Annotated in this window: 48 protein-coding genes (2 of these 48 cut by a window edge); 28 read left to right on the plus strand and 20 right to left on the minus strand. The window is 63.1% G+C overall.

Translation table 11 applies throughout. The features are described from left to right. Window positions 1-1,075, minus strand: the 5' portion of a protein-coding gene (recG, locus tag EJ076_RS19475; protein WP_126068966.1) for an ATP-dependent DNA helicase RecG. It extends 1,034 nt beyond the left edge of the window; the window shows 1,075 of its 2,109 coding nt (coding positions 1-1,075); its start codon is at window positions 1,073-1,075; its stop codon lies off the left edge, out of view. Window positions 1,076-1,167: 92 nt separating this feature from the next. On the opposite strand from recG, the gene EJ076_RS19480 reads away from it, so the two are divergent. The 3 genes from EJ076_RS19480 (at window position 1,168) to EJ076_RS19490 (ending at window position 6,531) form a co-directional block, all read left to right on the plus strand. Beyond that, window positions 1,168-1,455, plus strand: a complete 288-nt coding sequence (locus EJ076_RS19480) for a succinate dehydrogenase assembly factor 2 (RefSeq protein ID WP_109669329.1) — start codon at window positions 1,168-1,170, stop codon at window positions 1,453-1,455. Window positions 1,456-1,468: 13 nt separating this feature from the next. Further along, a complete protein-coding gene (mfd, locus tag EJ076_RS19485; protein WP_109669327.1) occupies window positions 1,469-4,966 on the plus strand; it encodes a transcription-repair coupling factor in 3,498 nt (1,165 codons plus the stop codon). 191 nt (window positions 4,967-5,157) lie between these two features. Further along, on the plus strand, window positions 5,158-6,531 hold the full coding sequence (locus EJ076_RS19490; protein WP_126068967.1) for a 3-deoxy-7-phosphoheptulonate synthase class II: 1,374 nt from the start codon (window positions 5,158-5,160) through the stop codon (window positions 6,529-6,531). Window positions 6,532-6,645: 114 nt separating this feature from the next. On the opposite strand, the gene EJ076_RS19495 is transcribed toward EJ076_RS19490, so the two are convergent. Continuing rightward, entirely contained in the window at window positions 6,646-7,716 is a 1,071-nt protein-coding gene (locus EJ076_RS19495; protein ID WP_126068968.1) for a diguanylate cyclase, read from the minus strand. Window positions 7,717-8,132: 416 nt separating this feature from the next. Here EJ076_RS19495 and EJ076_RS19500 point away from each other — a divergent pair, with 416 nt between their 5' ends. The 3 genes from EJ076_RS19500 to EJ076_RS19510 all read left to right on the plus strand — a co-directional run bounded on the left by EJ076_RS19500 (window position 8,133) and on the right by EJ076_RS19510 (window position 9,618). Beyond that, the gene (locus EJ076_RS19500; RefSeq protein WP_109669387.1) at window positions 8,133-8,549 is read left to right on the plus strand and encodes a GFA family protein; all 417 of its coding nucleotides are present in this window, start codon (window positions 8,133-8,135) and stop codon (window positions 8,547-8,549) included. 81 nt (window positions 8,550-8,630) lie between these two features. Beyond that, a complete protein-coding gene (locus EJ076_RS19505) occupies window positions 8,631-8,990 on the plus strand; it encodes a diacylglycerol kinase (RefSeq protein WP_109669321.1) in 360 nt (119 codons plus the stop codon). Window positions 8,991-9,030: 40 nt separating this feature from the next. Further along, window positions 9,031-9,618 (plus strand): hemerythrin domain-containing protein, encoded by a 588-nt coding sequence (locus EJ076_RS19510; protein WP_126068969.1) that lies wholly within the window; start codon window positions 9,031-9,033, stop codon window positions 9,616-9,618. 25 nt (window positions 9,619-9,643) lie between these two features. Here EJ076_RS19510 and EJ076_RS19515 read toward each other — a convergent pair whose 3' ends face one another. Next, window positions 9,644-10,231, minus strand: coding sequence for a DedA family protein (locus tag EJ076_RS19515; protein WP_126068970.1), 588 nt, complete (start codon window positions 10,229-10,231; stop codon window positions 9,644-9,646). Continuing rightward, complete coding sequence (locus tag EJ076_RS19520) at window positions 10,228-10,791, minus strand: DUF1003 domain-containing protein (protein WP_126068971.1); 564 nt, start codon at window positions 10,789-10,791, stop codon at window positions 10,228-10,230. The genes EJ076_RS19515 and EJ076_RS19520 overlap by 4 nt, the downstream gene beginning before the upstream one ends. 93 nt (window positions 10,792-10,884) lie before the next feature. Between EJ076_RS19520 and EJ076_RS19525 the strand changes: the two genes are divergently transcribed. The 6 genes from EJ076_RS19525 (at window position 10,885) to gltX (ending at window position 19,205) form a co-directional block, all read left to right on the plus strand. Then, complete coding sequence (locus EJ076_RS19525; protein WP_109669312.1) at window positions 10,885-11,601, plus strand: DNA-3-methyladenine glycosylase I; 717 nt, start codon at window positions 10,885-10,887, stop codon at window positions 11,599-11,601. A gap of 128 nt (window positions 11,602-11,729) precedes the next feature. Further along, on the plus strand, window positions 11,730-13,418 hold the full coding sequence (locus EJ076_RS19530) for an NAD+ synthase (RefSeq protein WP_126068972.1): 1,689 nt from the start codon (window positions 11,730-11,732) through the stop codon (window positions 13,416-13,418). Window positions 13,419-13,454: 36 nt separating this feature from the next. Further along, the gene (locus tag EJ076_RS19535; protein ID WP_126068973.1) at window positions 13,455-13,865 is read left to right on the plus strand and encodes a GNAT family N-acetyltransferase; all 411 of its coding nucleotides are present in this window, start codon (window positions 13,455-13,457) and stop codon (window positions 13,863-13,865) included. A 391-nt stretch (window positions 13,866-14,256) separates the two neighbouring features. Next, window positions 14,257-16,062, plus strand: a complete 1,806-nt coding sequence (locus tag EJ076_RS19540) for an ABC transporter ATP-binding protein (RefSeq protein ID WP_109669385.1) — start codon at window positions 14,257-14,259, stop codon at window positions 16,060-16,062. A 287-nt stretch (window positions 16,063-16,349) separates the two neighbouring features. Next, window positions 16,350-17,528 carry a hypothetical protein gene (locus EJ076_RS19545; RefSeq protein WP_126068974.1) on the plus strand — a complete coding sequence of 393 codons (1,179 nt, stop codon included), beginning with the start codon at window positions 16,350-16,352 and terminating at the stop codon, window positions 17,526-17,528. Between the two features lie 303 nt (window positions 17,529-17,831). After that, window positions 17,832-19,205, plus strand: coding sequence for a glutamate--tRNA ligase (gltX, locus tag EJ076_RS19550; RefSeq protein WP_126068975.1), 1,374 nt, complete (start codon window positions 17,832-17,834; stop codon window positions 19,203-19,205). On the opposite strand, the gene EJ076_RS19555 is transcribed toward gltX, so the two are convergent. The 3 genes from EJ076_RS19555 to EJ076_RS19565 form a co-directional block, all read right to left on the minus strand. Beyond that, entirely contained in the window at window positions 19,123-20,337 is a 1,215-nt protein-coding gene (locus EJ076_RS19555) for a DUF2865 domain-containing protein (protein ID WP_126068976.1), read from the minus strand. The genes gltX and EJ076_RS19555 overlap by 83 nt on opposite strands. Window positions 20,338-20,427: 90 nt before the next feature. Further along, complete coding sequence (locus EJ076_RS19560; protein ID WP_126068977.1) at window positions 20,428-22,752, minus strand: NADP-dependent malic enzyme; 2,325 nt, start codon at window positions 22,750-22,752, stop codon at window positions 20,428-20,430. 177 nt (window positions 22,753-22,929) lie between these two features. Beyond that, complete coding sequence (locus EJ076_RS19565; RefSeq protein WP_126068978.1) at window positions 22,930-23,709, minus strand: SDR family oxidoreductase; 780 nt, start codon at window positions 23,707-23,709, stop codon at window positions 22,930-22,932. Between the two features lie 154 nt (window positions 23,710-23,863). Here EJ076_RS19565 and EJ076_RS19570 point away from each other — a divergent pair, with 154 nt between their 5' ends. Then, window positions 23,864-24,646: a UDP-2,3-diacylglucosamine diphosphatase gene (locus EJ076_RS19570; protein ID WP_164548688.1), complete on the plus strand. Its 783-nt coding sequence runs from the start codon at window positions 23,864-23,866 to the stop codon at window positions 24,644-24,646. Between the two features lie 124 nt (window positions 24,647-24,770). Beyond that, window positions 24,771-25,985 (plus strand): MFS transporter, encoded by a 1,215-nt coding sequence (locus EJ076_RS19575; RefSeq protein WP_126068980.1) that lies wholly within the window; start codon window positions 24,771-24,773, stop codon window positions 25,983-25,985. Here the strand turns inward: EJ076_RS19575 and dgcA are convergent. Continuing rightward, entirely contained in the window at window positions 25,956-26,939 is a 984-nt protein-coding gene (gene dgcA / locus EJ076_RS19580) for an N-acetyl-D-Glu racemase DgcA (RefSeq protein ID WP_126068981.1), read from the minus strand. The two genes, EJ076_RS19575 and dgcA, sit on opposite strands and share 30 nt — an antisense overlap. Window positions 26,940-27,017: 78 nt before the next feature. Here dgcA and EJ076_RS19585 point away from each other — a divergent pair, with 78 nt between their 5' ends. The 4 genes from EJ076_RS19585 to EJ076_RS19600 are packed head-to-tail and all read left to right on the plus strand — an operon-like array spanning window position 27,018 to window position 31,104. Then, a complete protein-coding gene (locus EJ076_RS19585) occupies window positions 27,018-28,205 on the plus strand; it encodes an ABC transporter permease (protein ID WP_126068982.1) in 1,188 nt (395 codons plus the stop codon). 1 nt (window position 28,206) lies between these two features. Continuing rightward, window positions 28,207-29,028, plus strand: a complete 822-nt coding sequence (locus EJ076_RS19590; RefSeq protein ID WP_126068983.1) for an ABC transporter ATP-binding protein — start codon at window positions 28,207-28,209, stop codon at window positions 29,026-29,028. A gap of 14 nt (window positions 29,029-29,042) precedes the next feature. Next, a complete protein-coding gene (locus EJ076_RS19595; protein ID WP_126068984.1) occupies window positions 29,043-30,416 on the plus strand; it encodes an MlaD family protein in 1,374 nt (457 codons plus the stop codon). Beyond that, entirely contained in the window at window positions 30,397-31,104 is a 708-nt protein-coding gene (locus EJ076_RS19600) for an ABC-type transport auxiliary lipoprotein family protein (RefSeq protein ID WP_109669383.1), read from the plus strand. Before EJ076_RS19595 ends, EJ076_RS19600 begins: the two co-directional genes overlap by 20 nt. Before the next feature lie 142 nt (window positions 31,105-31,246). On the opposite strand, the gene EJ076_RS19605 is transcribed toward EJ076_RS19600, so the two are convergent. After that, entirely contained in the window at window positions 31,247-37,642 is a 6,396-nt protein-coding gene (locus EJ076_RS19605) for a kinesin (protein ID WP_126068985.1), read from the minus strand. 271 nt (window positions 37,643-37,913) lie between these two features. Between EJ076_RS19605 and EJ076_RS19610 the strand changes: the two genes are divergently transcribed. The 3 genes from EJ076_RS19610 to EJ076_RS19620 all read left to right on the plus strand — a co-directional run bounded on the left by EJ076_RS19610 (window position 37,914) and on the right by EJ076_RS19620 (window position 39,833). Then, the gene (locus tag EJ076_RS19610; protein ID WP_109669276.1) at window positions 37,914-38,282 is read left to right on the plus strand and encodes an Hpt domain-containing protein; all 369 of its coding nucleotides are present in this window, start codon (window positions 37,914-37,916) and stop codon (window positions 38,280-38,282) included. A 112-nt stretch (window positions 38,283-38,394) separates the two neighbouring features. After that, window positions 38,395-38,715 carry a 2Fe-2S iron-sulfur cluster-binding protein gene (locus tag EJ076_RS19615; protein ID WP_013531878.1) on the plus strand — a complete coding sequence of 107 codons (321 nt, stop codon included), beginning with the start codon at window positions 38,395-38,397 and terminating at the stop codon, window positions 38,713-38,715. Between the two features lie 83 nt (window positions 38,716-38,798). Continuing rightward, window positions 38,799-39,833 carry an NAD(P)/FAD-dependent oxidoreductase gene (locus EJ076_RS19620; protein ID WP_126068986.1) on the plus strand — a complete coding sequence of 345 codons (1,035 nt, stop codon included), beginning with the start codon at window positions 38,799-38,801 and terminating at the stop codon, window positions 39,831-39,833. A 48-nt stretch (window positions 39,834-39,881) separates the two neighbouring features. Here EJ076_RS19620 and EJ076_RS19625 read toward each other — a convergent pair whose 3' ends face one another. Then, the gene (locus EJ076_RS19625; RefSeq protein WP_126068987.1) at window positions 39,882-41,357 is read right to left on the minus strand and encodes an MDR family MFS transporter; all 1,476 of its coding nucleotides are present in this window, start codon (window positions 41,355-41,357) and stop codon (window positions 39,882-39,884) included. 217 nt (window positions 41,358-41,574) lie between these two features. Further along, a complete protein-coding gene (locus EJ076_RS19630) occupies window positions 41,575-42,192 on the minus strand; it encodes a DUF922 domain-containing protein (RefSeq protein WP_164548866.1) in 618 nt (205 codons plus the stop codon). A 124-nt stretch (window positions 42,193-42,316) separates the two neighbouring features. Between EJ076_RS19630 and folP the strand changes: the two genes are divergently transcribed. Genes folP through folK form a run of 3 tightly spaced genes read left to right on the plus strand, consistent with a single transcriptional unit; the run spans window position 42,317 to window position 44,027 of the window. Beyond that, a complete protein-coding gene (gene folP, locus EJ076_RS19635) occupies window positions 42,317-43,168 on the plus strand; it encodes a dihydropteroate synthase (RefSeq protein WP_126068988.1) in 852 nt (283 codons plus the stop codon). A gap of 3 nt (window positions 43,169-43,171) precedes the next feature. Further along, complete coding sequence (folB, locus tag EJ076_RS19640; protein WP_056582260.1) at window positions 43,172-43,531, plus strand: dihydroneopterin aldolase; 360 nt, start codon at window positions 43,172-43,174, stop codon at window positions 43,529-43,531. Further along, on the plus strand, window positions 43,515-44,027 hold the full coding sequence (gene folK, locus EJ076_RS19645) for a 2-amino-4-hydroxy-6-hydroxymethyldihydropteridine diphosphokinase (protein ID WP_109669265.1): 513 nt from the start codon (window positions 43,515-43,517) through the stop codon (window positions 44,025-44,027). Before folB ends, folK begins: the two co-directional genes overlap by 17 nt. Window positions 44,028-44,054: 27 nt before the next feature. On the opposite strand, the gene EJ076_RS19650 is transcribed toward folK, so the two are convergent. Next, on the minus strand, window positions 44,055-44,600 hold the full coding sequence (locus tag EJ076_RS19650; protein WP_126068989.1) for a DUF924 family protein: 546 nt from the start codon (window positions 44,598-44,600) through the stop codon (window positions 44,055-44,057). A 14-nt stretch (window positions 44,601-44,614) separates the two neighbouring features. Beyond that, the gene (locus tag EJ076_RS19655) at window positions 44,615-46,450 is read right to left on the minus strand and encodes a monovalent cation:proton antiporter-2 (CPA2) family protein (protein ID WP_109669260.1); all 1,836 of its coding nucleotides are present in this window, start codon (window positions 46,448-46,450) and stop codon (window positions 44,615-44,617) included. A gap of 248 nt (window positions 46,451-46,698) precedes the next feature. Between EJ076_RS19655 and EJ076_RS19660 the strand changes: the two genes are divergently transcribed. Next, window positions 46,699-46,965, plus strand: coding sequence for a hypothetical protein (locus EJ076_RS19660; RefSeq protein ID WP_056582264.1), 267 nt, complete (start codon window positions 46,699-46,701; stop codon window positions 46,963-46,965). A gap of 92 nt (window positions 46,966-47,057) precedes the next feature. On the opposite strand, the gene EJ076_RS19665 is transcribed toward EJ076_RS19660, so the two are convergent. From EJ076_RS19665 to EJ076_RS19680, 4 genes are all read right to left on the minus strand, one after another. Beyond that, window positions 47,058-47,612, minus strand: a complete 555-nt coding sequence (locus EJ076_RS19665; RefSeq protein WP_126068990.1) for a hypothetical protein — start codon at window positions 47,610-47,612, stop codon at window positions 47,058-47,060. 135 nt (window positions 47,613-47,747) lie between these two features. Next, window positions 47,748-48,857 carry a YcjF family protein gene (locus EJ076_RS19670; protein ID WP_126068991.1) on the minus strand — a complete coding sequence of 370 codons (1,110 nt, stop codon included), beginning with the start codon at window positions 48,855-48,857 and terminating at the stop codon, window positions 47,748-47,750. Beyond that, window positions 48,854-50,332, minus strand: coding sequence for a YcjX family protein (locus EJ076_RS19675; RefSeq protein ID WP_126068992.1), 1,479 nt, complete (start codon window positions 50,330-50,332; stop codon window positions 48,854-48,856). The genes EJ076_RS19670 and EJ076_RS19675 overlap by 4 nt, the downstream gene beginning before the upstream one ends. A gap of 63 nt (window positions 50,333-50,395) precedes the next feature. Continuing rightward, window positions 50,396-50,899, minus strand: coding sequence for a histidine phosphatase family protein (locus EJ076_RS19680; protein WP_126068993.1), 504 nt, complete (start codon window positions 50,897-50,899; stop codon window positions 50,396-50,398). A 334-nt stretch (window positions 50,900-51,233) separates the two neighbouring features. Here EJ076_RS19680 and dksA point away from each other — a divergent pair, with 334 nt between their 5' ends. After that, window positions 51,234-51,650 carry an RNA polymerase-binding protein DksA gene (dksA, locus tag EJ076_RS19685; protein WP_013531862.1) on the plus strand — a complete coding sequence of 139 codons (417 nt, stop codon included), beginning with the start codon at window positions 51,234-51,236 and terminating at the stop codon, window positions 51,648-51,650. Window positions 51,651-51,851: 201 nt separating this feature from the next. Here dksA and EJ076_RS19690 read toward each other — a convergent pair whose 3' ends face one another. After that, a complete protein-coding gene (locus EJ076_RS19690) occupies window positions 51,852-52,604 on the minus strand; it encodes a flagellar biosynthetic protein FliO (RefSeq protein ID WP_126068994.1) in 753 nt (250 codons plus the stop codon). A 223-nt stretch (window positions 52,605-52,827) separates the two neighbouring features. Between EJ076_RS19690 and EJ076_RS19695 the strand changes: the two genes are divergently transcribed. After that, a complete protein-coding gene (locus tag EJ076_RS19695) occupies window positions 52,828-55,401 on the plus strand; it encodes a PAS domain-containing sensor histidine kinase (RefSeq protein ID WP_126068995.1) in 2,574 nt (857 codons plus the stop codon). 86 nt (window positions 55,402-55,487) lie between these two features. Beyond that, on the plus strand, window positions 55,488-56,195 hold the full coding sequence (locus tag EJ076_RS19700) for a purine-nucleoside phosphorylase (protein ID WP_126068996.1): 708 nt from the start codon (window positions 55,488-55,490) through the stop codon (window positions 56,193-56,195). Window positions 56,196-56,204: 9 nt separating this feature from the next. Here EJ076_RS19700 and EJ076_RS19705 read toward each other — a convergent pair whose 3' ends face one another. Then, complete coding sequence (locus EJ076_RS19705; protein ID WP_126068997.1) at window positions 56,205-57,422, minus strand: cytochrome c; 1,218 nt, start codon at window positions 57,420-57,422, stop codon at window positions 56,205-56,207. Next, window positions 57,419-57,671, minus strand: partial view of a GMC family oxidoreductase gene (locus EJ076_RS19710; protein WP_126068998.1) — the 3' end only. 1,514 nt of this gene lie beyond the right edge of the window; 253 of the gene's 1,767 nt are visible here — the last part of the coding sequence; the start codon falls outside the window, past its right edge; its stop codon occupies window positions 57,419-57,421. Before EJ076_RS19710 ends, EJ076_RS19705 begins: the two co-directional genes overlap by 4 nt.

Genomic DNA, 57,671 nt, shown 5'->3' on the forward strand with positions numbered 1-57,671 from the left:
CGGTGAGGATGGCGATGCGCAGCCCGACCTTGGCGGCAAGCGGCGCGATCGTCGCCAGATGCTGGCGCGCCAGAATCTCGGTCGGCGCCATCAAGGCGGCCTGGCCGCCGGCCTCGACCGCACGCCCCATGGCCAGCAGCGCAACGACCGTCTTGCCGGAACCGACATCGCCCTGCAGAAGCCGCAGCATGCGCTCGGGATCGGCAAGGTCGGCATTGATTTCGGCCAGCGCAAACTCCTGGCTTGATGTCAGCGAATAGGGCAGGGCCTCGCGCAGCTTTTCAACGATGCTGCCGTCGCCGACCAGGGGACGCCCGGACAGGCGGCGGACTTTTGCCCGCACCAGCGCCAGCGAGACCTGGCCCGCCAGCAACTCGTCATAGGCGAGGCGCCGCCAGGCGGCACCATCGACAGAGACATCGATCGGATCGGCCGGATTGTGGATGCGGGCGAGCGCATCGCCAAAGGCCGCAAAGGTGTGCCGGCGCATGAAGGCACCATCCTGCCATTCGGGAAATTCAGGCACGCGCGCCAGCGCCTGGCCGATCGCCCGGCGCAGCACCTTGCCCGAGAGTCCTGCGGTGAGGGGATAGACCGGTTCGACCAGCGGCAGGTTTTCCGCCTCGCTGGCGAGCGCAATATGGTCGGGGTGGACCATGCTCGGGCGACCGTTGAACCATTCCATGCGGCCGGAGACCACGACATGCTCGCCCTCGGGCATCGCCTTTTCGAGATAGGAAGCGTGAGCATGGAAGAAGGTCAGCGCGATCTCGCCGGTGTCGTCATGGGCGTAGACGCGGTAGGGCACCGACCTGTTGCCGCGCGGCGGCGGCTGGTGGCGGTCGATGCGCACCTCGAGCGTGACGATCTGGCCTTCCGCGGATCCTGCGATGCCCGGCCGGCTGCGGCGGTCGATGACGGTGTGCGGCAGCACGAACAGAAGGTCGCCCGCGCGCGCCGCACGATCGCCGAGATCGGCGGCGACGACTTTCTCGATCAACGCGCCAACCTTCGGTCCGACGCCGGCAAGCGAGGTGATCGGAACAAACAGCGGATCGAGGATGGAAGGACGCATGATGTCAGCTTATGTCGCGACGGCTACAGCGCAAGGCTGACAGCACCTTCTATCCACGCTATATGCGCCGCAGCAAGTGAGGATGCGGCACAATGACCGGAACGACGAGATCAAGCGAGGGGCTGGACGCCCACCGCCGCAAGCTTCTGTTTCGCTCCTGGCATCGCGGCATGCGCGAGATGGACCTGATCCTCGGCACTTTCGCCGATGCTGAGATCGGTACCTTGACCGGCGAGGAAATCGACCAATATGAGAGGCTCCTCGACATTCCCGACACCGAATTCCTGCCCATGGTCACCGGCGAACGCCCGGTCCCGGCCGATATCGATTGTGCCGTCCTGCAAAAGATCCTGGCTTTCCGCCACTCCATGACATTTTGAGCGACCTGATTTCATGAGCCTCATTCCCATCATCGGCCTGCCGAAAGGCCGTGCCGGCCAGTTCATTGTCGACGGCGTCGCCGACGGCTACGAAGCCTTTGCGCTGGTGCAGGCGGCACTCGAGATCGCGCCCGACAAGCCGGTTCTGTTCGTGGCACGCGACGGCCAGCGCCTGCCGGCGATCATCGAGGCGCTGTCCTTCGCGGCGCCCGGCCTTCCCGTGCTGGAGCTGCCGGCCTGGGATTGCCTGCCCTACGACCGCGTCTCCCCCGGTTCGGACGCCGCCGCCAAACGCCTCGACGCGCTGACGGCCATGATCGCGCTGGCGAAAAAGCCGCACCGCGCCGTCATTCTCACCACCGCCAATGCACTGTTGCAGCGGATTCCACCGGCCGAACTGGTCGAGGCACAGACTTTTCATGCCAGGCCCGGCAACCAGATCAACATGAACGTGCTGGTGTCGCGACTGGAAACGTCTGGTTTCGAGCGCGTGCCAACCGTTCGCGGTATCGGTGAATTCGCGGTGCGCGGCGGTATTCTCGACCTGTTCGCGCCCGGCTGGACCGAAGCGCTCAGGCTCGACTTCTTCGGCGACACGCTGGAATCGGTCCGCATCTTCGATGCCGCCACCCAGCGCACCACGGGCCAGCGCAAGTCGATGGCCCTGCAGGCGATGAGTGAAGTGGCGCTGACGCCGGAAACCATCAGCCGCTTCCGCCGCTCCTATATCGGAGCTTTTGGCGCGCCACAGCGCGATGACGGGCTCTACGCGGCGGTCAGCGAAGGGCGTCGCTTCGCCGGCATGGAGCACTGGCTGCCGTTCTTCTACGAGCGGCTGGAAACCGTATTCGACTATTTGCCTGATACACCTGTCATTTTCGACCATCTGGCGCATGAGGCGCTGGCCGAGCGCCACACGCTGATCCTCGACCACTACGAGGCACGCAGGAAGCAGGCCGACGGTGCGCTGAAGGACGCCGTACCCTACAAGCCGGTGCCGCCGGACCTGCTCTATCTCTCGCCGGAAAATCTGATCGCCTCGCTCGGGCCGCGCGAAGCGATCGATTTCACGCCGTTCGACGCGCCCGACGCCGGCTCGAAAAAAGTCTACCACGCCGGTTCGCGCCATGGCCGCAGCTTCGTCGAGGAACGCGCCGACCCCAGCATCAATGTCTTCGATGTCGTCGTCAAACACATCGCCGACGAGCGCGCGGCGCGCCGCCGCATTGTCATTGCCGGCTGGACCGAAGGCTCGCTCGACCGGCTTGGCCAGATCCTTGCCGAACATCATCTCGGCAACCTCAAGCAGGTCGCGACGCTGGCGGAAGCCGAACAACTCGAACCGGGTCAGGCGGCCTTGGCCGTGCTGCCGCTCGAATCCGGCTTCGAGACCGAAAAACTGGTCGTCGTCGCCGAACAGGACATTCTCGGCGACCGGTTGATCCGACGCTCGAAGCGCAAGAAGCGTCCCTCGGATTTCATTGCAGAGGCCTCGGCGCTGTCGGCCGGCGACATCGTCGTCCACGCCGACCACGGCATTGGCCGCTTCATCGGCCTGCGTACGATCGAAGCGGTCGGCGCGCCGCATGACTGCCTGGAAATCCACTATGCCGGCGACGACCGGCTATTCCTGCCGGTGGAAAACATCGAGCTTCTGTCGCGCTACGGTTCTGACACAGCCGAGGCGACGCTGGACAAGCTTGGCGGTAGCGCCTGGCAGTCGCGCAAGGCGCGGCTGAAGAAGCGCCTGCTCGACATGGCCGGGCAGCTGATCCGGATCGCCGCCGAGCGGCAGATGCGCTCCGCACCGCCACTAGTGCCGGCCGAAGGCCTCTATGGCGAGTTCGCTGCGCGCTTCCCCTATGAAGAGACCGACGACCAGCAGACCGCGATCGACTCGGTGCGGGACGATCTTGCCGCCGGCAAGCCGATGGACCGGCTGATCTGCGGCGATGTCGGTTTCGGCAAGACCGAAGTGGCGCTGCGCGCCGCCTTCATCGCGGCGATGGAGGGTTTTCAGGTCGCGGTGGTGGTGCCGACGACGCTGTTGTCGCGCCAGCATTTCAAGACATTCTCACAGCGCTTTTCTGGCCTGCCGATCCGCGTCGGCCAGGCATCGCGGCTGGTCGGCGCCAAGGAGCTGGCCGAAACCAAGAAGGGCATCGCCGAAGGGCAGGTCGATATCGTTATCGGCACCCACGCGCTGCTTGGTTCCGCGATCTCGTTCAAGAATCTCGGCCTTTTGATCATCGACGAGGAGCAGCATTTTGGCGTCAAGCACAAGGAACGGCTGAAGGATCTGAAGACCGACGTGCACGTGCTGACGCTGTCGGCGACGCCGATCCCGCGCACGCTGCAACTGGCGTTGACCGGGGTCCGCGAGCTGTCTCTGATCGCCACGCCGCCGGTCGACCGCATGGCGGTGCGCACCTTCATCTCGCCCTTCGATCCGCTTGTCATTCGCGAGACGCTGCTGCGCGAGCGCTATCGCGGCGGGCATTCCTTCTATGTCGTTCCGCGTATCAGCGATCTGGCGGAAATCCATGATTTCCTGAGAGAATCCGTGCCTGAGCTGAAGGTGGCGGTGGCCCATGGCCAGATGCCGCCGGGTGAACTCGACGACATCATGAATGCCTTCTACGACGGCCAGTACGATGTGCTGCTGTCGACAACGATCGTCGAATCCGGGCTCGACATCCCGACCGCCAACACGCTGATCATCCATCGCGCCGACATGTTCGGCCTGTCGCAGCTCTACCAGCTGCGCGGCCGCGTCGGCCGCTCGAAGGTGCGCGCCTATGCGCTGTTCACGCTGCCGGCCAACCGCAAGCTGACCGACACCGCCGAGCGGAGGCTCAAGGTGCTGCAATCGCTCGACACGCTGGGCGCCGGCTTCCAGCTGGCCAGCCACGACCTCGATATAAGAGGCGCCGGCAATCTTCTCGGCGAAGAACAGTCCGGCCACATCAAGGAGGTCGGCTTCGAGCTCTACCAGCAGATGCTGGAAGAGGCGGTCGCCGAGGTGAAGGATTCCGGCGAAGTGCAGGATGGCGGCTGGTCGCCGCAGATCGCCGTCGGCACGGCGGTGATGATCCCGGAGAGCTATGTGCCGGACCTGCAGCTCAGGCTGGCGCTTTATCGCCGTCTCGGCGATCTCGAAAACACCGAGGAAATCGATGCTTTCGGCGCCGAGCTGATCGACCGCTTTGGCCCGCTGCCGGAAGAGGTCAAGCATCTCCTCAAGATCGTCTTCATCAAGGCGCTCTGCCGCAAAGCCAATGTCGAGAAGCTCGACGCCGGGCCGAAGGGCGTTGTTATCCATTTCCGCAAGCGCGAATTCTCCAACCCGGTCGGGCTGGTCCGGTTCATCGGCGAGCAGGGCTCGTTGGCCAAGATCCGGCCGGACCACAGCGTCGTGTTCGTGCGCGACTGGCCGACGGCCGAAAAGCGGCTGGCGGGTTCGGCGGTGGTGATGACCCAACTGGCACGGCTGGTGGAGAAGGCTGCCTAGCGCAGCCGGCACATTCGCCAGCGCTTGAATTCCGGTCTAGAATAGGAAATCGGCTTCGTGTATGGAGCCGCGATCCCCTATGGGGCGGATTGGCGGGCGATGGCGCCCATTTGTTTGTTTGACGCAATTCCAGACGGAAAACCGTTTCACGCTTTTCCTGGAATTGCTCGGAAAGAGCGTTGGGTGCAGCGATGACGAAATGGTCGCCGAATTCGTGGAGAGCAATGCCGATCAAGCAGGTTCCTGCCTATCCGGACCTTGCCGCGCTGAAGAGCACGGAGGCCCAGCTCGCAACCTTTCCGCCGCTGGTTTTTGCAGGAGAGGCGCGCAAGCTGAAGAAGCAGCTCGCGGCTGTCGCTGCCGGTGACGCGTTCCTTCTCCAGGGTGGCGATTGCGCCGAGAGCTTCGCCGAGCATGGCGCGGACAACATCCGCGACTTCTTCCGCGTCTTCCTGCAGATGTCGGTGGTGCTCACCTTCGCCGGCGCGCAGCCGGTGGTGAAGGTCGGCCGCGTTGCCGGCCAGTTCGCCAAGCCGCGCTCGTCCGACAACGAGACCAAGGGCGGGGTGACGCTGCCCAGCTATCGCGGCGACATCATCAACGGCATCGAATTCGACGCCAAGTCGCGCATTCCAGATCCTGCCCGCCAGGAAATGGCGTACCGCCAGTCGGCGGCAACGCTCAACCTGCTGCGCGCCTTCGCGCAGGGCGGGTATGCCAGCCTGGAGAATGTGCACCGCTGGATGCTCGGCTTCGTGTCCGATAGTCCGCAGGGCGAGAAGTACGAATCGCTCGCCAACCGCATCACCGAGACGATGGACTTCATGAAGGCCGTCGGCATCACCTCGGAAACCAACTACGCGCTGCGCGAGACCGATTTCTACACCAGCCATGAGGCGCTGCTGCTCGGCTACGAGGAGGCGCTGACCCGCGTCGATTCGACCTCCGGTGACTGGTACGCCACCTCAGGCCACATGATCTGGATCGGCGACCGTACCCGCCAGCCCGACCATGCGCATGTCGAATATTGCCGTGGCATCAAGAATCCGCTTGGCCTGAAATGCGGCCCGTCGCTGACGCCGGACGGGCTGCTGGAGCTTATCGACCTGCTCAACCCCGAAAACGAGCCCGGCCGGCTGACGCTGATCGCCCGCTTCGGCTCCGACAAGGTCGCCGACCACCTGCCGAAGCTAGTTCGCGCGGTGCAGAAGGAAGGCCGCTCCGTGGTGTGGTCGTCGGACCCGATGCACGGCAACACGATCGAGGCCGCAGGCTACAAGACGCGGCCGTTCGACCGCATCCTAAAGGAGGTGCAGACCTTCTTCGAGGTGCACCGCGCCGAAGGCACACATCCGGGCGGCATCCATGTCGAGATGACCGGCAAGAACGTCACCGAATGCACCGGGGGCGCGCGCGCCATCACGGCCGAGGAGTTGCAGGATCGCTATCACACCCATTGCGATCCGCGCCTCAACGCCGATCAGGCGATCGAACTGGCGTTCCTGGTCTCGGATCTGTTGAAGAAGAGCCACCCGGTGCAGCATAAGCAGGCCGTCAACGGTTGATCCGGCCACTTCAATTTGATCAATAAGGCGTCTTGGAAACTTGGCGCCTTTTTCATTTTCAGCCGATAGTTTGTGCCTACGCCCGTGCTGGCGCGATCGGCAAAATAGAAGGCTTCAGTCCTTCTTGTAGAGCAGCCAGCTCTTGCCGGCCCGGCCAGCCATCGTCGAGTGCTTGGTGACGCGGTTGCGGCCGCTGACCTTCGAGCGATAGAGCGCCCGGTCGGCCTTGGTGTAGAGATCCTCCGGCCCCTCGGCCTCGGATGCCATGCAGATGCCCATCGAGACGGTGACGGTGCCGTAATTCGTGCCGGTCTGGCTGCTGGTGAACGGCGTCTGCTCGATCAGGGCGCGAATGCGCTCGGCGATCTCATAGGTGGCGTCCTCGCTGGCGCCCTCGATGATCAGCGCGAACTCCTCGCCGCCGGTGCGGGCGACGAACATGTCGCCGCGAATGCTGGTCTGCAAGATGTCGGCGATGATCTGGATGATCTTGTCGCCGACCGGGTGGCCGTAGCGGTCGTTGATGTCCTTGAAGCGATCAATGTCGGCAAGGACCAAGGCGTTGAACAGGATACCCTTGTTGCTGTTGTAGATCCTGGTGATTTCCTTGTCGAAGGCGCGGCGATTCCAGATGTGGGTCAAGGGATCGGTGTCGGCCAGCCGCTTGTACTCTTCGAGCTTCGACTTGACGCTCTCCAGTTCGGCCGTCTTGTCGCTGAGCGTCGAGGCCACCTGCCGGCCGTGATCGATCGTCGAATTGGTGGCAATCGCCATGGCGTTGGCGATCTTCTGCAAAAGATCCTGAGAGAGAAGGCTGCGGCCGCTGAGGCCGCTCGATGTCTCATCGAGGATTCTGCCGTATTTCTCGATGTGGCTGCGCTCGCTCCTCAACAGCGAAGCGACTTCCTCGAGCTCCCTGGCAATGACGTCTCTGGCACGCTCGACAATGCTGGGGCCATGATTGTGGGCAAAGAAAGTGCGTCCGATCTGATCCAGTTCATCCTGTGTCGGCCGGCTGCTCAGCGAAACGACGGCGAGGCTGAGTTCGCGATTGGTGCCGCTCAGGGCCTCGTAGAAGATCTCGTAGTTGCGCGGCAGGCCGAGCACGCCCAGCTGGCGCATTGTGGCAACAGCGGTGGCTGCGATGTCAGTGCTTCGTTCGGTCGGGAGAGCTGCCGGCTGCATTTTTGGTTCTTCCCCTCGGATCCCACCGCAGAATTCGCGGGTTCCCTGTGTCGCCGACCTGGGGAATGCGACAGGCACTTCAGAACAATTTACGAAGGATGCGCCCCCACCCGCGACCTTCGCTTGCCGTGACCATAAATGCGCTGGCGCTAAAGTTTCCTTAATTTGTAAAAAAACGGACACGTCTTTCTCTACCTGCGGCTGTAGAAGCTTCAATTCGGGCATAACAATCCATACCGACGCCAGTTTGGTGGCTTTGAATCGGAAATTCGCGCATTGCGCTCTTAAAAATGGAACTGAATTTCGGATTTGCCGCGCCAATACATGTCGCATTTGCTTGCGTGTGGGCGCCGCAAAGCTGGAATCCTGATGGCGATGCTGATGCCAGTCAGAGTTTTCTTCAAGGAGGGGTCGACGTGAGTGATAGTCACCGGGGATCGTGTCTGTGCGGAGCGGTTCGCTTCAAAACGCACGGAGCGCTGCGCGGCGTCGTCTATTGTCATTGCTCGCAATGCCGCAAGCAGAGCGGACATTTCTATGCCGCGACCAATGTTGCCAACGCCGACATCGTGATCGAAGGCACGGAAAGCATCACCTGGTACGAAGCGTCAGCCTTCGCCAGGCGCGGGTTTTGCAAGACATGCGGGTCGGTCCTGTTCTGGAAGCCGCGAGACCAGGACTACATTTCAGTCATGGCGGGATCGTTCGACAGGCCGACAAGTCTCGAGGGAGAATGCCATATCTTTGTCGGTGACAAGGGCGACTATTATTCGATCGGCGACGGGCTGCCGCAGTTTGAAAAGTCGACGCCGTCCATCCCGGTCGCGGAATGAATCTTGGACAAGTCACCTTATTCCATTGATCTGGCCAGCCATTGCATTATCCCGTGCCGGTGATTCGGAAAGGGGTTTGGCATGCAGCGGCTGATCGACGCTTATTTCAATTCGGTGCGGGCGTTTCGCAAACTGGCCGTCAGCGAAAAGGCTTTCCAGCAGGAGCTGATGCTGCTGGCGCTGGCCTTGCCGCTCGGCTGGTTCGTTTCGATTTCGTGGCGCGGCTATGCCTTGCTCATCGGTGCGGTGCTGCTCTTGATCATGGTCGAAGTGTTGAACACCGGGATCGAGGCGGCCTGCGACGCCTTCAGCCGCGAGTTCAACGTTGACATCCAGCTGGCCAAGGACTGCGGTTCGCTGGCGGTACTGATTTCGGTGCTCATCGTCGCCGGCGTCTGGGGCATCGCCATCATCGAGCGGATCACCGGCCTACCGATCTAGGATCCCAGTTCCTATATGACGGTTACCAAAGGAAACTGTCATGACCGAGGCCACCAACTTTCTGCTTCTCGAACGCGTGGGCCTGCCGGACGATCTGCGCTGGCTCGTCGAAAAATACCCGCGTGAAAACTGGCAGGACCATGCCAACATCCATGGCATCGCCAATATGTGGCTGCAGCGGCACGACATGTTCCGCGAACTTGGCGGCATGCTGACCAATGGCATTGGCGACTACCGCGAGGGCAAGCTGACAGCGCCCGACTTCGCGCGCTGGTTCGCGCCGCGCCTCAATCATTTTCTCGGCAATCTCGACGGTCACCACAATGTCGAGGACTACCAATATTTCCCGGTCTTCGCCAAGGCCGAGCCCCGTTTGAAGCGCGGCTTCGAGATCCTCGATGCCGACCACCACATCATCCATGAAGGGCTGGAGCGCAATGCCGAGGCTGCCAATGCCTTCATCAAGACGCTTCAGGAGAGCGAGGACAGACAGCGGTTCGCCGCCGACGCTTATGCCGACGAAAACAGCCGGCTGATCGCCATGCTGACCCGGCATCTTGCCGACGAGGAAGACCTGATCATCCCGCTGATCCTCGATCGGGGTGATGTGGCGCTCGGCGTAGCCTAGGACGTCCCTGGACGGCCTGCCCAGATCAGCTCTCCTTGGCGCGCTCCTTCTTGGCGATGTGACGTGCGACGAACCAGGCAAGGATCGCCACGGTCAGGCCGATGCCTAGCCCGACGAGCAATCGCTCGTGACGCATCAAAGCCTGGCCGACGAAGTGTTCCGCGCCCAGTCCAAAGACATAACCGATCGTGCCGAACAGCACCGCCCAGATCGCCGATGAGATGGCGTTGAGGACGACGAAGCGCGGCGCAGGGATATTGGAAAGTCCGGCCGCGATGCCGCCGACCAAGCGCATGCCGTAGACGTAGCGGTTCGACAGCACGAAAATGTTGGGGTGGGTATTGAGCAGACGGTAGGCGCGGCGAAAGCCGGGCCGCGTGCGCAACCTTACGACATAGCGATGGTCGGCAAAGCTTCGTCCAAGGATGAAGAAGAAAGTGTCGCCGATGAAGGCGCCGAGGCCAGCCGCAAGGAAGGCGTGCCACAAGACGAAGACCTGCTGGTGGGCGAAGAAGCCGCCGAGGATTGCGGCACTTTCACCCTCCGCGAGGCAGCCGATGAAGACGGCAAGCAGTCCATACTGTTCGATGAAATGATGGATGGCCTGCGTCATGAGGGTTGGGTCTGGGGGGTGAGCCGTTCGTCAATTCGCTTCAGCTGTTCGGCTATCTGCGCGATCTCGTCGCGCATGCCGATGATCTGGCTGTGGCGCAGCTCGTCCAGCTTTTCGTGCAGCGCCATGATCTCGATCTCGGCCTTCAAATTGACCTCGTAGTCGTGGGCGGCATCGATGCGGTCGCGCGCCGCCTGGCGGTTCTGCGACATCATGATCACCGGCGCCTGCAAGGCGGCGATCATCGAAAGCACGAGGTTGAGGAAGATGAAGGGGTAGGGGTCGAACGACTCTCGCCCCAGCAGCCACCAATTGGCGCCGATCCAGAGGATCAGGAAGGCGATGAAGGACAGGATGAACGTCCACGAACCGCCGACGCGCGCAATGGCGTCGGCGACACGGTCGCCCGCGCCCTGAAGGCCGGCAAGACTGTCGTTGATGTCCTGCGATATGGGCTTGCGGTCGACGGTGCTCTGCAGCACCCGCCTCTCAAGCTCGCTCAAATTCTCCGGGTTTCGCCTCAGCCAGCGATTGGCCAGTTCGGGCACGGTCTTGTTCATGGATGTCTCCATACAATGCATCGGCTTGGCAGCCTGGTTTCCATATAGGAAGATGCCGGTTCGTCAAAAGCACGACGTGAGGATGCAAGCAGAATGCCCGATTTCAAGAAAATCCGCGCACGCGCTGCAAAACGCAAAGGCGGCGAGGAGGAACTGACGTCACTGCTGGGTCCGGTGCCCGACAATGCCGCCGTGGCTGACATTGCGGACAATCGCATTCTGTCTGTTATGGCCGAGCGCGTCTTTGCCGCCGGTTTCGTCTGGCGCGTCATCGAACAGAAATGGCCAGGCTTCGAAGAGGCATTCCTGCGTTTCGAGCCGAAGCGGCTGTTGTTCCAGCCCGATGATTTCTGGCACGATCTGGCTTCCGATCAGCGCATCGTGCGCAATCCGCAGAAGATCAAATCCGTTCGCGACAATGCTGCCTTCGTCGAGCGCGTGTCGAAGGAGCACGGCGGCTTCGGCGAATTCCTCGCCAACTGGCCGGCTGATGATCAGGTCGGGCTGATGGCTTACCTCGGCAAGCATGGCAGCCGGCTCGGCGGCAACACCGGCCAGTATTTTCTGCGCTGGCTGGGTTGGGATGCCTTCGTCATTTCGGGCGATATGTCCGCGGCTCTGCGCGACGCCGGCCTCGACATCGCCGAAAGCCCGACCTCGAAGAAGGACCTGGACAAGATCCAGAGGCAAATCAATCAATGGGCGGCGGAGACGCGTCTGCCGCGCCGGCATATTTCACGCATCCTGGCGATGTCGATCGGCGAGAACCATTCGCCGCAAGCGTTGCGCGAATATATGGGCGACGACTGATACAAGGCTGTCTGGCCACGAATGACATTAGTCATTCGGTCGGGGCACGATTGACGTACGTCAATCGTCCGAAGTGGTCCAAACGAACGCCATTGCCCGGCGAAATTTGCCGCGCTAAGTCAGCAGACATGACCAAGAAACTCGACATCCTGCGCATCGCCGTTGCCCAGCTCAATCCGACTGTCGGCGACATTGCCGGCAACCTCGCCAAGGCCCGCGAGGCGCGGGCGGATGCCGCCCGCCAGGGCGCCGATCTCGTGCTCTACACCGAGCTTTTCCTCGCCGGCTATCCGCCGGAGGATCTGGTGCTGAAGCCGGCCTTCCTGAAAGCCTGCGAAAAGGCGGCCGAAGACTTCGCCAGAGATACCGCCGATGGCGGGCCGGGCGTCATCATCGGCACGCCGCTGAAGCGCAAGAGCGGCACGCACAATTCGATCGTCTTCGCCGATGGCGGCAAGATCATTGCCGAGCGCTACAAGCTCGATCTGCCGAACTACGGCGAGTTCGACGAGAAGCGCGTCTTCCAGGCCGGACCGGAGATCCAGGGACCGGTCAATTTCCGCGGCGTACGCATCGGGATTCCGATCTGCGAGGACATCTGGGGCGACGTCGACATCTGCGAGACGCTGGCCGAAAGCGGGGCGGAAATCCTGCTGGTGCCGAACGGCTCGCCCTATTATCGCGCCAAGATCGATGTCCGCCACCAGGTCGTCATCCGCCAGGTCATCGAATGCGGGCTGCCGATGATCTATGCCAACCAGCTTGGCGGTCAGGACGAGCTGATCTTTGACGGCGCCTCGTTTGCCATAGGGTCTGACAAGACACTTGCCTTCCAGATGAGCCAGTTCGAGGAAGCAGTCGACGTCACCACCTGGAAGCGTCAAGGCGAAGGCTGGGTCTGCTCGGAAGGGCCGATGTCGAAAATCCCGGAACGGGAGGAAGCCGACTATCGCGCCTGCATGCTGGGCCTGCGCGACTACGTCAACAAGAACGGTTTCAAGAACGTCGTGCTTGGTCTTTCGGGCGGCATCGATTCGGCGATCTGCGCAGCGCTTGCCGTCGATGCGCTCGGCGAGGAACGGCTGCGCGCGGTGATGATGCCCTACCGTTATACCTCGAAGGACTCGCTGAAGGATGCCGAGGATTGCGCCCGTGCGCTCGGCTGCCGCTATGACATCGTGCCGATCTTCGAACCAGTCGAAGGGTTCCTGCACGCACTGACGCAGATGTTCGAAGGCACCAAGGAAGGCATTACCGAGGAGAATCTGCAGAGCCGCGCGCGCGGCACCATCCTGATGGCGATCTCCAACAAGTTCGGCTCGATGGTCGTCACCACCGGCAACAAGAGCGAGATGTCGGTCGGCTATGCCACGCTCTATGGCGACATGAATGGCGGCTTCAATCCAATCAAGGACCTCTACAAGATGCAGGTCTACGCGCTGTCGCGCTGGCGCAACAGCCACGTGCCGCCGGGCGCACTTGGGCCCTCGGGCGAGGTGATCCCGAAGAACATCATCGACAAGGCGCCGTCGGCGGAATTGCGCGAGAACCAGACCGATCAGGATTCGCTGCCGCCCTATCCGGTGCTGGACGATATCCTTGAATGCCTGGTCGAAAACGAGATGGGCGTCGACGACATCGTCGCGCGCGGCCATGACCGGGCGACGGTGACGCGCATCGAACACCTGCTCTACATCGCCGAATACAAGCGCCGGCAGGCAGCACCCGGTGTGAAGATCACCAAAAAGAATTTCGGCCGCGACCGCCGCTATCCCATCACCAACCGTTTCAGGGATCGGCTGGACACTGTTTCCTGACCGAAAGTTCGCGCCATGCCGCAGGCAAGGGTAGCCATGCCCGACTGTGAAATCAGCTTCGACATGTCACGGATCGACTTCCGTGCGACATCCGACCTGCTGATGGCGAGCTATTGGGGCGCCGGGCGCAGTGACGAAGTCCATCACCGCGCCTTTGCCAATTCGCTTTGCGTCGGCGCTTACATCGATGGCAAGCAAGTCGGCTTCGGCCGGGCGATCACGGACCGCACCGTGTTCGCCTATCTCGCCGACATCATCGTCTGGCCCGAGCATCGCGGGCAGGGCATCGGCAGCCGGCTCGTCCAGGCCCTTATCGATCATCCTGAAGTCAGGACTGTTTTCCACTGGAGCCTGTCGACCAGCGACGCCCATGGTTTGTATGAAAAGCTTGGATTCAAGCCATCGACCGATGGCCGTTACATGCGGTTCGATCGCGATCCCGGATGAAGCGGCGCGCGGCGATGGTTTGCCGCATTGTTGCAAAATAATCGCAGTGGTTGGACCAGATACACTTTTGGCGTGAGTTGATCTTGGCGATGCATCGGGGCGTCTTTATAAGGACCTTTCCGCGATTCATTTGCGGGAGGTCCGAATGGCAGTATTTCAAATGGTAATGCGAGGCCGCGAAGCCTAGGTCTCATCCGGCGCTCCGCGAGGGTTTTGTCCTCGCAGTGATGCCGGATCGAGCACAGGCTTATGCCGATGCCGGTCGCCGCCCGATTACGGGCGAGACGCCAAATATGCCACTCCGCTTTCTGGGCACTCATTAGCCCCTTGCGCGGCTTCTTCAATTTTCGACCTTTACTGGGATCGGGCTCGTTTGCGCCCGAATGACATCATGGCTCGTTTCAAGATCGATTTGCGCGCGAGCGCCTTTCGCAGCGTTCTTGGCTTCACGTTCACCCATTGGCGGCGCCAGCCGTGGCGGCTTTCGCTCATCATGGGCGGCTTCCTGCTGTCGACGCTGGCCGACGTTTTGACGCCGCTCTATTCCGGCCGGCTGGTCGACGCCGTCGCCAGCAGTGCCGGCGCCGACACGATTGCCTGGAATGCCGCGATGGCGGCGTTTTCGATGCTGATGGCCCTGGCATTGACCGGCGTCGTGCTGCGCAACCTTGCTTTCATGGGGATCGTCGAGCTGACGCTGAAGATGATGGCGGACATTGCCGCCGATGCTTTCCATCGCGTCCAGCGCTTTTCCACCGACTGGCATGCCAACAGCTTTGCCGGCTCGACCGTGCGCAAGGTGACGCGCGGCATGTGGGCGCTGGACCTGCTCAACGACACCATCCTCATCGCGCTGCTGCCGTCCGTGGTCATGCTGGTCGGCTCGACGCTGCTGCTGGGCTGGTTCTGGCCGCTGATGGGCGCGGTCGTCGCCGCCGGTTCGGTGCTGTTCATCATGGTGACGGCGATGCTGTCGCTTGGCTATGTCGCACCGGCGGCAAGGCTCGCCAACACCTGGGACACGCGCCTCGGCGGCTCGCTGGCCGACGCGGTCAGCTGCAACGCCGTGGTCAAAGGCTTTGGCGCCGAGGAGCGCGAGGAGCGCCGCCTCGCCAAGGTCGTCGCCAAATGGCGTGCGCGCACGCGCCGCACCTGGGTGCGCGGCACCATCAACGGCACCACGCAAGGGGCGCTGCTGCTGGTCATGCGCGCGGCGGTGATTGGCCTGGCGCTGATGCTATGGTCGTGGGGGCAGGCGAGCGCCGGCGACGTCGCCTTCGTGCTGACCTCGTTCTTCGTGCTGCAAGGCTATCTCAGGGATATCGGCACGCATATCCGCAATCTGCAGCGCTCGATCAACGACATGGAGGAACTGGTCGATTTCCAGTCCGAACCGCTCGGCATCGAGGACCGGCCCGGCGCCAAGCCGATCCGGATCACCGAAGGACGGATCAGCTTCGACAACGTCACCTTTCACTACGGCAATCACCGATCGGCGCTCTATCGTAACTTTTCGGTCGATATCGCGCCGGGTGAACGTGTCGGGCTGGTCGGCCATTCGGGTTCGGGCAAGACGACTTTCGTCAAGCTCATCCAGCGGCTCTATGACGTGAATGCGGGGAAGATCCTGGTCGATGGCCAGGACATATCGCAGGTGGCGCAAGCGTCGCTGCGCGGGCAGATCGCCATCGTCCAGCAGGAGCCGATCCTGTTCCACCGGTCGCTGGCCGAGAACATCGCCTATAGCAGGCCGAGTGCCACGCAGGAGGAGATCGAGCATGCCGCAAAGCTGGCGAGCGCGCATGATTTCATCACCAACCTGCCGAAGGGCTACGGCACGCTGGTCGGCGAACGCGGCGTGAAACTGTCGGGCGGCGAGCGGCAGCGCGTGGCGATCGCGCGCGCGTTCCTTGCCGATGCGCGCATCCTGATCCTCGATGAGGCGACATCGAGCCTCGATTCGGAATCGGAGGTGCTGATCCAGCAGGCGATGGAGCGGCTGATGGTCGGCCGCACGACGCTGGTCATCGCGCACCGGCTATCGACGGTGCGGGCGCTCGACAGGCTGCTGGTCTTCGATCGCGGCAAGATCGTCGAGGAAGGCTCGCATGACGAACTCATCCGGCTGAAGGGCGGTATCTACCGCCGCCTGTTCGAGCGTCAGGCGCTGGAGCTGACCAAGGGACTTGTCAGCTGACCTGAGGTGGCCTCCGGCTTCGGCGGCCGGAGGCCACCTCTATCAGGCGTTGTCAGCAGTGCGGGGTGGCGCAGGGCGGAGCCGAACCTGTTGCGAGTACATCGGCAGACCTGAGACGTCCGAAGTCCCTGTCGCTCAGCGTATGCAGGCCGAGCCAATCTGCCAGTGAAGTCCTTTTCCAGACCTTGAGTTTTTGAGACGCCTGTTCATCATACCGATCGAGATATGTTGTTTCTACCTTTGGTTGATATATATGTTAATAAAGCAACCCAGGGACGCTCTTCACGATGCATGTTGTTTCCGCAAATGCCGGTCCGGGAAAGGTGGTTGCGCCGTCGGTGCTGGAATCGCATGGCTCTGTTCGGCCGCTCGCTGCCGAAGATCTCGAGAGCGTCGCCGCACTCTTCCTGACCAAGTTTCGCCGGCGGCGGCGTCATCTCCTCGATCGCGCGATCGCGGAGACGGCCGACTATATGAGAGAGATCTATCTTGACCCTGCCGGCCAGTCCGGTGCGAGCAACGCTCTTGTCCAGGTCAACCGGCAAGGTCGTCTGGGTGGGTTCCTCGGCGTCCTGAAAGCCCGCTACGAGCTCAACGGAGCGGCATTGAATGCGGCGATCATCGGTCCGCTCATGGCCGACGCCGGCACCGATGACGGCTCGGCCGGGCCGCAATTGCTGCGTGCCTTGCACCAAGGCGAATTCGATCTGCAGCTGACCGATTCGGCCAACAGGACATCTTTGGCCTTCGCGCGCCCGATGAAGTATCAGCTCCTGCCGGTGCATTGTCTGGGATGGACCTGTATTTTCCGACCGGCCGCGATGGCCGCCGCTGCACTGCACCGTAAGTGGCCCGGCCTGCCTCGCTTGGCGCTCGATCCCTGCGCGAGGGCATTCGATGCTCTTGCGATAAGAAGGTTCGAGCGCCCCGTCCAGGTTTTATCGTCGCAACGGGTCCACCGTGAGCCGATCGATGCCGCGCAATTTGCCGAGCGGCTGCCGACCCTCCTGTCCGATTACTCTCTTCGGCCGAGCTGGAAGGATGGCGAACTGCCACGGCTGCTCGCGCTGGCGGCTGAGAAACGGGCCGACGGCCCACTTCATTTCGGTGGAACTTACGACGAAACGGGCAAAATGCTCGGTTGTTATGCCTTCTACGGTCAAGCCGGCGACATCGCGAGCCTGTTGCAAATCCAGGCGTCCGGATCTCACTGGCGCGCGACGCTGGATGGCCTTATCGCGGCCGCGTGGGATATGGGCTGCGTGGGCATCACCGGGCAGACGCAGAGCAGATTCATGCCTCAACTCTTCGGCTACAAGAATCTCTTCTTCCGCTATGCCGGAGGAACGATGGTCCGCTCGCGAATCGCTGAGGTCACGGAAGCGGTCCGCGCCGGTGACATCTTTATCGGTGGGGTGATGGGTGACCGCTGGACTCGCCTCAGTTCCGATGACTTCGGCCGCTGATCGCCTTAACGACCTGTTCGCCGGCTCCGCCGGCTGGCTGCACTCGGTCATGGCGGGCGCCGCCAGACTGGCCGCCGCCTAAAGCGCGTCGCGTTTGAACGGATTCAGGCGACGCGCTTTAGGTCTTTGTTTCTTATGCATGTCGTTTTCCCAAAACCGAGATCACGTTTGGACGACATGCATTAAGCGCCGCCTGAGGCGCACGCCGCCCGGTCTTTTCATTCCAGCCGCCATGTTCTATGTCTGCCGGACAGCGCGGGGGCGCGTCTTGTCAATCACAAAAGCATCCGGTACGCCCCGCTCATGACAGTTACCGTTCGTTTCGCCCCTTCGCCGACCGGCCGCATCCATATCGGCAATGCGCGCACGGCTCTGTTCAACTGGCTGTTTGCCATGAACAACAAGGGCCGCTTCGTCCAGCGCTTCGACGACACCGACATTGCGCGCTCGAAGCAGGAATTTTCCGATGCCATCCTCTACGATCTGCATTGGCTGGGCATTTTTCCCGATGCCACCGAGTACCAGTCGCGGCGTTTCGAGGTCTATGACGCGGCGGTCGAGAGGCTGAAGGCGGCAGGCGTTCTCTATGCCTGCTATGAAACGCCGGAGGAGCTGGATCTCAGGCGCAAGGTGCGCCGCACGCGCGGCCTGCCACCGGTCTATGGCCGTGAGGCGCTGGCCCTGACGCATGAGCAGATCGCCGAATACCAGGCCGATGGCCGCCGGCCGCACTGGCGTTTTCTCCTCCCCAATTTCTCAGGCGATCCGCAACAGCCGGAGCGCACCGAAATCCACTGGAACGACCTGGTGCGCGGCGAGGAGACGGTCGACCTGGCCTCACTGTCCGATCCAGTGCTGGTGCGCGAGGACGGCACCTATCTCTACACGCTTCCCTCCGTGGTCGACGATATCGAGATGGGCGTCAGCCATGTCATCCGCGGCGACGACCATGTCACCAACACCGGCGTGCAGATCGCCCTGTTCCAGGCGTTGGCTGCCGAGCCGCCTGTGTTCGGCCACCACAATCTCCTGACCACCGCATCGGGCGAGGGACTGTCGAAGCGCACCGGTGCGCTCTCCATCGAAAGCCTGCGCGAGGACGGCATCGAGCCTATGGCGGTCGCCTCGCTGGCCGTGCTGGTCGGCACCTCGGAGAATGTCGCGGCGGTGCCGACGATGGGCGAACTCGCCGAACGCTTCGATCCAGCGGCAACATCGAAATCGGCGGCCAAGTTCGATCCGGATGAACTGTTCGTGCTCAACCGGACATTGCTGCATCATATGCCATTCACCGAGGCACAGGACCGGCTGATCGTGCTCGGCGTCTCGGGCGAGCAGGCCGAGCCGTTCTGGCTGGCGGTGCGCGGCAATCTCGACAGGCTGGCCGATGCGGTGAACTGGTGGCGCATCCTGCGCGAGGGGCCTCAGGAGATGCCGGAATTTTCCGATGAAGACCGCGATTTCCTCGGACAGGCGTTCGATCTGCTGCCGGAGGACCCCTGGACCGCGACGATCTGGAAAGACTGGACGGGCAAGATCAGGGAAGCGACGGGCCGCAAGGGCAAGGCGTTGTTCATGCCGCTCAGAACAGCCCTTACCGGACTGCCTTCGGGGCCGGAGCTTGCAGATCTATTGCCGCTGATGGGTCGGGAAGGAACGTTGGCCCGACGACCCTGACCTTGCGCTGTTCCGGCGGCAGCGCGGACACCGGCAACGTCACCGGCTTGGCGGAAAGCCGCTTGATCGCCTCGCGGTCGAGCCCGCCTTCCAGATTGGCCAGGGTTTCCGGATCTGCACCTGGATCCGGCTTGGACACCGGGACCGGGATGAACGGTGCAGCGTCCGTTTCGGGCTGCGACTGTTCCTGATACGGCGGATTGCCGGCGATGATCTGGAAGCCCTGCGCGGCGGCGTTGCAGCCGCAGGCCGGCGGCCGCGGCATGTTGGACTGCTTGTAGAGATAGGCAGTCGGCAATTCGCTGTAGGGCCGGCCGGTGACGGACGACGTCATCGAAGCCGAATCGTCGTCCATGCCGCGCGAGTAGAAGACCTGCATCTCGGTGCCGGGGCAGCTCGATTCGCAATTCTTCTGGTCGCGTTCGAAGTCGCTGGTCGAGGCCGAGTTCGACATCGGGAAGAAGTAGCCGTCGCAGGTGCGCACACAGGAGGTGTGGAATTCACCGCCGACGCTCGGAAGGTCCGGTACGCCGGGCCGGTTGAGCACCCGGCGGACGCTGCGCTCTTCGTCGGGATCGTCAGGCTGGTCAAGTGTATCTGGCGTATCGAGCTGCTGGCTGTTGCCGCCGAAAAGCTGGTCGAACAGGTTTGTGCTGCCGCCTTCGCGGTTCGCTTCCTGCAGGGGTGCGCGCCGCGGCGCAACGGTGTCGTCGCGGCAGCCATTGGCGTCAAGCGCCGCCAGGATGCGTCCCCGGTCACGGCGCGAGCCGCCGCCGGCAAGCCGCTCGCGTTTGCCTTGCAGCGCATCGAGGTTGGCATTCATGCGATCGATGGTGGCGTTGAGCCCGGCGCATTGATTGAGGTTGCGGCCAAACAGCGAAAAGCCGCACCCTGCCTGGCTCGCTTGGCTGCGGGCCTTCGAAATCTGCTCATGCTGCCTGGCGATGGCGGCGTCATATTTCCGGATCATAGCCGGACCACCGTCGCCGCCGCGTGAGGCCGCGGCAAGATCGGCTTCCAACTGGCGACAGACCCGCGAAGCGGCCCGTGGCTCGGCTACCCCCCAGGTTGCGGACAACAGGAGGCCAAGCAGCACGGCAGCATGCGCCTGCTTCCACCCTCCGCTTGCCATCCGCCCAAACTCCGCCTGCCCAAATCCCGCCCGTTGGCCTGCAAGGCTACCGTGTTCGCGGTTAACTGCAGTTTACCGCGAAATCCGTGTTCAGCCCAGATTGACGACCGCCTGCGCCTTGTGGGCGGCCTCGACCACGGCAAGCGCCGTCATGTTGACCACGCCGCGCGAGGTGACCGACGGCGTCAGTATGTGCGCCGGCATGTCGGTGCCGAGCAGGATCGGCCCGACATGCAGCGCATCCATCATGGTCCTGAGCGCGGTCAGCGTGATGTTGGCCGAATCGAGGTTGGGGAACACCAGCAAATTGGCTTCGCCTTTCAGCCGCGAATGCGGGTAAACGCGCTGGCGCAGATGCTCGGACAAGGCAGTGTCCGCGTGCATCTCGCCGTCGCACTCCAGGTCAGGCGCGATGCGCGCCAGGATCGCCGCCGCTTGCCGCATCTTGAGCGCACTCGGCGAATCGCGCGAGCCGAAATCCGAGTGCGACAGGAGCGCCGCCTTCGGCTCGATGCCGAAGCGCTGGATTTCTTCTGCCGCAAGCACCGTCATCTCGGCGATCTCCTCGGCTGTCGGGTCGACGGAGACGTGCGTGTCGGTTAGGAAGATGATGCCGCGCTGCGAGATCAGCATGGAAAGCGTCGACAGGTCGTGGTCCTTGACGCCGGCTCGCGGGCCGATGATCAAGGTGACGTTGCGCAGATGCCGCTCGAAGCGGCCTTCGAGGCCGCAGACCATGGCATCGGCATCGCCGCGCTTCAGCGCTAGTGCTGCGATCACCGTGTTGTCGGTACGCACCATGGTGCGCGCGGCCTCCGTCGTCACGCCGCGCCGGCCGGCGAGTTCGATCAGCAGGTCGACATAGTGGCGGTAGCGCGGATCGTCTTCGGGATTGATCAGGCCGAAATCGACGCCGGGCTTGATGCGCAGCCCATAGCGCTTCAGGCGCACCTCGATGACGTGCGGGCGGCCGATCAGGATCGGCTCGGCGATGCCTTCCTCAAGCACCACCTGTGCGGCGCGCAGCACGCGCTCGTCCTCGCCGTCGGCATAGATGACGCGCTTGGCGGTCGACGCCTTGGCGGATGAGAACACCGGCTTCATCACCAGGCCGGAGCGGAAGACGAAGCGGTTCAGCTTGTCGATATAGGCGGCGAAGTCGGTGATCGGCCTTGTCGCGACGCCGGTGTCGCAGGCAGCCTTGGCGACCGCAGGCGCGATGCGCAGGATCAGGCGCGGATCGAAGGGCGAGGGGATCAGGAACTCAGGCCCGAAGATCGGGGTCTCGCCGGAATAGGCGCGTGCAGCGACGTCCGAAGGCTCCTCCCGTGCCAGCGCTGCGATTGCCCGCACCGCCGCCATCTTCATCTCCTCATTGATGGCGCTGGCACCACAATCGAGCGCGCCGCGAAAGATGTAAGGAAAGCACAGTACGTTGTTGACCTGATTGGGGAAATCGGAACGGCCGGTGCAGATCATCGCATCGGGACGCGCCGCACGCGCTATTTCCGGCATGATCTCCGGATTGGGATTGGCCAGCGCCAGGATCAGCGGTTTTGGTGCCATGTGCTGGAGCAGTTCCGGCTTCAGCACGCCTGCCGCCGAAAGGCCGAGGAAGACGTCGGCGCCTGCGATGACGTCGGCCAGCGTGCGCGCCTCGGTGTCCTTCACATAAGGGTCTTTCCAGCGATCCATCTCGTCGACGCGGCCCTTGTAGGCGACGCCGAAGCGGTCGGTGACCCAGATGTTTTCCACCCGCGCGCCGAGCGAGACCAGCAGGTTGAGGCAGGCAAGGGCCGCTGCGCCGGCACCGGAGGTGACGATCTTGATGTCCGATATGGTCTTGCCGGCGAATTCCAGCCCGTTGAGCACGGCGGCGGCGACAATGATGGCGGTGCCGTGTTGGTCGTCGTGGAACACCGGTATGCCCATGCGGGCCTTCAGCTGTTCCTCGACCTCGAAGCATTCGGGCGCCTTGATGTCCTCGAGGTTGATACCGCCGAAGGTCGGCTCCAGCGCCGAGATCGTCTCGACCATGCGTTCTATACCGGGCGCGTCGATCTCGATGTCGAAGACATCGATGCCGGCGAACTTCTTGAAAAGGACAGCCTTGCCTTCCATGACCGGTTTGGAGGCCAGCGGGCCGATATTGCCGAGGCCGAGCACGGCCGATCCGTTGGAGACGACACCGACCAGATTGGCGCGCGCCGTGTAGTCGGCGGCGGTCGCTGGGTCGTCGCGGATTTCCAGGCAAGGGGCGGCGACACCAGGCGAATAGGCGAGCGCAAGGTCGCGCTGATTGCCGAGCGGCTTGGTCGCCTGGATCTCGAGCTTTCCCGGCCTTGGATACTTGTGGAAGTAGAGGGCGGCTTCGTCGAGGTCCGAACGTGCCGTCTTTTTGCTCTCGCCTTCCATGCGGCCGCTCCCTCGAAATCTGCCTGGAGATTCCCTTTTAGCATGCAGCCGAGGTTTTTCGCGACGCTAATTGACGCGCCGGCGGCAATACCCGGCGGCGCGTAGAAAGTCTTGAACAATCAAATGCTTATGCCGATTTTCTGACGGATGGTTCCTGCAGTTTCACGGACAAGTTGATCAAAAGGCGCTGACGTAGAGACCGCCATCGACCGGTATGTTCTGCCCGGTCAGATAGCCGGCATGGACCGAGCACAGGAACGCGCAGATCTGGCCGAATTCCTCCGGCGTGCCGAGCCGCTTGGCCGGAACATCGGCGCTGATGCGGGTCTTGCGCGCGGCGGCGGCCGTGGGGTCCTCGACGGTGCCGGCCTCGTGCGGCCCGCGCAGCCGGTCGGTGTCGAGCTTGCCCGGCAAAAGACTGTTGATGGTCACGTTGCGGTCGATCACCGTTCTGGCCACGCCGGCAAGGAACGAGGTCAGGCCGGCGCGCGCGCCGGACGACAGGTCAAGGCCGGGAATGGGCACATAGACCGACAGCGAGGTGATGTTGACGATGCGGCCGAAGCCGCGCGCCGCCATGCCGTCGAGGACAGCCTGGACCAGCTCGATCGGGGTCACCATGTTCTGGGTGACGCCTTCGAGGATCTTTTCGCGATCAAGCGTGCGGAAGTCGCGAAGCGGCGGTCCGCCATTGTTGTTGACGAGGATATCCGGGTCCGGGCAGGCCGCGAGCAGCGCCTTCTGTATCTCGGGCCTGGAGACGTCGCCAACGACTTCTGTCACCGTGACGCCATAGCGCTGGCGCAATTCCTCGGCGGTTTTCGCCACCAACTCGGCATTGCGTCCGTTGACGACGATGTCGCAGCCGGCTTCGGCCAGCGCCATGGCACAACCGCGCCCAAGTCCCTTGCTCGAAGCGCAGACAATAGCCTTCTTCCCGCTGATACCGAGATCCATGATGATTTTCTCCTTGTGAGCCGGCCGCAAGCTAGTCCTTCGGCTGGACCAATCGCAACCGTCATACGGTTGTTGCATGAATCGGGGCATAGCCTCTCGCGAAAGCAACGGTGAAATCGCGATGTCCGGCCAAGAGCCCCGCACTTTCCGCAGCATGTTTATCTCCGATGTCCACCTCGGCTCGAAGGCGGCGAAGGCCGAATTCCTGATCGATTTCCTTAGACATCACGACGCCGATATCATCTATCTGGTCGGTGACATCGTCGATGGCTGGCGGTTGCGGCGGAGTTGGCACTGGCCGCAAAGCCACAATGATGTCGTGCAGAAATTGCTGCGCAAAGCGCGCAAGGGCGCCAATATCACCTACATCGCCGGCAATCATGACGAGTTCGCCCGCCAGTTCCAGGGCGTGCATTTCGGCGGCATTGTCGTCGCCGACCGCGCCATCCATGAGACCGCCGACGGCAAACGCCTGCTCGTCATCCATGGCGACCAGTTCGACACCGTCGTCCACAATGCGCGCTGGCTCGCCTATCTCGGTGACCACGCCTATGACGCGGCCATGCTGGTCAACCGTGTGGTGACGCGGCTGCGCCAGCTGCTTGGCCTGCCTTACTGGTCGTTCTCTTCCTGGGCCAAGGTCAACGTCAAGAAGGCGGTAAACTTCATCGGCTCGTTCCAGACCATGCTCGCGGACGAGGCGCGCCGCTCGCATGTCGACGGCGTCATCTGCGGCCACATCCATCATGCCGTCATCGAGAATTTTGGCGATGTCCAGTACATCAACACCGGCGACTGGGTGGAAAGCTGCACGGCTGTGGTCGAGCACTTTGACGGTCGGATGGAAATCCTGACCTGGGCGCAGGTGCTGCCCGAAGCGCCGGACGAGCCCTTTATCCCGCTGCTCATCGAAGACCGGGTAGGGCAGGCGGCTTGACGCGAAACTCGTCGCGGGTTTCGAGATCAATCGATTAGTCCAGCCGGTTTCGCCCGGTTTTCGCCCATGTTAAGGGATCGATACGCGCTGCCGCTGGCCGAGTGCAGCGCGATTGGATCGATTCATGTCCCTGCCGCCACTTTCACCCGAACAACTCGTCAAGCCGCGCCATTTCGAACTGCGCATGAGCCTGATTTTCGCGACGCTGTTCGTGTCGCAAGGCACGCATCTGCCCTATTTTCCGCTGTGGCTGCAGGCGAAGGGCTTCGGCGCCGAACAGATCGCTGTGATCCTTGCCGCACCGATGTTCTTGCGCGTCGTGACGACGCCTATGCTAACGGCATTTGCCGACCGGGCGAAGGACCGCGCCAACGTCTATATCGCGCTGGTCGCGGCAACGATGGCCATTTCGGCCGGCTATTTCCTGCCAGCGACTTACGCGGTCGTGCTGGCCGTATCGCTGCTTTTGACGATCGTCTGGACACCGCATTCGCCAATGGCCGATTCGCTGGCGTTGTCTGGGGTGCGCCGCTTCGGCTCGAATTACACCGCTATGCGCAAATGGGGCTCGATCTCTTACTTCTGCGCCAATGTTGTGGGCGGCTTCATCCTGGCGGCGGCCGGAGCCAAAGCTGTGCCGATAATCATATTCGTGGCGCTCGCCGCAGCGCTCGTCGCGGCCCTGTTTGCGCCGCGAATGGGGCGGCCGCGCAAGGCCTCGCCGCTGTCGGCCGCGGAAATCCAGCACGCCGCGCCTAGCCTGTTCAATGCCTATTTCCTCTACTTCACCTTTGGCGTCGGCATCATTACCGCCAGCCACGCCTTCCTCTACGGCTTCGTCTCCATCTACTGGAAATCGATCGGCATCAGCGATTCCGTCGTCGGCCTGCTGTGGGCCTGGGGCGTGATTTGCGAAGTCTGCATGTTTTTGTTTTTCAATCGCATTTTCGCCTCCGTGTCCGTCGTCAAAGTGATGGTGATCGCTGGCATCGGTTCAATCGTGCGCTGGATCATCTTTCCACTGGTATGGCCGCTTGGTCTTGGCATCCCCGGCTTCTTCGCCGTGCAGTCGCTGCATTCGGTGTCTGTCGCAATGGTGCTGATCGGCCTGCAGAAAATGATCGCCGAGACTGTCTCCGAAGAGCGCACAGGTGCTGCGCAAGGCATCGCCTATTTCTTCAATGGCTTCTTCATGGCCGCTGTTACGCTTGCTTCCGGCCCGCTCTATGACCGTCTCGGCGTCGATGGGTTCCTTGTGATGATCCCGATCGCTATCGTCGGCCTCGTGCTGATCGGGCTTGCGGCGCGCTCAGCCCCACAGCGTCGTATCGGGCGGTGACACCAGCGACCCCTGATAGACAAGGCCTGGCACCCGGTCGCCGGCCAGCAGCAGCGGACCGTCGAGGTCGACGAAATCGGCATCCTGTGCGAGCAACACCGCCGGTGCCATGGCCAGCGATGTACCGACCATGCAGCCGACCATCACGCCGAAGCCAAGTTCGCGGGCGCGATCGCGCAACACCAATGCGGCTGTCAGGCCGCCCGACTTGTCGAGCTTGATGTTGACGGCGTCGTAGAGGCCGACAAGCGCTTCGAGGTTCTTCGCCTCATGCACGCTCTCATCGGCGCAGATCGGCACGGGATGCCCGATATGGCGCAGGATCTCGTCATGACCGGCCGGCAGCGGCTGCTCGATCAGCGCGATGCCTTGTTCGGCGGCAAAGGCGAGGTTCACAACGATGTTGTCGTCGGTCCAGCCCTCATTGGCGTCGAGGATGATGCGGCTGCCGGGTGCAGCTTGCCTGACGGCGCGGATGCGGGCGATGTCGTTGTCGCCGCCGATCTTGACCTTGAGCAGCGGCCGCGCCGCATTGGCGCGGGCCTGGGCCGCCATCGCCTCCGGTTCGCCGAGCGACAGCGTGTAGGCCGTCTCAAGGGCCCGTAACGGAACCGCACCTATCGCATCCGCTACCGATGTTCCGCTGATCTTTGCCTCCAGGTCCCACAGGGCGCAGTCGATGGCGTTGCGGGCGGCTCCGGCCGGCATGGCATCGAGCAGGGCGGTTCGGCTGATGCCGCCGGCGATCCTGTCGCGCATGGCCTCGATCGCGTCGCGGACGCCGTCCATGGTCTCGCCATAGCGCTTGTAGGGAACGCATTCGCCACGGCCGGCGTGGCCGCCCTCGCTGATCGTGCAGGAGATCACGTCAGCTTCGGTCTTGGAACCGCGCGAAATGGTGAAGGTTCCGGCGATCGGAAAACGCTCGGCCTCAACCGAAATGACACGCGCCATATTTTTCTGCTCCGGCTATGCGAGAACGAGCGAGTCGGCAAATCGACAGCTTGGTTCCGTCAGGCTAAACAGGACGCCATGTTGACCATCGGCAAGCGCGACGCAAGCGGCACGACCGCGGGGGAGGCTGACCACGAACCGCGCGTGGCGATCGGCGAGGAGGATGGCGTTCTCGGCTGCGCTTTCTCCGGAATCTGGACGACACGGACTGTCGCGCTGATCGACGCCGACATGCGCAAGATCGAGAAACGAAGCGGTTTCAAGACCTTGGCGCTCGATCTTTCCAAGATCGAGAAGATGGACACCGCCGGCGCCTGGCTGATCGACCGGCTGGTCAGCGCCTTCGAGAAGAAGGGCGTCAAGATCCAGATGCAGGGCCAGAGCGAGATCGCTTCGATCCTGCTCGACGCGGTGGGCGAGGCCGTGCGGCGCGAACCCGAATCCGGCCCGACGCGGCCGCCTAACATCGTCATTCGCGCGCTGGAGGCGGTTGGCCGGCGCGTCTACGAGATGCGCGACGATTTCCTCGCCTCGATGAACATCCTCGGCGCCACCATCCGCGGTGCACAGATGAAACTCGGGCGTGGTCATGCCGTCAACCCGGCGGCGATCTTCAACCAGATCGATCGCATGGGTGTCGGCGCCATTCCGGTGGTGGTGCTGATGTCGGCGATCGTCGGCGCCATCGTTGCCCAGCAGGGCGCCTACCAGCTCAGCTATTTCGGCGCCGATATCTTCGTCGTAGACCTCGTTGGCGTGCTGATCCTGCGCGAGCTTGGGGTGCTGATGACGGCGATCATGATCGCCGGCCGCTCCGGCAGCGCGATCACCGCCGAGATCGGTTCGATGAAGATGCGCGAGGAGGTCGACGCGCTGAAGGTCATCGGGCTCAACCCGATCGGTGTCCTGGTCTTCCCGCGGCTCGTGGCGCTGGTCATCGCCTTGCCGTGCCTGACCATCATTGCCAATTTCGCCGCACTCGGCGGTGGCATCCTGGCCGCGTGGCTCTATTCCGACATCCCACCGGCTGCTTTCATCGACCGGCTGCGCGTTGCCATCGACCTCAGCACGATCTTTGCCGGCCTGATCAAGGCGCCATTCATGGCGATGATCATCGGCACGATCGCCTCGGTCGAAGGCATGAAGGTTGGCGGCAGCGCGGAATCGCTGGGCCAGCACGTCACCGCTTCGGTGGTGAAATCGATCTTCGTCGTCATCATCCTCGACGGGCTTTTCGCCATCTTCTACGCAGCGATCGAGTTCTGAGATGAAGCTGCGAGGCAGGAAGAGGGCTGATACACCGGCGAACGATGCGGGCGAGGGCGACATCGTGCTTTCCGCGCACGACATCAGCGTGTCCTTCGCCGACAAGCTCATCCTGGACAAGCTGTCACTCGACATAAGGCGCGGCGAGATCCTTGGCTTTGTTGGCGCCTCGGGTGCCGGCAAGTCGGTTCTGCTGCGCACCATTCTCGGCCTGACGCGCAAGCAGTCGGGCACGATCAAGCTGTTCGGTGTCGATGTCGAGAAGGCGAGTGACATCGAGCGCCTGCGCATCGACATGCGGCTTGGCGTGTTGTTCCAGCACGGCGCCCTATTTTCGGCGCTGACAGTGCTGGAGAATGTCCAGGTGCCGATGCGCGAATACCTCGACCTGCCGCGAAAGCTGATGGACGAACTGGCATTGCTCAAGATCGAGTTGGTCGGGCTGCCGCCCGATGCGGCGCAGAAATTCCCGTCCGAACTGTCCGGCGGCATGATCAAGCGCGCCGCACTGGCGCGGGCGCTCGCGCTCGACCCCGACATCGTCTTCCTCGACGAGCCGACGTCGGGTCTGGATCCGATCAGCGCGGCGGAATTCGACGAACTGGTGGTCAAGCTGCGCGATACGATGGACCTGACCGTCTACATGGTGACGCATGATCTCGACACGCTTTTCACCGCTTGCGACCGGGTGGCCGTACTTGGCAAAAAGAAAGTGCTCGTCGAAGGCACCATCGACGACATGCTGAAGAGCGAGGAACCGTGGGTAAAGTCCTATTTCCGCGGAAAACGCGCCCGGCAACTTGATCTTGCGGCGCGCGCATAGCCATAAGTGGGACAATGGAAACCAGAGCCAACTACGTCATTGTCGGCATTTTCACGCTGGCTGCGATCCTGGCGGCGTTCGCCTTCGTCTACTGGACGGCGGCGATCGGCGACAAGGGCGAGACGACGTTGCTGCGCGTGCGCATTCCGGGCTCGGCCTCCGGGCTCGGCCGCGGTAGTTTCGTGCTGTTCAATGGCGTCAAGGTTGGCGACGTCAAGCGTGTCTATATCGACGTCGACAATCCGACGGTTGCCATCGCCGACACCGAGATCGACCGCCTGACGCCGATCACCAAGTCGACGCAGGCCGATATCGGGCTTGCCGGCCTGACCGGGCAGGCCAACATCGAACTCAAGGGCGCCGACCCCAAGGAAGTAAAGCTCCTCGACCAGGCGGAAAAGGAAGGCAAGGTCGCCGAGATCGTCGCCAACCCGTCAGCGGTGACCAATTTGCTGCAAACGGCGCAGAACATCTTCACCCGCGCCGACAAGGTGCTGACGGAACTCGAAGGCTTCACCAAGGACGTTCGCGGGCCGCTGACGCAGACCGTGCAGAACGTGCAGACCTTCTCGGATGCGCTGGCCAAGAATTCGGACGGCATCGACAAGTTCCTGTCCGCCGCCAGCACGCTGGCGGATGAGCTGAAAGGCGTTTCCGGAAAGCTCGATGGCACGCTGAAGGCAGCCGAAGGCCTTCTCAATGCCGTCGACAAGGACAAGATCAAGAGCATTGTCGCCAATGTCGACACGGTGACTGGGAACCTCAAGGAGACTTCGAAACAGCTCGACGGCGTGATCAAGAATGTCGATACCGCGGTTGGGTCCGTCAACGATTTCGCCAAGCAGACGCAAGGCACGCTGGCCAAGGTCGACGGCGTGCTCGACGGCATCGACCCGACGCAGGTGCGCTCGGCACTTGCCAATATCCAGAAGGCCAGCGAAAGCGCCGACAAGGCCGCCGCCGACATCGCAGAGGTGACCCACAAGTTCGCCAACCGGGCCGACGATATCGACCAGACGATCAAGGATGCCAAGCAACTGGCGCAGCGGCTCAACGACGCCTCGGTGCGTGTCGATGGCATCCTCGCCAGGGTCGACACTTTGCTCGGCTCGGGGCAGGCCGACGGTGTGATGGCGGATGCCAGGGCGACGCTGAAGTCGTTCAAGCAGGTTGCCGACACGCTGAATTCCCGCCTGGGCGTCATCACCGACAATCTGGCGCGCTTCTCGGGCCAGGGGCTTTCGAATGTCGAGGCGCTGGTGCAGGACAGCCGCCGTTCGATCAGCCGCATCGAGGAAGCGGTGACCGATCTCAGCCGCAATCCGCAGCGCATCCTTTCGGGTGGCGATGGCGAGGTTCGGCAGTTCGATGGCAGGGCGCGGCGTTGACTTCGGCGTCGGCGAGCCCCAAGAACATGAGCCGCGAAAGCGGGTCGATCTTACGATCCGGGGACAACGGGGATCGCGCGTGAAGTCTGTGTGGGTGAAAACGGGCGGCTTGTCATCGGCTGCGGCACTGCTTGCCCTGACGCTAGCCGGCTGCGCGGCGTTGGGCGGCAAGCCCGCGCCGCTCGATACGTTCGAGCTATCGGCGCCTACGGTCGAGGCACATGGCCACAGCCGCCGCCAGATCCTGATCGCGCAGCCGTCGGCGCTCAAGGCGCTGGACAGCCAGAACATCGTCATCAAGCCGTCGGATCGCTCGATCCAGTATCTCAAGGGCGCGCAATGGGCCGACCGGCTGCCGCTGATCGTGCAGGCACGGCTCGCCGAGACGTTCCAGCGTTCGGGCAGCTTTGCCGGCGTCGGCAAGCCGGGCGAGGGCCTGGCGATTGACTATCAGGTGATCGTCGAGGTCCGATCCTTCGAGGTTCGTGTCGACGGCGGCGAGCATGCCGAAGTCGATCTGTTCGTCCGCATCCTCAACGACCGCAATGGCGAGGTGCGTGCCTCCAAGAGCTTCACCGCATCCGCACCGGTTTCGGGCAGCGGCAATCCTGCCTATGTCAGCGCACTCGACAATGCGTTCGGTGATGCCGCAAAGCAGATCGTGCGCTGGACGGATTCGGTCATCTGATTTCCGTAAAAGTTTGATCGCACAGCACTTCTGACAGTGCTACTGCAAGGGACGCGGCGCCGCAGGCGCGCCAACAGCCAAATCGGTCGAAATAAAAAAGGCGGGAAATTTCCCGCCTTTCGTTTGTTGCCCTATCGGCTGATCAATGCAGACGGCCGCTGGCGTGGGCCAGCATGGTGTAGACCTTGCCGGTATCCGAGGTCAGGTAGGTCTGCGCCATGATGTTGTCGCGGTCATTGCGCGAGACATCCTTGAGCAGCTTCTCGAAATCGTCGCAGTAGCGGTCGACGGCGGCGCGGAACTCGGCCTCCGCCTGATACTTGCGACGGATCTCGTCGAACGTCTGTTGGCCCTTCAGCGTGTAGAGCCGCCTTGTGAACACGTCACGCTCGCCGCGCCGGTAGCGGTTCCACAACTCGATCGAAGCATCGTGGTCGATGGCTCGTGCGATATCGACGGAGAGCGAGTTTAGCGATTCCACGACATGCAGGGGCGAGCGCTGGGCAGGAGCCGCGCGCGGTGCTTCCGCAGGTGCCGACGGTGTTACCGACCTCAGGTCCTCGTCATTCGACGCCGCAGTGAGCAGATCGCGCACCCAGCCGCCCTGAGGCGTGCGGGCGTTGGTGTCTGGACGCTGGCGCGGTGCCGTCTCGGCCGGACGCTCAAGATCGAGCGTGCCGCGCAATGCAGGGCCGCCCAAGGGCGCCTGAGGCGTGCGCAGCTCCGGCTGCGGAGCCGGTGCGCGACGCGGCGGCTCGGCGGCGCGTGGGGCCGGCGCTTGCGGCGCGGGACGCAGATTGCGTGGCTCGGACCCATCGCCGCCGCGGCCGGACTTCGCAACGATGTCAGAAAGCTCCTTCAGGGCGTTGATCTGCTCGGAAACGGCGCGGCGGATGGCCGAGGTCGATTCCTTTGCCTCTTCCGGCATCTCGATGACGCCCTTCTTGAGCTCGGCGCGGGTCAGGTCGAGCTCGCTCTTGATCGAGCCCGCGGTGCGCCGCATCTCCTCGGTCGCATCGGCGAAGCGCTTGGTGGCCGAATCTACGACGTCGGTGATGGCGATGCGGATCTTGTCGGCCGACTCCATCGTCTTGCCTTCGGCGTTCTGCAGCGTCTGGCCGACGAGATTTTCGAACGAACGCATGACCCTTTCGAGATCCTCCGACTTCTTGACCAGGCCGACGGCGAGGTCTTCGAGCGACGACTGCCTTTCGAGCGTGTGCTCGAGGTTGCTCTGGGCAGAGCTCAACAGGTCCGAAGCGCTGGACAGCAGGCGGCTGTGCTCGTCGAACTTGGTGGCGATCGACGCGACCTCGCGCAAGGTGGACGACGACAGTTCCGTCAGCCTTGTCGTGTTCGAATCGACCAGACGTGCCGAGCTGGCAAAGGTCTGCGCAGCCTTCTCGGTGGTGGCGGCGAAGCTTTGCGTGCTGCCGCTCAGGCGCTCATCGACCTGGCCGAGATTGACCGCGGCCTGCTCGATCAGCTGACCGAGCTGCGAGCTGGACTTGGTCATGCGGCCGATGAGATCAGCGACGCTGTCGGACAGCGACGAGCGAGCGCCTTCGACCGCCGACAAGGTTTCGGCGGTGCGGCTGGCGAGAGCGTCGACAAGTGCGGCATTCTCGCTGCGCAGCTTCTCGGTGGCGCGTTCGGTGACCTCTTCCATGCTCTTTTGCAGTTCCGAACCGCCCTGGGCGAAGCGCTCGACCAAAGGCCGTGCGGTTTCGTCGAGGATCTTCGACATTTCGGCCGAACGTGCCGCGAGCATGGTGTTGAGTTCACGGGTGTTGGCGCCGATCGTCTTGGCGGCATCGTTGGTGCTCTGGCCGATATGCTGGCCAACCGCGGTGAAGGTCTCCGCGATGACATTGGCGCGCGAGACGAGTTGCGCCTCGGCATTCGACACCTGCTCGTTGAGCTTCTGGCCCATCGTCTCGGCCGTGAAGGCGAGGCGGTTCTCGACGCCTGAGATCTGCTCTTCGACACGGGCGGCGGCGGCTGCCGCGCTCGATGCGAGCCGCTCGTCGGCGCCGGCAAGCGCCTGCTCGATTTCGCGGGCATGCACGGCCATTTCCTGGCCGGTCCGCCTGGCACGTTCGGCGACCCTTTGCTCGGTATCGGCGAAGGCGCCGACGATGGTCTCGGCATGCTCGCCGATCGTGGTGGTGCTGTTGGCGATGCGCGACACCAGACGCTGATCCGCGTCGTCGAAGATGCGGCCGATTTCCGAGGCACGGCTCGACAGCGCTTCCGAACCTTCTGCGATGCGCGAGACCAAATGCTGGTCGGCGGCATCGAAGATGCGACCGAGGTCCGATGCACGCGCGGCAAGCGCTTCGGCCGATTCGCCGATGCGCATGCCGAGCCGCTGGTCGGCGCCTTCAAAGTTGCGCAGGATGTCGCCGGCGCGCGCGGCCAGCGACTGGGCCGTCTCGATGGCGCGGGCGACCAGCTTCTGGTCGGCGGCATCGAACGTGCCGGCAATCTCGCTTGCACGAGCTGCCAGATGGTCGGCGGTGTCCTGAGCCCGGGCGGTCAGCTGATCGGCGGTTTCCTGGGCGCGGGCGGCGAGCTTCTGGTCCGCCGCTTCAAAGGTGCCGGCGATCTGACTTGCGCGAGCAGCCAGCTGATCGGCGGTTTCATGGGCACGGGCCAGCAGCGAGCTGGACGTGTCGTCTGCGCGGGCAAGCAAGGCGTTCGACGTATCTTCCGCACGGGCGTGCAGGCGACGATCGGCGTCCTCGAAGGTGCGGGCGATGTCCTCGGCCCGCGCCAGCAGGGCGGCAGAGGTCTGCTCGGCGCGCTCGGCGATCTTGCGGTCGGCGTCACTGAACGCCGCACCGGCCTGCTCATGCAGCGTGCTGGTGACTTCCAGCACCTTTTCGCGCAGGGCGCCGGCGACAAACACTGCGCTCTTCTCGAGCACGGCGCGGACATTGTCGACACCTGTCGAAAGCGCACGCTCCATGGTGCCGGCGCGCTCCTCGATGATGCCGGTCTGACGGCTGAAGGCCTGCTCGATCTTTTCGACATCCCCGGCGATTGCCGCGGAGATATCGGTGCTCCTGGCGGCGATCTGATCGATATGGCCCGACAGCGAGCGGTCGACGTCCCTGCGGGACTCGGCGAGCTTGCCGAGATCGTCTTCCAGCGCGCGGGTCAGCATATTGCGACCTTCGGACAGCTTGCCGACATGTCCGGCAATGACGTCGTCGATATCGCTGCGGCTTTCGGTCAGCTTCTGCAGGTCAGCTTCGAGGGCGCGTTTGAGAATGTCGCGGCCCTCGGCCAGTTTCTCCACCTGACCAGCGACCAAACCGTCGATGCTGGAGCGGCTTTCGGCCAACTTGGCCAGATCGGCTTCCAGCGCGCGCTTGAGAACGTCGCGGCCTTCGGCGAGTTTCTCAACCTGGCCGGCGACCAGGCCGTCGATGCTGGAGCGGCTTTCGGCCAGCTTGGCGAGATCGTCCTCGAGCGCCTTCGACAGGGTCGAACGTTCCTGGACAAGCCTTTCCGCGTGGCTGTTGACAAGGCCGCCGACGTTTTCGAGGTCGGCCTCAAGTGACCTCGACAGGGTCGAACGATCCTGTGCGAGCCGTTCGGAATGGCTGTTGATCAGACCGTTGACGTTTTCGAGGTCGGCCTCGAGCGCTTTCGACAGCGTTGAACGATCCTGGACGAGCCGTTCGGAATGGCTGTTGACCAGGCCGTTGACGCTTTCGAGATCAGCCTCGAGCGCCCGGGCGAACTGTGCCCGGTCATCGACCAGTTTCTGCGACTGGTCGGCAATGGTGCCCTTGATCGCGTTGAGGTCGGCTTCCAGAGCGCGCCGCAGGATATCTCGGCCCTCGGACAGCTTCTCGACCTGACCGGCGACCAGCCCGTCGATGCTGGAGCGGCTGTCGGCGAGCTTGGCGAGGTCATCCTCAAGGGCCTTGGACAGGGCGGAGCGATCCTGAACCAGCTTGTTCATGTGATCGGCGATGACGCTGTTCACGTTCTGCAGGTCGGTTTCCAAGACCCGCGAAAGCTGCCCGCGATCCTCGGCCAGCTTGTCCGACTGGCTTGATATAACGCCCTTGATCGTGTTCAGGTCGGATTCCAGCGCGCGCTTGAGAATGTCGCGGCCCTCGGCCAGTTTCTCGACCTGACCGGCGACCAGACCGTCGATGCTGGAACGGCTTTCGGCGAGCTTGGCAAGGTCGGCTTCAAGGGTCTGCGACAGCAGGCTGCGGTCCTCGGCCAGCCGTCCCGAATGGCCTTCGATCAGGCCGCGTATGCCGGACAGATCGTTGTCGAGCGAATGGGAAAGCTGCGTGCGGTCCTCCGCCAGTTTGGCGGAATGGGTTTCGATGAGGCTCTTGATGCCGATGATATCGTTTTCCAACGCCTTGGCGAGCACGGCGCGGCCCTCGGCGATCTTCTCGACCTGACCGGCGACCAGACCGTCGATGCCGGCGCGGCTGTCGGACAGTTTGCCGAGATCGGCTTCCAGGGCGCGCGACAGAATGTTGCGGCCCTCGGCGAGCTTTCCGACATGCCCGGCGACCATTTCATCAATGATCGTACGAGCTTGCACCAGTTTCCCGGAGTCTTCATTCAGGGCCGTGGAGAGCCTGTTGCGGCCTTCTTCCAGCCTTTCGAGATGGCTGCCGAGCGATGCATCGATGGCAGCCCGCGATTCATTGACCTTGCGCAGGTCTTCTTCGAGGGCGCGCGAGATCAGGCTGCGGCCTTCGGCCAGCTTCTGCACCTGGTTGGTCACCGCCGCATCGATGCCGGCGCGGCCCTCGGCGAACTTCGCCAGATCGGCCTGCATGGCCTCAGCCATGCGCTCGCGGCTTTCGGACAGTTTTCTGCTGTGGTTCTCGACAGCTTCCTCGATGCCGACGCGGGCGTCGGCGAGCCGCTGGATGTCGCTGTCGAACGAACGCGATACGACGTGACGGGCGGCTTCCATGCGTCCGGCGAAGTCGCTGGCGCGGGCTTCGAGCATGGAGGAGGTCGAGGTGACGATGTCGGCCATGTCGGCGCCGATCTGGGTCTTGCCCTGATCGATCATCGCCGACAGCGTGTCCTTGCTCTCGGCAAAGGTGTGGGCGATTTCGCGGGCGCGCTCGACCAGCGTCTCGTTGATCTGGCGGGCGCGGGCCTCGAGTGCCGCATTGAGCTTCTGCGTTCCGGTGTCCAGCGCCTCGGCGCGGGTCTGGAATTCGCTGATCAGCGCCTGGCCGCGTTCGGCGAGCGTCCGCTCGATGCCGTTGAGGCTGGCCTCGAATTCGGAATTCAGCGTCCGCGCGGCGCCGCCAAGCAGCGACACCATGCCGGTGGTGCGATCGTCGAGCAGATCGGTCAACGACCGTGTCAGGCCGTCCGTGGTGTCCGTCAGCTTGGCAATGCGGGTGTCGAGCAGGCTGGCGAAGGCCTCGCCCGAGGTCGACAGACGGTCGGTGATCGAATCGAGCCGGCCTTCCACCGAATCGAAGATCGACATCGAGCTTTCGTTGATTCGGTCGATCAGCGTGTCACCGGAATTGGTGATCGTCATCGACAATTTGGTCGACGCATTGAGGATCGAGTCGCGGATGATGTCGGAGGCGGCGCCGATCTCGTCCTTCAGCGTCTCATGCGCGCCGGTGATCGAGGCGCGGACGCGTTCGGCATGCGTGACGACGGCTTCGCGCTCGCTGCCAAGCCCATCGACCAGCGAACGGATGCGGGATTCATTCTCGGAATAGGAGCGTTCGATCTGGTTGACTTCGCTGTGGACCAGAGTTTCCAACTCGACGGCGCGGGCAAGCGTGCGTTCGATGCCTTCGCCCATGGCTGCAACCTCGCGACGAACGGCTTGGCCGATCATCATGACGCGATCCTGGGCAAGGTTTTCCGGCTCGGTCAGGCGGAAAGCCACTTCGGTCATCGACTGGGCGGCGATGCGCATTTCCTGGGCCCGGCGAATCATTGCCGCGAAGGCCCAGAACAGGATGACGGGCACGATCGCCGCGACCGCCAGGCCGATCAGCTCCGGACGGGCAAGGAACTGGTCGAGCGTGCGGATTCTCCAGATGCTCGGTCCGAAAAGGAGGTTGGCCAAGCCACCGGCGCCGGCGAACCAGGCGAGCGAAACGAAGGCAACGACCCAGTAAATGGTGTTCGAGGCACGCCTGTTGAGGCTGTGCAGGAGCGTCTTGTAGTCCTTCTGGCGATCGTCATTGGCCGGCGCGAAACCCGCGGGCTGGGCGCCATTGCGTGTTTCCACGGGGCGCAACTCGGCAGGCTTGGCCTTTGGCGCGGGTTTTGCGGCCTGGTTCTGGGCTTGGCTCTGATTGACCACGGACTCTGGTTTCTGATTGCGTCCCTCGCGCGCCAGCTCGTCGGCGGCCTGGGATATCTGCGCTTCCAGATCCTCCATCGATGCCGCGATGTCGAGGTCGCCGCTGCCGACATCATTGCTGAGGTCGAGATCGAGCGCCTTTTCCAGTTCCCTGGCCACTTCGCTGTCGAGAGTTCTCGTCGTCGTTGGTTTCTTTGCCATGCCTTCGCTACCCTGTACTAGCTGCCGCGGGCTTATAATTCTGTTTGTCGTACCACGCGCAGGAGGCTGAAAATGGACCCCTCGTATCGTAATGACACAGGGGGGTAAAGAAAACATGCATTCCGCGAGATACGTAAAACTTTAAATATAAGGTTAACGCAACCGTGATTTGGGCGCCGTTTTGGCAACATTTTTCCGGGCCATTCATTAACCCGTTGTCCATTGGATTCGCCTAGGTTTTTGGGCGTTCGAAGAAACGGAGTTCGAGTTCATGCGTGGCGAAAGCGGCATTGCCTTCTCAATGCCCGGGGGCGACGTATCCGGACCAAGGCGGTCACGGCCGGTCGATTTGGCACACCTTGCCCGCCAGACGATGGGCGACCGCAGCCTCGAGCAAGAGGTGCTGGCGCTGTTTGTACAACAGGCGCTGTCGGTGCGCGACAAAATACTCGATGCCGACATCAAGGACCGGCTTCTGCTGGCGCATGGGCTGAAGGGTTCGGCACGGGGTGTCGGTGCCTTTGCCATCGCCGATTGCGCCACCGAGATCGAGCACCAGCCGGAAGACAACCAGACGCTCAGACGGCTCGGCACGCTGATCGACGAAGTGCGCGATTTCATCGCCGCCATCAATCGCTGAATCCCACGCCAAACCCGGTTTGCGGAAAAACGTCACGGAGCGACGCTTTCGCGCGGCAGTTGACTTGCTCGCCGGAGTGATTATCTCGGCTGAGACTCCTTTCAGGTGACAAATGACCAAGCTGACTTTCATCGCCCATGACGGCACACATTTCGACATGGACGCCGAGAACGGCTCGACGGTCATGGAGAACGCGATCCGCAACGCCGTTCCCGGGATCGAGGCGGAATGCGGCGGCGCCTGCGCCTGCGCCACCTGTCACGTCTATGTCGACGAAGCATGGACGGCTGAAGTCGGCGAGCCGGAAGCGATGGAAGAGGACATGCTGGACTTCGCCTACGACGTCCAGCCGAACTCACGGCTGTCGTGCCAGATCAAGGTGCGCGACGCGCTCGACGGTCTGGTCGTGCGGGTGCCCGCCCGCCAGGGCTGAGACACCGGTTTTTTGCCGGCTGCTGCTTGGCAGCGGCGGATTGCTCATGCAGTGTCTCGACAACACACAGCGAGGCGCATCGCATGACCGACATCACCAAGACAGACGTGCTTATTGTCGGGGCAGGGCCTGTCGGCCTCTTCGCCGTGTTCGAACTCGGCCTGTTCGACATGAAGTGCCACCTGATCGACATTCTCGACCGGCCAGGCGGCCAATGCGCGGAACTCTATCCGGAAAAGCCGATCTACGACATTCCAGGCTGGCCTTCGATCTCGGCGCAGGGGTTGGTCGACAAACTGCTCGAGCAGATCGCGCCGTTCAAACCCGATTTCACCTACAACCGCATGGTTTCCAGCCTGGAAAAGCTGGAGGACGGCTGTTTTCGCGTCACCACCGACGAGAATGAGGTGTTCGAGGCCAAGGTGGTGGTGATTGCCGCCGGCGGCGGCTCCTTCCAGCCCAAGCGTCCGCCGATCCCGGGCATCGAGCCCTATGAAGGCAAGAGTGTCTTCTATTCGGTGCGCCGGATGGAGGATTTTCGCGGCCACGACCTTGTCATTGTCGGCGGCGGCGACTCGGCGCTCGACTGGACGCTCAACCTGCAGCCGGTGGCAAGGAGCGTGACGCTGGTTCACCGGCGGCCCGAATTCCGCGCGGCGCCCGACAGCGTCAACAAGATGTATGCCATGCAGGAGATGAAGCAGCTGCATTTCCAAGTTGGGCAAGTGACCGGATTGACCGGCGCCGACGGCCAGCTGTCATCGGCCACCATCAAGGGGCCGGACGGCGATGTCGAGGTGCCTTGCACGCGCATGCTGCCGTTCTTCGGCCTGACCATGAAGCTCGGCCCGATCGCAGAATGGGGCCTCAATCTTCACGAGAACCTCATTCCGGTCGATACCGAGAAGTTCCAGACATCGGTGCCAGGCATTTTCGCGGTTGGCGACATCAACTGGTATCCGGGCAAGCTGAAGCTGATCCTATCGGGCTTCCACGAGGTGGCGCTGATGGCGCAGGCCGCCAAGCGCGTCATCAGCCCCGGCGAGCGTATTGTCTTCCAGTATACGACCTCCTCGACCAGCCTGCAGAAGAAGCTCGGCGTGGTGGAAGCTTCCTGAAACGCGTCGCTTTGAATCAAATGCAGCCGACGCGCTTCACGTCTTTTGTCAGTCAGCCAGCACCGGAGCCTCGGGATGGCCGCGCAGCGGCTTTTCCGGCATCAGCACCAGCGCGACGAGCGCCATGACCAGCATCGCTGCCGCGGTGAAGAAGATCATCACGAACGCCAGGGCCTCGACGGCGGTGCTGGCCGCCTGGGTGCCTTCTCCAGCAAGCGGCAGGCCGTAGCCGAGCGCGACCGCACCAAGGATGGCGACGCCAAGCGCGCTGCCCAAAGAGCGAAGGAAGGTCAGTACGCCGGTGGCGACACCGAGATGGGCCTGGTCGACGGCATTCTGAACCGACACGGTGGCGACCGGAAATGTCGTGCCGCTGCCCAAGCCGATGCAGGTCGTCAGGATCTCGACGATCAGCAGCGAAGCATGCCCCGCCACCAGGCTGAGTATGCCGAGGCACAGGATGGCGAAGGTCACCCCTGCCATCGCGATCCGCTTGTAGTGAACGACCCGGGCAATCGTGCGGCCGCTGAATGTCGCGCCCGCAACGGTGCCGAGCATGAGCCCAAGCATGGCGGTTCCCGATTCACTGGCCGAAAGCCCGAGGATGGACTGCAAGTAGACCGGCAGGTAGACCGCGAGCCCGATATTGGCGGCCTGCAGCAGGAACAACGACAACGTGCCGGCAAGGACGATGGGGTTGCCAAGCACTTCGAGCGAGATCAGCGGTTCGGCCGCGCGCAGCAGCCGCAACGCAAAGGCGCTCCAGATGACCGCCGAACAGGCGAGCAGCCCGAAGATCTCGCGTGACAGCCACGGATATTCGCTGCCACCCCAGTTCAACGCCAGCAACAGCAAGGCGGTGGCCGCGACAAGCAGCAGCGCGCCGAGGCCATCGATGCGATGGTGTTTTGCCGCGATCGGCAGCTTTCTCAATGGCTTGTTGATGATGGCCATGGCGACGAGACCAAGCGGGATGTTGATCCAGAAGATCAGTGACCAGTGCAGATGCTCGGCGAAGGTGCCGCCCAAAAGCGGGCCTGCGATGCTGGCGACCGCCCAGGTTCCCGCAATCCAGGCCGAGTAGCGCGCGCGCTCGCGCGGCGGCACGAGGTCACCGATCACGGTCTGCGCCAGCGCAAACAGGCCGCCGCCACCGGCGCCCTGGATCGCACGGCCGACGATCAGGACCAGCATGTTAGGCGCCATGGCGCTGACCAGGGATCCGGCAAGGAAGATGAGGATTGCCGCGTAAATCGTTGGCCGGCGGCCATAAACGTCCGATATCTTGCCATAGAGCGGCGCCATCGCGGTGGCGGTCAATAGGTAACCGGTCACGATCCACGGCAGATATTCGGCATGGCCGAGCAGGCGCGCCATGGTCGGCATCGCCGGCGCGACGATGGTCTGGTCAAGAGCGGCCAGAAGCATCGACAGGAGCACGCCACCGATGATGGCGTTCTTTTCGCTTTCGCTGAGAGGCGCGTCGGCCTTCACCACCGTCTGACTATCGACAGCCTGGTCCATGTCCATTCATCCGTATGCTTGCGGCTGGCCGGCGCCATCCGGCCGTTCCAGCGTGTTGACCGCGTTAGCCGCATTGATCTTTCGAAGGTCGCCCTGGCGAACCCGACATATGTCGTCCCGTATAGGCCGATTTCGACCGGTGCTCGAAAATTTTTCGAAGCTGGCACTAAGCTTCAGCGCAATTGGCCTGCGCCGCCATTCAACGCCTCGGCAGGATTCAGGCCGGCGGCAGCTGGCCGTTCCCGATGCGCTCCATCCGGTAGCGCAGAAGCCTCAGGATGCGGCTTTCGAAATTGACGCTTTCGACACGGTCGAACTGGAGCTGGGCCCGGTCGTGGCTGGCCAGGACAGCCGCGGTGATTGCGGCGGCCTTGGCCTTGGCGGCATCGCAGTTCTTTTGCGGGTAGGTGGCTTTCAGGGCCTCTTCGAGTTCGCGGCCATGGTTCTTGGCGATCTCCACATGGCGCTCCTCGTGGCGCTTGATGTCGGCGGACAGCGTATCCCAGAACAGCCTGACATCGGCATCGGCCTTGCGCGGGCGGCGCCACTCGGGAAGGATCACCTTCACCTTGACGGTCACCACAGCGTCGGCGATCCGGCAGGAGCTCGATGTCTGCGCATAGCTGATGCGGGTGGTGAAGGCCATCTGGGTGGCGCCGGGGTGCCGCATGCCCGTGCTTTTCACCTCCGGCCCGCGTTTGGAAAGCTGTGCCTCGATGTCCTCGAGCGTGCTGCCGCCAATGGCGAAATAGCTGTACGTCTTGACGAGATTGGCCGCACCCGCCGGGAGCGGGGTCACGGCGAGCAGCAGCGCGCAAGCCAAGGATTGTTTCATGCCAAGCATGGATCGCTTCATCATGTTGCCTCTTCGACCACCTTGCTTTACGGCCGTTGCCGACGCAACGGAATTGATCCGCCAGGGATCACACATGGTTGATGAACTCCATGGTTGATGAGCAATGACGGCTAGGCGATGGCAGTTGGCGCATGGACGCCATCTCGACCTTGGTGGCAAGGCCGTGGTCGTCGGCATCCTCAATGTCACGCCCGACAGCTTTTCCGACGGCGGTTTGTTCGACGCCCCTGAAAAAGCGCTGGTCCAGGCACGGCGCATGATCGGGGAAGGGGCGCTGGTCGTCGATGTCGGCGGGGAATCGACCCGCCCAGGTGCTGCCGCGGTATCGGCCAGCCAGGAACAGGCCCGCATCCTGCCGGTGATCGAAGCGCTGGCGGGCGTGAGCGAGGTGCTGATTTCGGTCGACACCTATCGTGCCGAGACGGCGCGGCTTGCGGTAGCTGCCGGTGCGCATATCGTCAATGATGTCTGGGGTTTGCAGCGCGAACCCGGCATTGCGCGTATCGCCGCCGATACCGGCGCCGGGCTTGTCATCATGCATACCGGGCGAGATCGCCAGAAGCTGCCGGACGTGATTGCCGATCAGCTGACGTTCCTGCGTAAATCGCTCGAAATCGCCCGCCAGAACGGCGTTGCCGATGATCATATCGTGCTCGATCCCGGGTTCGGCTTCGCCAAGGAGACGGCGGAGGAAAATCTCGACCTGATGGCTCGCTTTTCGGAGCTGCATACGCTCGGCTTGCCGCTGATGGCCGGTACGTCGCGAAAACGCTTCATCGGCACGGTCACAGGCCGCGATGCGGCTGACAGAGGTGTCGGAACAGCGGCGACCAGCGTCATCTTGCGGCTCAAGGGCGCCGATCTGTTTCGCGTCCACGATGTCGCATTCAACGTGGACGCATTGGCGCTCGCAGATGCTATGCTGGCGCGTCAAACCGACCGGGCGAGAAACTGAGCGATGTATGTCATCCGCATGAAGAACTGCGCTTTCTTTGCCCGGCATGGCGTGCTGGACGAGGAGGAACGGCTCGGCCAGCGCTTCTATGTCGATGCCGCTCTCACCGTTGATCCCGGCCGGGCGCTTGTCGAGGATTCCATCGAGGACACCGTCAACTACGGCATTGCCTTCACGGTGATCGAAAAGATCATCACCGGGCAGCGCCGTTTCCTGATCGAGTCCCTAGCGCTCGAAGTGGCCCGTGCGCTGACGGCGCGTTTTCCGCAGATTAAGAAAGCCGAGATCACGGTGCGCAAGCCCAATGCCCCGGTGCCCGGCGTGCTCGATTACGTCGAGGTGACCGTTGTCTGGCCCGAATAGCACGGTCTATCTCAGCCTTGGCGGCAATCTTGGCGACCCGGCGAAATCAATGGGCGCGGCGCTGCGCATGCTGGATGCCGACGCGGACACGCGTGTCACCGGCGTGTCCTCGCTCTATCGCACGCCGCCCTGGGGCAAGCTCGATCAGCCGGACTTTCTCAATGCCGCCGCCGAAATTTCCACTGGGCTTGCACCGCGCGCCTTGCTCGACCTCTGCCTCGACGCCGAGCGCAAGCTGAAGCGGGTGCGCGAGGAGCGCTGGGGGCCGCGGCTGATCGATATCGACATTCTGGTGTTCGGCGACCGCGTTATCCACGAGACCGGGCTGGAGGTGCCGCATCCGCGCATGCTGGAGCGTGCCTTCGTGCTGGCGCCGCTGGCCGAGATCGCGCCCGGCCTGGTTGTCGGTGATCGCAGCATCACGGACCGGCTGGTCGCCGTCGACACGTCCGGCATCGAGCGCTTGTCGTCCGGCCGGGACTGGTGGCTGGCCTGACGTCTGGATGAGGCGGCAGCCGAACTTTCAGCCCGAGAATCCGCCGCCGTCCAGGAACGTTTGCTCCTGCGGCGTGGTTTCGCGGCCAAGCATTTTGTTTCGGTGCGGAAAACGACCGAAATTCTGAATGATATCACGATGTTCGACAGCATACTTCAGGTAGGGTTCGGCCCTGGTCTGGGTCAGATCGACCGATATGTGCTGGTCGGCGAGCAGTTCCGAATGCTCGTACGGCAGATAGAGGAAGACGCGGATTTCTTGCTCGAGCGCCAGATCATGGCCGGCCGCGATCGCCTTTGCGGCAAAATATCTGGCGAGCGGGTCGGTCGCGTACATGTGGCCGGTTCCGCGAAAGCAGTTCCGCGGAAACTGGTCGAGCAGGATCATCAGCGCCAGCGAGCCTTCGGCATGCTCCAGCCAGCCGTCGCATTCACGCCGCGCGGCGGCGTAGTGCAGATCGAGAAAGCGATTGCGGAAGTCGGCATCGAATGCCTCATTCTTCTCGAACCACGCGTCCTCGCCGGCATCGCGCCAGAATTTGGTGACCGACAGGGCACTGCTGTCCAATTCCATCCCTGATTCCTTGCTCAATCGGCGGGTTCGGATTTGTGTAGCACCCCGGCGGTCTCTTCGTTGAGCGCCTGGCCAGGGCGGCGCGGCGTGGACAGCGGTGTGGGAATCGGCGTGCCGATATTGCCTCTCAGGAAGCGCTGTCCGGCGCGAATGCCTTCGGCGAGCTGGGTTTCGAAGCGGTTGGTGTCGCGGCGTCTGACGTCTTCGATCGTTTCAGCCACGTCTTCCGGATCGACACCCAGCGATTCCAGGGCCGAGCCGCCGAAAACAAGTGCGGATTCGAAGGTTTCACGCAGTTGGTAATCAACGCCGGCGCGAATGAGCTGCAGCGCGGTACCACGATCGAAAGCGCGTGCCAGCACGGTGAGCAAGGGAAACTCAGCCTTGACGAGCTCCGCGATGCGAACGGCCACGTCAGCCTTGTCGACGCAGATCAGCACGGCGCGCGCCCGGCCGGCGCCGGCCGCATGCAGGATATCGAGCCGTGTGCCGTCGCCATAATAGACCTTGAAGCCGAAATCCGCCGCCGCCTGGATCATTTCGACATCATTGTCGATGATCGAGACGTCGATGCCGCGCAGCAGCAGCGGCTGGCTGGCGATCTGGCCGAAACGGCCGAAACCGATGATCAGCACGCTTCCGGTCAGTCCGTCGGCGACGTCGACCCCGTCGAGCGATTGCTCGTCGCGCGGCGTCAGATAGCGCAAAGCGATGATCGCCAGCGGCGTCAGCACCATGGAGATGATGACGATCGCCGTCAGCGTCGCGTTGGCGTTGCCGTCGATGATGCCGACCGCTGCGGCCGCGGAGTAAAGGACAAAGGCAAATTCGCCGCCTTGCGCCATGAAGACCGCGCGCTCCAAAGCTTCGCGATGGCCGGTTTTCAGGATACGGGCGACGATGTAGATGCCGAACGCCTTCATCACCATGTAGGCGACGACATAGATGGCGATCAGCCGCCAGTTCGCGGCGACCACATGCAGGTCGAGCGACATGCCGACGGCAAGGAAGAACAGGCCGAGCAGGATGCCGCGGAAGGGTTCTATGTCGGCTTCGAGCTGATGGCGGAAGGTCGATTCGGACAGCAGCACGCCGGCCAGGAATGCGCCCATCGCCATCGACAGGCCGCTGAGCTGCATGGCGAGCGCGGATCCGAGAACCACCAGAAGTGCTGCCGCCGTCATCACCTCGCGAGCACGGGCATCCGCCAGGATGCGGAAGAACGGATTGAGCAGATACCGGCCAGCCACCACCAGGCCGACGATCGCGGCGAGGCCGATGCCGACCTCGGTCAGCCGCTCCGACAGGCTGGTGTCGGCTCCGCCGGGCGCCAGGAACGCGATCAGGGCCAGCAACGGCACGATGGCCAAATCCTCAAGCAGCAGGACCGATACGATGCGCTGGCCTTTTGGTGCGGCGATTTCGCCGCGTTCCTCGAGAAGTTGCATGACGATCGCGGTCGAGGTGAGCACGAAGCCGGCGCCGGCGACGAAGGATTGCGCGATCGGAAACCCTCCCGCCATGCCAACACCGGTCAGCAGCAGCGCGCAGACGCCGACCTGCAGCGCGCCGAGGCCGAAGATCTCGCGGCGCAGGCCCCACAGCCGCGACGGCTGCATCTCCAGTCCGATGATGAACAGGAACATCACCACGCCGAGTTCGGCGACATGAAGAATGGCTTCCGATTCGGAAAAGACGCCGAGGCCAAACGGGCCGATGACTACCCCGGCGGCCAGATAGCCGAGGATCGAGCCGAGGCCCATGCGCTTGAAGATCGGAACGGCGACGACGCCGGCCGCAAGCAGCGCCACCACCTGAACCAGATCGCTGCTCGATGCCGCTACCGCCATGCCGCCATTCCGCTCGTTTGAGGACCGATTCCGATTTCGGGCTTATGTGACCAAGGGGCGAAGATAGGGGCTTCGGCGGGCATCGAACAGCCCGAATCCGGATCGCTGGCGATGTTGCAGGCGCGATACACAAGTTGACACCGGGAACACGTTGCATCTTGCCACAATCGAAGGCTAAGGACGCTCGGCTTCGGCCATTGGAGGGTGATCGACGATCAAGTCGCACCTTTTTTGAGGAGATGACTGACATGAAGAAGTTTTTGTTTGTTGCCGTCGGCCTGGCGGTGCTTGCCGGTTCGGCTTGCTCGAAGGCGCCTGAGTGCACGGCGGAGATCGCGACCAAGAAAGCGCAGGACATGGCTGCCGCGCTGCAGGAGGCGATCACCAAGGACCCGTCCAAGGCGGCTGATCTGACCGCGAAGGTCCAGGCGGTGACAACCAAGTATCAGGGCGCCACGACGTTGGCCGATGCCTGCAAGGCGTATGACGAAGTGACGGCCGCGATCAAGGGCTAACGCCCTGATTCGAGATCAAGGGCTAAGCGCCTGATTCTACCGGTTCAAACGAGGCGGCGACCATTGGGTTGCCGCCTTTTTCTTTGGATTGTTCAGTTCGGCGCGATGGAGCCGACTTCGACGGCGTCGACGCGCTTCAGGCTCATGCCGATCACCGGCACCAACTGGTCGTCGACGCGCACGGCAATGGTCACCGTCATCGAATTGTCGTCGGGGATGCGGGCCTGCATGACGCCGCGCAACTGGTTGCGGTTTATGGTGAAGACCACCTTGTGGGGATCGACGACGTTGCCGCCGATGATATCGAGGCCGGAACCGGTCGCGCCACCCATGAAGCTGCCCTTGTAGCCCTCGCGGCCCTTGCGCTCGATCTTGGCCGACATCGGCTGGGTGAACATGCCGACCCGGCAGCCGCCGTCGAGCGACATGCCGACCTTGCCGTCCGGCGTCGAGCCGGTGAAGCTGCAGTTGAACTTGGTGCCCTTGTACTTGCCGGCGACGATTTCGCCGGGACCGATCCATTTGCCCTCGGCCGACTGGAAGAATTGCTTGTCCGGTTCCGCCGCGGACGCCGCTCCGGCAATGCCGACGAGAGCTGTGATCACGGTTGCCAGGGGCAGGACGCTGGATAGTATTACGCTTTTCATCGACGACACCCGGCAACAAAGAGGCTGTTTGGAACCCGTCTGACCATGAACAAGATTGGTTAATGCTTCGTCACTACGGGGCCGCCGCAAGGCAGTCCGGTAACAATTCCGAAGGTCCAAACGCTCCAGCCCGGCTCACTTGCCGGACGGGGTTGTTTCACCATCTTTCCTGGTTGCAAACGATGTCAGCGCCGAGAGGAAATCGCCCAGTCCGGGACGCTTCGCGGCGCTGAAGGGCAGGGGGCGCGCCGTCTCCATCGCCGCGATGCCGATGCGCGCCGTCATCATGCCGTTGACGACGCCCTCGCCAAGCTTGGCTGAAAGGCGCGCCGCCAGGCCGTGGCCGACGATCTGCTGGACGAAACTGTCGCCGACCGCGATCGAGCCGGTGACCGCCAGATGCGCCAGCACGCTGCGCGCCAGGCGGAAGAAACCCAGCGTTCCCGGCCGTCCGCCATAGAGTTCCGACAAGCGGCGGATGAGCCGCCCGGCCTCGAACACGACATAGGCGACATCGACAAGTGCGCGCGGACTGACCGCCGTCACCAGTGAGACGCGTTTGGCAGCCTCGAGAATCATCACCTTTGCCCTGGCATCGAGTGGTCCAAGGATTTCGGCTTCGGCCAGGCGCACCAGATTGCCGCCGTCGATGATTTCGCCGCGCAGTTCGGCCAGCGCGCGCCGGCCGGCCGCGGTCTCGGGTTTGGCCGCGACAAAGGCTGACAATTCGTCGACGACCGATCGTGCCGCCTTGGGATCGTCACGGGCGATCGCATCGAGCGCCCGCTTCTGCAGCTTTTCGACCTCGGCGAGCCGGGCGATCGCCAGGAACTCGCGAATCAGGATCACCACAAGCGCCAGCACGGCGATGGCGGCCATGCCCGCGGCCAGCCAGCCCAGCCATTCGGCGCGCGCAAAGAGGTCGCGTATGAGCTGATCGGTCCACAGGCCGACAGCCAGCGAAACCAGCACGCCAAAGGCGCCGAAGAAGATGCTGCCGAGCAGCGAGCGTTTCCTGGGGGCGATGGCCGGTGGCGGCTCGGCGGCGATGATGTCAGGTTCGTCGAAGACGTCGACTTCCGCCGGTATGACGGTCGCGACATCGGTCTTCATCGCGCGGGTTTTGCGCTGGGTGTCGGCCTGGGCACGGGTACCGGCCTGGGCGTGGCGCGTCTCCGGCGCTTCTTGTCTCGGTGGGGCTTCCGGCTCGATGCGGAATGCTGCCGGCTTGCGGGGCGCGGTCATGCCAGATGATCTCCGATCAGGAACTGCAAGGCACGGTCGAGCCTGATATGCGGCAGCGACAGCGTAACGCCTTCGGCCGTGCGTTCGAGCTTTGGGGGACGGAAGCGGACGAAGCGGATTGCCGGGTCCGCGGAGTCCTGCTTGTGATCGGCTCCCGAAATATCGAAAACCGCGTCAATGTTCTCCGGTAAGTCACCGGGAAATATGGCTGTTTCTGTCTTTCCGTCAAAGGTTTCGCCGTTGATCTTCTCACCGGCGATCGGCGTCCCGATGATGACGGGAAGCGTGTCCCGGCCCTGCTTGACGGTGCCTTCGCGTGTCGCACGCACCGCCGCCATGGCGACCACATCGACATCGGCGCCGGTGAAGTTTGCCCGTGCCACGGCGCGGTCGGCAAGCCGCCGCACGATCGCCTGCAGGCGGTCATGGCTTTCGTGGTGCAGATGGTCGGCCTTGGTCGCGGCAACAAGTATGCGGTCGATGCGCCGCGAGAACAGATCGGTGAGGAAGCTGCCCCGGCCGGGGCGGAAACAGCTGAGGATCTCGGTCACCGCGCGCTCCAGGTCGGCCATGGCGCCGGGGCCGGCGTTCAGCGCCTGCATGGCGTCGATCAGCACAATCTGGCGATCGAGGCGGGTGATGTGTTCGCGGAAGAAGGGTTTGACGACATGCGTCTTGTAGGCCTCGTAGCGCCTGTCCATCATGGCGTGCAGCGACCCTGGGCGCGGACGCTTGTCGCCAATCCCAACCAGGGGCGCGAAGGTCAGTGCCGGCGAGCCTTCGAGATCGCCCGGCATCAGGAAGCGGCCGGGCGGCAAGGTCGAAAGCGCCCGCTCGTCGAGCTTGCACGCTTTCAGATAGGCGGCGAAGCTCTCCGCCAGGCGGCGCGCCGTCATCTCGTCGGCGTCAGCGTTCGGGTCGATCTCCGCCGACAGCGCCCGCCAGGCCTGCGACAGGTCCTCGCGCACCGGCAGAACGGCCATTTCGAAGGCTTCATGCGAAAAGTCGGCGAAGGATTTGCCGAGCAGCGGCAGATCGAGCAGCCATTCGCCGGGATAATCGACGATATCGACCGACAGTCTGCCTGAGGAAAACATGCGGCTCCAGCCGGAGGCCGATTCATATTCGATGGTCAGCCGCAGTTCCGAAATGGCGCGCGTCGAATCGGGCCAGGCACGGTCGTTGACCAGGGCGGCGATGTGATCCTCGTACTGGAAGCGCGGCACGGCGTCGTCCGGCTGCTGCTCGAGGAAGGCGCGGGCGATACGCCCCGATTTCTGCGCCTCGAACAGCGGCAGGCGCCCGCCATGGATCAAATTGTGGACAAGGGCCGATATGAACACCGTCTTGCCGGCGCGGGACAATCCGGTCACGCCGAGGCGCAGCGATGGGGAAAAAAGCCCGGTGGCGCGGCCCGATAGCGTGTCGAGGGCAATCCTCGCCTCGTCGGTGAAGGTGGTCAGCGATGATGCCAAAATATGCTCTCTCGGACTTCGGTCCGTCCGATATAGGCTCTGCAACCAGGCTTTGAAATGGCTTCAGAGATCGGCCGGCGTCAGGAACGCCTCGAGATAGCCGGCGCCCTGGGCGGCTTTTGCGAGGTCATCGTCGAAGCGGACGACCGCCAGGCCCGAGGTCGGGAACCCGTGGTTGAGCGTGGCCCGCGCCGTCTCGTCGCCGTCGCCCGAAACCGCCATAGCGAGATCTTCCGTCATCGGGTTGTGGCCGATGACCAGCAGTGAACCCGCCCCGCCATTGTCCCTGATAAGGTGGAGGTAACCGGCCGCGTCCGCGCTGTAGAGCGTGTCGAAGAACAGGACCCGACCGGTGTCGGTCTGGCCGGCCAGGCCTTCCAGCGTCTCCTTGGCGCGTTTGGCATTGGAGCACAGCGTCAGGTCCGGAACGTAGCAGCGGGAGCGCATGGCGGCGCCCATCCTTTCGGCATCGGCGCGGCCGGATGCATCGAGCGGGCGATCGAAATCGCGTACGCCGGGCAGCGCCCAGCCAGCCTTGGCATGTCGCAACAGATAAAGCCTGCTCACCCAACCTCCGAATGCCGAAGCCTTCCAGGATTAGCCACGAGAACGGCGTCGCGCACAATGGCCCGTGTTCTTCGAACACAGCGAATCACCATGCTGCGGCGCCGCAAAAGGCGCCTGTGCATCGGCCCGAAGATAACGGTCGATCTTCGGAAAGCATGTTTCGCCGGATCGAAAGTGTCGCAGCGTAGTTTGGTACCAAAGCGACCGTATGCTGCTGCAAAGGCGCGCGCCGGTGCACATTAACAATTGCGTGAGACAGCGGCCGATTGCGCTTGTGCAGGCGTCGGGCGACGAATATATAGGCGCGAAATTTGGGGCAGTTTGGGTGAGTCGAATGAACGACATCGTTACCGCCGATTACGTACCCTCCGAAGACGAGCCGTTCATGAACGAGCGGCAGAAATCCTACTTCCGCTCAAAGCTCGTCACCTGGAAGAATGACATACTGCGCGAAGCACGCGAAACACTGGAAATCCTGCAGCAAGAAAACGCCAACCACCCCGATCTGGCTGATCGCGCCTCTTCGGAAACCGATCGCGCCATCGAACTCAGGGCCCGCGATCGTCAGCGAAAGCTCATTGCAAAGATCGATTCCGCTCTGCAGCGCATCGACGAAGGCACCTACGGCTATTGCGAGGAAACCGGCGAGCCCATCGCGCTGAAGCGGCTCGATGCGCGTCCGATCGCGACGTTGTCGATCGAAGCGCAGGAGCGGCATGAGCGCCGCGAAAAAGTCTACCGCGACGACTAAGGATCAAGGCTGGCAGCGTACGACCAGCCGTCCATGAGCGACGTTGATTTGAAATGGCCGGTTTTCCCCGGCCATTTTTGGCGGGCATTTACCGTTCAGGGCGCACGAATCCGCAAGCCCTCGACGCATGGGCCTTCCAAAAGGTGGTTCGGCAGCCGAACCGGCTACGATTTTCGCGTTGAGTAGCGCCTCAGCGGCCTCTTATCGCTTCTGGCTGGAGAGTTCGCCGAGAAGCTTGGTCATTTCATCGTCGAGCGACTGCGGCGCCTTCGCCACCGGTTTGCCCACCGGGCCGCCCGAACGGGGCTGGTCGAGCGACACTTCTAGTTCCCTCATCAGCGTGTCGTCGATGCTGTCCTGCACAGCTGGAGGCGGTGGCGCGTGCCGGACGACATTGGCATTGGCGGAACCATAGGCGGGCAGCGGCGTGATATTGGTCGGCTGGTAGCTTTGCACCGCCGGCTTTGGCGCGGGTGCCGGTGCCGGCGCTATTTGGCGCGGGCGGGCGGGTGGCGCGGTGTTCACCGGCTGCGATGCGGGTGCCTGTCTTGCAGGCGGTGGAGCGGGTTGCGGCGGACGCGGCCTTGCTGCTGCCGGGGCCGCAGTGGCCGGGACCGGCTGCAAGCCGCCGTCTCCGGTCAATGCCGGACGGCGTAGTGCCGAAAGACGGATATCGCGCTCGACGACGACGTCGGTCGGGCCGCCGATCAAAAGCAGGTGCTCGATGTCATCGCGGCGCACCAGCACCAGCCGGCGATGGCTGTCGACGGCGGTGGCATCCATGACGGCCAGCCGCGTCTTGCGGTTGCGGCCGCCGGCAACAAAGGTTCCGAACGTCAGATTGCGCACCAGCTTGATGATGACGAGAACGATGACCAGCAGGACAAGTGCTGCAAACGTCCACAACAGTGCTGCGGCATAACCAGGGCCCGCCACGCTATCCAGCCATTGCATTGGTTACCCCTGATTGCCCTTGGAAGTGATGCGACACTAGACCGTTGCGGCGGGCCACCGCAAGTTGCCTTTCACGCTGGTGAACAGCTAGAAAACTCCGAAGGCCGCAAGACCATCATTTTTATCTGACATTTGCCGCCCAGGCCTTTTCCGGACTAGGAGAATGTGATTCAACCCGGTACGGGCGGGTGTCGGAACACCGGAATTCACGAGCAGGGGGCATATGGCCAAGGAAGCGCGCGGCGATTTCTATCCGGTACCGATCGTCGACCAGAATACGCGACCGGGCGCAGTCACCCGGCTTATCATTTTCATCGTCGTTCTGACGGGGGCGGCGATCGTTTTCGGTCTGTTCCGCGAGCGCCTCGGGGATCCTTTCCTGCTCGGCATGCTCGGCGTGCTGGCGATGATCGGCGTTGGCTTCCTGTTTGCCACAGCGATCGGCTTCGTGCAGGTCACGCCACGTTCGACGGGCGACGAACTGTCGAAATCCTTCGTCGATTCGATGTCGCAGGGGCTTCTCGTCACCGACACCAAAGGCCGTGTCGTTTACGCCAACCGCGCCTATGCCGACATGACCGGAGCGTCGTCGGCGGCCGACCTGAAGACGGTCGAGGGGTTGCTCTCGGATGTCCCTGAAGCCTCGGTGACGATCTATCGCCTGGCGTCGGGCCTGCGCGACGCCCAGCCGGGCGACGGTGAATTTCGGCTCGCGCAATCCATTCGGCCCGGCGCCGAGCCAGGCGCCCGCTGGTACAGGGCGCGGGCGCGCACCTTCAGCGTTCCGGGCCAGCGGCTGCCGATGCTGGCCTGGCAACTAGCCGACATCTCGCAGGAGCGGGCCGAGCAGGAGCGTTTCTTCCTCGATTTGCAGAAGGCGATCGATCACCTCGACCACGCGCCGGCCGGCTTCTTTTCGGCCGACCAGGAGGGCCGCGTCACCTACATCAACGCCACGCTTGCCGAATGGCTGGGCATCGACCTCACCAGCTTCACGCCCGGTGCCGTCTCCCTGGCAGAGATCGTGGCCGGCGACGGCATGGCGCTGGTCCGCTCGGTCAAGGCTGACCCCGGCACGACACGCAACGCGGTGATCGATCTCGACTTGACGACGATGACGGGCGAGGCGCTGCCGGTGCGGTTCATGCATCGTGTTTCGGCCAGCCGCGAGGGCCTCAATGGGCCGACGCGCACGATCGTGCTCAACCGCACGCAAGGCGAGGACTCCTCGGCCGATTTGCGGGCCTCGGAAGTGCGCTTCACCCGCTTCTTCAACTCGACACCGATGGCGATAGCCGGCGTCGACCACAACGGGCGCATCCTGCGCACCAATGCGCCGTTCCTGTCGCTGTTTTCATCCGTCGTCGATCGCGACGCCGTCGACCGCCGTGTGCGGCTCGACACGGTGATCCACCAACGCGACCGGCCGGCCTTTGCGGCTGCCTTCGAGAAAGCGCAGCAGCGGCAGGCCGACATCGAGCCGATAGACACGCTTCTGCCCGGCAACGACGAGCGGCACATCCGTTTCTACGTCAACGCGGTCGCCGACGGCACCGGCGGCGAGGGCGCAGAGGAGTCGGCCATCGTCTACGCCGTCGAGACGACGGAGCAGAAGGCGCTCGAAGGGCAGATGGCGCAAAGCCAGAAGATGCAGGCGGTCGGCCAGCTTGCCGGCGGCATCGCGCACGATTTCAACAATGTGCTGACCGCCATCATCATGGCGTCGGACCTTTTGTTGACCAACCACCGTCCGTCGGACCCGTCCTTCCCCGACATCATGAACATCAAGCAGAACGCCAACCGGGCGGCTTCGCTGGTGCGGCAGCTGCTGGCCTTCTCGCGCAAGCAGACATTGCGGCCGGAAGTACTCAACCTGACCGACGTGCTCGCCGATCTGAGGATGCTGCTGGCCCGGCTGGTCGGCAATGACATAAAGCTCAAGGTCGACCACGGCCGCGACCTGTGGCCGGTCAAGGTCGATATCGGGCAGTTCGAGCAGGTGGTGGTCAACCTTGCGGTCAACGCGCGCGACGCAATGCCGGCGGGTGGCGATCTCACCGTGCGCACCCGCAACGTGACCGCCGAGGAGTGCAAGGCCTTTTCCTATCGCGAACTCGCCCCGGCGGACTATGTCGTGGTCGAAGTCGAGGACACCGGCAGCGGTATCGCGCCCGATGTGCTGAAGAAGATTTTCGAACCCTTCTTCACCACCAAGGAGGTCGGCAAGGGCACCGGCCTTGGCCTGTCGATGGTCTACGGCATCATCAAGCAGACCGGCGGCTTCATCTTCTGCGATTCCGAAGTCGGCAAAGGCTCGACTTTCCGCATTTTCCTGCCACGTCATATTGCGGAAGCGAAAAAAGCAGGCGAGCCCGGCGATGTGCCGGCGGCCCCGGCAAAGATCGCCGATGCGGCCAAGGATCTGTCGGGCTCGGCCACGGTGCTGCTCGTCGAAGACGAGGATGCCGTGCGCATGGGCGGCATGCGGGCGCTGACCTCGCGCGGCTACACCGTGCACGAGGCGTCGTCAGGCGTGGAGGCGCTGGAAGTGTTCGAGGCGCTGGGCGGCAAGGTCGACATCGTCGTTTCCGACGTGGTGATGCCGGAAATGGACGGACCGACGCTGCTTGGTGAGTTGCGCAAGCGCCAGCCGGACATCAAGTTCGTTTTCGTGTCCGGCTATGCCGAGGACGCATTCGCCAGAAACCTACCGGCCGACGCGCATTTCGGCTTCCTGCCAAAGCCGTTCTCGCTCAAGCAACTGGCGACGATCGTCAAGGATGTGCTGGAGTCCTAGAACCTCCTTCAGTTCTTTCCTTGCGCTGCGCCGCTACAACGCCATGATTGCGGGTGAAACGGCAGGCGGGCTCGGGGGAGCAGCTGGTGACGCCACACAACGAAGCGGACAAGGGCGACTACGCCGACACAGTGTTGTTGCCGGGTGATCCGCAGCGCGCCGAGTGGATGGCGCAAACTTTTCTGGAAGCGCCGCGCTGCATCAATCGCCGACGCGGCGCGCTTGGCTTTACCGGGCTGTTTGGCGGCAAACCTGTCAGCATTCAGGCGACGGGCATCGGCGTTTCATCGTTTCTGATCTATGCGCGTGAATTGCTGGAGCATTTTGGTGCGCGAACGTTGATCCGCACCGGCACCTGCGGCAGCCTGACCGCCAAGGCAAAACTGCGCAGCCTTGTCATCTCGCAATCGGCACAGGCGGAGAGCGCCCAGAGCGGTCAGGTTTTCGGCCTTTATGGACCCGCCGGCCCGGATCCGGCGCTTCTCGCCTGTGCGCTGGCCAAGGCAGCCGAACTTGGCATCGACCATTGTGCCGGCCTGACGGTTTGCAGCGACATCTTCTATCACCCTGAAGGACGCGGCCGTTTTGCCGATGCGCAGGCGGCCGGAGCTCTGGCCGTCGATATGGAAACCAGCGCACTCTATCGCATCGCCGCGCATTTCGGGGCTCGCGCGCTGTCGATGTGCGTCGTGGTCGACAACATCGAGACCGGTGAACTGACCGATTATTCCGAACGCCAGGCGCTTTTCACCGACATGAGCCGTCTGGCGCTCGCTGTTGCAGCAGAGAGCTAGAATACGGGTCTACTGGGTCAGTCCCTTGCGTACGGCAGCCACATCGTCGGATGAGACCGCCGCAGCCGCGTTGCCCCAACTGGCGCGCACATAGGTCAAGACGTCGGCGATTTCCTGGTCTTTCAGGCGCCAGGCCAGGGAGGGCATGGCAGGCGTCGTTGGCGCGTCCGCCGTATGCACGGCCTGGCTTCCGGCGAGGACGAGCCTGGCCAGCGTTTCGGAACTGCCCTGGGCGACGATCGAGTTGCCGGCAAGGGAAGGGAAAAGTACGCCCGCCCCGGCGCCATCCCCACCATGACAGGCCGAACAATTGTCACGGTAGACTGCCTCGCCCGTGGCCATCCGTGTCTCGTCAGGCTTTGCCGGTTGGGTGTTGCCGGCGTCCGAGCCCAAGCTCTTGAGATAGACGGCTACCGCCTTCAGATCCGGATCGGTCATTTTCGACGTGGAATTTTCGATGGCTTCCGCCATCGGACCTGAGGCAATCGAATGCGCGTTGACGCCGGTCTTGAGGTATTTGACCAGGTCCTCTTCCGACCATTTGCCCAAGCCCGATTGCGCATTGTTGGTGATGTCAGGGGCAAACCAGCCTTGCAGGGAGGCGCCTTGCAGGAATTCGCTATCTTTGTCCGCTCCAAGAAAGGATTTGGGCGTGTGACAGGTGCCGCAGTGTCCGGATCCCTGGACGATATAGGCGCCGCGGTTCCATTCCGCCGATTTGGAGGAATCCGGCTGAAAGCTTGCTTCGGTGAAGTTGAGGGCGTTCCAGCCCAGCATCGCCAGCCGAATGTTCAACGGGAATGGCAGCTGATTGGCCTCGACCTTGTTCGATATCGGTTCAACAGATGTCAGATAGGCCCACAGGTCGGAAATGTCCCGATCGTTCATCCTGGTATAGGCGGGGTAAGGCATTGCGGGGTAAAGCCGCACGCCATTGTGGCCGATGCCGGACTTCATCATGTTACGGAAATCGGCTTCCGACCAATTGCCGATGCCCGTCTCGCCGTCGGGGGTTATGTTGGGTGGCACAAGCGCGCCGAACGGCGTTTCGAGCGGCAGGCCGCCGGCCAGCGGTTTGCCTCCGGCCTGGGTATGACAGCCTGCGCAGTCGCCGAGCACGGCCTGATACTGTCCGCGTATGATCTGGTCCGCCTGGTCGGCACTCCATGCTGGAGCGATGGCGAGCGCCAAGGCGCCGATGGCGAGCGTGAAAACGAGCTTCTTCATGCTTGCACCAGGGGTGCACCCGGATTGCGCAGATATTGATTGCGAATGGCATCGGCGGCACGGAAGGCGAGCGCGCCGACTGTTCCCGTCGGGTTCTTGCCGGCGTTCTGCGGGAAGGCCGAAGCGCCGATGACGAAGACGTTGGGGACGTCCCAACTCTGGAGATAGGTGTTGACCGCGCTTCTCCTGGGGTCCGTTCCCATGATGGCGCCGCCCGTATTGTGGGTGCTCTGGTAGGGGACGCTGTCC

It is taken from the genome of Mesorhizobium sp. M7D.F.Ca.US.005.01.1.1 (genome assembly GCF_003952545.1).
Lineage (GTDB): Bacteria > Pseudomonadota > Alphaproteobacteria > Rhizobiales > Rhizobiaceae > Mesorhizobium > Mesorhizobium loti.

Bases quoted from the DNA above. Each gene is read 5' to 3' on its own strand.
- dgcA (WP_126068981.1), bottom strand. From the start codon at position 26,939: ATGGCGCGTGTCATTTCGGTTGAGGCCGAGCGTTTTCCGATCGCCGGA.
- EJ076_RS19610 (WP_109669276.1), top strand. From the start codon at position 37,914: ATGCGTGGCGAAAGCGGCATTGCCTTCTCAATGCCCGGGGGCGACGTA.
- EJ076_RS19520 (WP_126068971.1), bottom strand. From the start codon at position 10,791: ATGAACAAGACCGTGCCCGAACTGGCCAATCGCTGGCTGAGGCGAAAC.
- EJ076_RS19575 (WP_126068980.1), top strand. From the start codon at position 24,771: ATGTCCCTGCCGCCACTTTCACCCGAACAACTCGTCAAGCCGCGCCAT.
- EJ076_RS19650 (WP_126068989.1), bottom strand. From the start codon at position 44,600: ATGGAATTGGACAGCAGTGCCCTGTCGGTCACCAAATTCTGGCGCGAT.
- EJ076_RS19530 (WP_126068972.1), top strand. From the start codon at position 11,730: ATGACCAAGAAACTCGACATCCTGCGCATCGCCGTTGCCCAGCTCAAT.
- EJ076_RS19510 (WP_126068969.1), top strand. From the start codon at position 9,031: ATGACCGAGGCCACCAACTTTCTGCTTCTCGAACGCGTGGGCCTGCCG.
- EJ076_RS19705 (WP_126068997.1), bottom strand. From the start codon at position 57,422: ATGAAGAAGCTCGTTTTCACGCTCGCCATCGGCGCCTTGGCGCTCGCC.
- EJ076_RS19695 (WP_126068995.1), top strand. From the start codon at position 52,828: ATGGCCAAGGAAGCGCGCGGCGATTTCTATCCGGTACCGATCGTCGAC.
- EJ076_RS19625 (WP_126068987.1), bottom strand. From the start codon at position 41,357: ATGGACCAGGCTGTCGATAGTCAGACGGTGGTGAAGGCCGACGCGCCT.
- EJ076_RS19690 (WP_126068994.1), bottom strand. From the start codon at position 52,604: ATGCAATGGCTGGATAGCGTGGCGGGCCCTGGTTATGCCGCAGCACTG.
- EJ076_RS19620 (WP_126068986.1), top strand. From the start codon at position 38,799: ATGACCGACATCACCAAGACAGACGTGCTTATTGTCGGGGCAGGGCCT.
- EJ076_RS19535 (WP_126068973.1), top strand. From the start codon at position 13,455: ATGCCCGACTGTGAAATCAGCTTCGACATGTCACGGATCGACTTCCGT.
- EJ076_RS19525 (WP_109669312.1), top strand. From the start codon at position 10,885: ATGCCCGATTTCAAGAAAATCCGCGCACGCGCTGCAAAACGCAAAGGC.
- EJ076_RS19545 (WP_126068974.1), top strand. From the start codon at position 16,350: ATGCATGTTGTTTCCGCAAATGCCGGTCCGGGAAAGGTGGTTGCGCCG.
- EJ076_RS19555 (WP_126068976.1), bottom strand. From the start codon at position 20,337: ATGGCAAGCGGAGGGTGGAAGCAGGCGCATGCTGCCGTGCTGCTTGGC.
- EJ076_RS19490 (WP_126068967.1), top strand. From the start codon at position 5,158: ATGACGAAATGGTCGCCGAATTCGTGGAGAGCAATGCCGATCAAGCAG.
- folB (WP_056582260.1), top strand. From the start codon at position 43,172: ATGTATGTCATCCGCATGAAGAACTGCGCTTTCTTTGCCCGGCATGGC.
- EJ076_RS19565 (WP_126068978.1), bottom strand. From the start codon at position 23,709: ATGGATCTCGGTATCAGCGGGAAGAAGGCTATTGTCTGCGCTTCGAGC.
- gltX (WP_126068975.1), top strand. From the start codon at position 17,832: ATGACAGTTACCGTTCGTTTCGCCCCTTCGCCGACCGGCCGCATCCAT.
- EJ076_RS19560 (WP_126068977.1), bottom strand. From the start codon at position 22,752: ATGGAAGGCGAGAGCAAAAAGACGGCACGTTCGGACCTCGACGAAGCC.
- dksA (WP_013531862.1), top strand. From the start codon at position 51,234: ATGAACGACATCGTTACCGCCGATTACGTACCCTCCGAAGACGAGCCG.
- EJ076_RS19505 (WP_109669321.1), top strand. From the start codon at position 8,631: ATGCAGCGGCTGATCGACGCTTATTTCAATTCGGTGCGGGCGTTTCGC.
- EJ076_RS19540 (WP_109669385.1), top strand. From the start codon at position 14,257: ATGGCTCGTTTCAAGATCGATTTGCGCGCGAGCGCCTTTCGCAGCGTT.
- EJ076_RS19660 (WP_056582264.1), top strand. From the start codon at position 46,699: ATGAAGAAGTTTTTGTTTGTTGCCGTCGGCCTGGCGGTGCTTGCCGGT.
- EJ076_RS19630 (WP_164548866.1), bottom strand. From the start codon at position 42,192: ATGAAACAATCCTTGGCTTGCGCGCTGCTGCTCGCCGTGACCCCGCTC.
- EJ076_RS19515 (WP_126068970.1), bottom strand. From the start codon at position 10,231: ATGACGCAGGCCATCCATCATTTCATCGAACAGTATGGACTGCTTGCC.
- EJ076_RS19480 (WP_109669329.1), top strand. From the start codon at position 1,168: ATGACCGGAACGACGAGATCAAGCGAGGGGCTGGACGCCCACCGCCGC.
- folP (WP_126068988.1), top strand. From the start codon at position 42,317: ATGACGGCTAGGCGATGGCAGTTGGCGCATGGACGCCATCTCGACCTT.
- EJ076_RS19495 (WP_126068968.1), bottom strand. From the start codon at position 7,716: ATGCAGCCGGCAGCTCTCCCGACCGAACGAAGCACTGACATCGCAGCC.
- mfd (WP_109669327.1), top strand. From the start codon at position 1,469: ATGAGCCTCATTCCCATCATCGGCCTGCCGAAAGGCCGTGCCGGCCAG.
- EJ076_RS19585 (WP_126068982.1), top strand. From the start codon at position 27,018: ATGTTGACCATCGGCAAGCGCGACGCAAGCGGCACGACCGCGGGGGAG.
- EJ076_RS19605 (WP_126068985.1), bottom strand. From the start codon at position 37,642: ATGGCAAAGAAACCAACGACGACGAGAACTCTCGACAGCGAAGTGGCC.
- EJ076_RS19600 (WP_109669383.1), top strand. From the start codon at position 30,397: ATGGCAGGGCGCGGCGTTGACTTCGGCGTCGGCGAGCCCCAAGAACAT.
- EJ076_RS19615 (WP_013531878.1), top strand. From the start codon at position 38,395: ATGACCAAGCTGACTTTCATCGCCCATGACGGCACACATTTCGACATG.
- EJ076_RS19655 (WP_109669260.1), bottom strand. From the start codon at position 46,450: ATGGCGGTAGCGGCATCGAGCAGCGATCTGGTTCAGGTGGTGGCGCTG.
- EJ076_RS19665 (WP_126068990.1), bottom strand. From the start codon at position 47,612: ATGAAAAGCGTAATACTATCCAGCGTCCTGCCCCTGGCAACCGTGATC.
- EJ076_RS19595 (WP_126068984.1), top strand. From the start codon at position 29,043: ATGGAAACCAGAGCCAACTACGTCATTGTCGGCATTTTCACGCTGGCT.
- EJ076_RS19670 (WP_126068991.1), bottom strand. From the start codon at position 48,857: ATGACCGCGCCCCGCAAGCCGGCAGCATTCCGCATCGAGCCGGAAGCC.
- EJ076_RS19570 (WP_164548688.1), top strand. From the start codon at position 23,864: ATGTTTATCTCCGATGTCCACCTCGGCTCGAAGGCGGCGAAGGCCGAA.
- EJ076_RS19590 (WP_126068983.1), top strand. From the start codon at position 28,207: ATGAAGCTGCGAGGCAGGAAGAGGGCTGATACACCGGCGAACGATGCG.